The organism is Paraburkholderia sp. GAS41 (assembly GCF_050436545.1).
Classification (GTDB): domain Bacteria; phylum Pseudomonadota; class Gammaproteobacteria; order Burkholderiales; family Burkholderiaceae; genus Paraburkholderia.
In genome coordinates this window covers 56,730-114,400 of sequence record NZ_JBNDMK010000015.1, presented here as the reverse complement: position 1 = coordinate 114,400, position 57,671 = coordinate 56,730, and the positions used below count along the sequence as shown (strand labels likewise).

The following is a 57,671-nucleotide window of genomic DNA, read 5'->3' as shown; positions in this document are numbered from 1 at the left end:
TGCCGTACGCTTCGCGATAGTTGACGGTGATCCAGTACGCGTACAGTTTCGCCACCGCATAGGGACTGCGCGGATAGAACGGCGTGGTTTCTTTCTGCGGCATTTCCTGCACCAGCCCGTACAACTCGGAGGTGGAGGCCTGATAGAAGCGGGTTTTCTTTTCGAGCCCAAGAATGCGCATCGCTTCGAGAATTCGCAGCGTGCCGAGGCCATCCGCATTGGCGGTGTATTCCGGTTCCTCGAACGACACGGCAACGTGGCTTTGCGCGGCCAGGTTGTAGATTTCGTCCGGCTGCACGCGCTGGATGATGCGCACGATGCTCGACGAATCGGTCAGATCGCCGTGGTGCAGGAAGAAGTGCCGGTCGGCCACATGCGGATCGCAGCACAGATGATCGATCCGATCGGTATTGAACAATGACGTGCGCCGCTTGATGCCGTGCACATCGTAGCCTTTGGCAAGCAGCAGATCGGCGAGATACGAGCCGTCCTGTCCTGTTACTCCGGTTATCAAAGCGATCTTACGATCCATTGTGTTCCCCTCGTCGAAGCGTTTGACTGCTCGTTTGACACCTGCGGCGCGTGCGGCGGTCCACCGCACGCGTGTAGAAACGGTCCTGCTTTACGGCACGAACGCGCGCTGCCCGCGCGCGCTCAGTCTGCGCGGCTCTGGTACCCGTAATAGCCGGTGTAGCCGCCCAGGTTGAGCTTCGGCGGCGGCACGTCGGTCAGCAGGACGCCATGCAGATTGACGCCCGCATTGACTAGACGCTTGAGCGCTTCGGATATCTCCGGCGCGGGATGCCGGCCATGCCGCACCACCATCAGCGTCGTGCCCGCGTGCTTGCCGATCAGCGCTGCATCGGTGACGGCCAGCACCGGCGGCGTATCGACGATCACCAGGTCGTAGACTCGCGAGAAGTGCTCGAGCAAGGTGCGAAAGCGTTCGCTCATCAACAGTTCGGATGGGTTGCCTGGCAGGCCGCCCTTGGTCAGCACGTCGAGGCCGGGCAGCACGTCGCGCAATACGCAGTCCTGCAATTCCGAGCCATTCAGGACATCGGCAAGGCCCGGCGTGTGTGGCAATCCGAAATGTTTATGAATATCGCCACGGCGCATATCGCCGTCGATCAGCAGCACGCGCTTGTGCGCCGACGCAACCAGTGCCGACAGATTGACGGACATGAACGACTTGCCTGCATCGGGCCGCGAGCCGGTCAGCATGACCACGTTGTTGCGCGCCGAGACCAACGCGTACTGGAGCGTGGTGCGCAGACTGCGCACGCCCTCCACTGCGACGTCGTCCGGCGCCTGGGCGGCAAGCACGTGCACGCCCGCGCGGCGCAAGCCGACATTGCGCTGCACCCGCAGTTGCAGGTTGCTGCGCGGCACCACCGCGCAGACCGGCACGCCCAGCAGCGCTTCGATTTCCGTGGTGTTCTGCACGCCGCCATACAGCGTCTTGCGCGTGAACGCCGCCAGAATGCCGAGGACAAGGCCCAGCCCCGTGCTGATCAGAATCAGCAGAGCGCGCTGCGGCCGCACCGGATCATCTGCCGGCTCGGCATAGTCGACGACACGTACGTTGCCTACCTGCCCGGCCTTGACGATGCGCAATTGCTGAGCACTGTTGAGCAGATTCGTATAGAGCTCGGTATCGACCCGCACGTCGCGCAACATCCGCAATGCGGTCTGCTCCGTATCGGGGAGCGTGGATACGTTATGCGTCAGGCCGCCCTGCACGCTTTGCAATTGCGCGATCTGCGCGTCGAGCGCAGCAACCGCCGGATGGGCCGCAGTGAAACGCGTGGCCAGTTCGGCGCGCTGCTGTTGCAGGTCGACGAGCTTGGTCTTGTTCTCCACGATCTGCTGCAGCAGCAGCCGGCTTTCCTCGCTCAGATCGACCGTGCCCTGCTTGTTGCGGAAGTTGTTATAGCGCTGCTCTGCCTGATCGAGTTCGCTGCGCAGCTGCGGCAACTGCTGGTCGAGAAACGCGAGCGTGTGCTCGGCTTCGGCCGACTTGCGGTCGATGTCCTGCTGCACGTACTGGCGCGCGATGCTGTTGACGATCGCCGCCGTCAGCTCGCTGTTGACGCCTTCGAGCGTCACCGCGATGATGCCGGACTGCACGCTCGTCTCGATGACGTTGAGCTTCTTTTGCAGCTTCGTCACGGTATCGAGCGTCGACGAGCGGGTCAGGTCGAACTGCGTGCCGGGGCGCGCCGTCAACTGATCGACCTGTAGCCGCACCGGACCGCGCGAGGTCGAGCCGACCGCCAGTTGCCCGGGCCGCGCGCGCAACACTTCCGCGCCATTCTCATCGTTCACCACAAACGAGCCGTCGGGCTGCACGGTCAGCACGAATGGCTTGTCGTACATCTCCTTGGGCGTATCGAACAGCGTCACGCCGATCTGCTCACCGCCCCACGCGTATTGCGGCATGCCGAAGAGCGCCTCCGCGACCCCGTCGTTACCGTGCCAACGCGCAAACAGATTGCCGATTACAGGAAAATGACGCGGCACGGCGGCGATATCCAGATGCAGCTTGCGCACCGTTTCGTCGATCACGAGACGCGAGCGGAGCAGTTCGATCTGCGCGGAGGTCACCGCCTTGGTGTCGAACAGCGACGCCATGGTCTGCAACGTATCCTTGCTGCCGCTGCTGGAATTGCCGTTGCCGTCGTCGGCGATATCCTCCACCTGGATCATCGCGTCGGCGCGGTACACCGGTGTCTGGATGAAGGCGACCGCGGTGCCGATCAGCAAGGCAAGCAACGTGATCGTCAGGATCATCCGCCAATGTTGCGAAATGACGGACAGATAGTCCGATAATCGCAACTCGTCGCCACTCTGGACATCGACATACCGGTTTTCGAAGTTCGTAGCCATAGTGTCATCAATCCCGTACTACTAGTGCATTGAGTCGGCGCGCCGCGCCCGCCGCGCCATGTTCCACCAGGTCCGTCATTGCCCCGACGTCCCCGGCAAAGTCCTACTTCGCGATGATTGCCCCGGTCAGCCCTGCATTGATCAACGGCAGCAACAGGTCCAGCACACGGCTAAAGCGCACGAGACCACCTGCGTCGACGTACACCACATCCTTTGGCTCCAGTTCGAACTGTTTGGCGAGCAGCATCGACACCGGTGAAGTGGCATCGAGGTGCCAGACCTGTGGCTGCTTGTCCGGGCCGCCGCGAATCACGTAGAGCTGCTTAGCATCCGCTGAAGTCGGGTTGATGCTGCCGGCCTGCGAAATGGCATCCGCCAGCGAGAGCTTGCCGTTTCGCATCGGCAGCACCGTGGCCGGCTTGTTGACTTCACCCATCACGTAGACGCCGTAGTCTTCACGTGCTTCGACGCGCAGCAGATCGCCGTTCTGCAATACGATCTTCGAGGGGTTCTGGTTGTTATGCAGCATCTGCGCGACATCGACGAAATAGGTCTTGTCGCCGCGCACGATCACCACGCGACCCTGATCCGCGGTTGGCGCGAAGCCGCCGGCACGATTGATCGCTTCGGTCAACGTCATGGGGATGTCGTTGATGGATTGCGAGCCAGGTGCGCGCACCTCGCCGTCAATGTAGATCTGCGAAGCGCGGAACGACGCGATGCGCACCGTGACCTGCGGCTTCACCATCACCTTGCCGAGATCGCCGGAAATCCTGCGCTGCACCTCCTCGGTACTCTCGCCCGCCACGTGCAGCGAGCCGACATACGGGAACTGCACATTGCCTTCGTGATCGACGACGAAACCCAGCGTCGGATCCGCGGCACGCGTGGGGCCGATCGGCTGGCCAAGCGCGGCCGCGAGTTCCGGGTGATCCCACACGGTGATCTGCAACACGTCGCCGGGACCGATCTTGTACGGTCCCGCATCGCCGAACAGTGGCGTCAGATCGTTCGCGCCGCCGCTGACCACGGTGGGTTGTTGTTGGCGCAGTTGCTGCACGGTCGCCAGCGTGATATCGGTAATCGGAACCTGCTGCGCGCCGGTTGCCTGGCCATCGTCAGTATTACTGACGGGTAGCGTGGGAGGTTGCACCATGCGCTCGCCGGGCGCGAGCGAGCATGCAGACAGCACGGCGAGCGTCGCCATGATTCCGAGCACGCGCGCATGCTGGACAGCAACATGCGAGAGGCCCGACCTATAGGTTGCTGTTTTTATTCGACACATTTGAGTCTCCATCACCGGTCAATAAGCATTGTTGTGCACCAGACCCTTGACGATTGTTGCTGCGATGATGCGCATGTCCAACGCAAAAGACCAGTTGCCGAGGTAGTACAGATCATGCTCCACACGCCGCTCCATTTTTTCGATCTGATCGGTCTCGCCGCGAAAGCCGTTGATCTGCGCCCAACCCGTGATACCCGGCTTGATCCGGTAACGCTGGATATAACCGGCCACCACCTTCTGATACAGATCGTCATGCTCGAGCGCGTGCGGGCGCGGTCCGACGACCGACATATCGCCGCGCAGCACGTTGAAGAATTGCGGTAGCTCGTCGAGACTCGTGTGGCGCAGGAACGCGCCGATGGGCGTAATGCGCGCGTCGTGACGGGTCGCCTGGCAAAGCGCGCCGGGCGTTTCCGCGTGCAGTCGCATCGAGCGGAACTTGTAGATCGTGAAAACGCGGCCGTCGGCGCCCTTGCGCTTTTGCCTGAATAGCACCGGTCCGCGCGAGGACAACTTCACGGCAATTGCAATCGCCACCAGCAGCGGCGCCAGCGAGATCAGTGCGGCAGCGGCGAACAGGCGGTCGAACATTTCCTTTTGCAACTGCGAGGTCTGCGACAGCGGCGAGGCGACGAGATTGATGGCCGGCACGCCGAGCAGATCGATCATCGTGCTGTCGAACATCGCGACACTGCGCAGATCCGGCATGAAGCGAATGTTGACCAGGTCCTCGCGCAGTTCCTGTACGCAATCGTAGATCGTGTGTTCTTCGGAAAGCGGCAACGCCAGCCACAGTTCGTGAATGTCCTGGGCGCGGATGTAGTCGGCGAAGGCATGCAGTTCGGCGAAGGCCGGAACCGCGGGAATCACGCCGCTCAATGCGGGGCCCTCGTGCTGGACGTCGAGCACCGCGGCGGTGCGAAAGCCTGCGGACGTGTGACCGTCGATCTTGCGCACCAGTTCGGCCGCATGCACGCCCCGCCCCACCACCGCGACCTTGCGCAGGTTCAGACCGGCCAGCCGCAAGCGATCCAGCACGCGGTGCACGGCGATCCGCGAGACGATCATCAGGCCGCCTGTCGTGGCGGTCCAGTAAGCAAACCACAGGCGCGACACGAAGTCGCTACGGTGCAAGGTGAACATCAGCACCAGCGCGCAGGTTTGCACCGCCAGCCACGCGAGCGAGACCTGGCCGACCAGCCCCATTTTCGAGCGGCCACGCCATGAGTCATAGACACCGAAAGCCGGAAACAGCGCAAGCGCGAACGCCGCCGCGAACGCGACGAAGGCGTAATAGATGTTAGCCCGGCCGATCTCGTCGAAACGGATGTTGGACGCAATAGCGGCCCCTGAAACGACCAGCACGACATCCAGCAGCCGTGCGGCCAATTCTTCAGGCTTGATCATTTTTCTCTCCCCAGCACCTGCATTGAACCGGTTTCGCGAACTACGCCCTACTCAATTGCAGCGGCCGTACGTATCGTCGAACCGCACGATGTCGTCTTCGCCGAGATACGATCCTGATTGCACTTCGATGATTTCGAGCGGCACCTTGCCCGGATTCTCGAGACGATGTCGTACTCCTAACGGAATGTAGGTCGACTCGTTTTCGCTGAGAAGAAAGCGCTCCTCGCCACGTGTGACCATCGCGGTGCCGCGCACCACGACCCAGTGCTCGGCGCGATGGTGGTGCAGTTGCAGCGAGAGCGTGGCACCCGGATCGACGACGATGCGCTTGACCTGGAAGCGGTCACCGTGATCGATCGAATCGTAAAAGCCCCACGGACGCCGCACCTTGCGATGCTGGTCCGCTTCGGGCGAATGATCCGCCTTGATGCGCGCGACCAGCCCCTTGATGTCCTGCACGTGCGAACGGTCGGCAACCAGCACGGCGTCGGCCGTCTCGACCACGACGATGTCGTGAGTTCCCACGCAGGCGACGAGACGGCCTTCCGAATGCGCGTACGAAGAAGTCGCGCCCTCGAACAGGACCCGGCCGCGCGCGACATTGCCCGCGGCGTCTTTATCGCGCGCATCCCAGACCGCATCCCATGAGCCCAGATCGGACCAGCCGGCCACCAGCGGGACCACCACGCCCTCGAAGGGTTCGCCCGCCGGCCCCGCAACGCCGAGCCGTTCCATCACCGCGTAATCGATCGAATCCGACGGCGCCTTCGCGAATGCCTCCGCCTGCGGCCGGAAGAACGGACCGTCCGCCTTGCCGCCGGCAACCGCGGCGAGGCACGCATCGGCCATGGCAGGTTGCAGACGCCTGACCAGCGCCAGCCACACCGACGCACGCACCACGAAGATGCCGCTATTCCACCAGTACGCGCCTGAAGCGACGTACTGGGTTGCGAGTTCAAGCGCGGGCTTCTCGACGAACCGGTCGATCCGGTGCGTGCCCTGTTCGATCTCGGCGCCCAGCCGGATGTAGCCGAACGCGGTGTCGGGCCGCGTCGGCGGCACGCCGAGCGTGGCCATCGCACCGCGTTGCGCATGCTCTGCCGCGCGTGCAACCGCTTGCTGGAAGGCCGGCGTGTCGAGCATGGCGTGATCGGCCGGCATGGCGACCAGAATCGTGTCTTCCTCGCCATTCACTGCGAGTGCAGCAGCAAGCGTCAACGCGGGCGCCGTATCGCGCCGCGCCGGTTCGACCACCAGTTGCGCCGCTACACCGCTCTCGCGCAACTGTTCGGCCGTGATGAAGCGATGCTCGTCGCCGCATACGATGATCGGCGCGGACCGCACCGGCCATTGCGCAGGAAACCCGGCCATGCGCTGGACCGTGTCCTGCAACAGCGAATGCGTGCCGATCACGTCGATCAACTGCTTCGGGTAGTGTTCGCGCGACAGCGGCCAAAGCCGGGTCCCTGAACCGCCGGCGAGAATCACCGGGGCAATGCTCAAACATTCCGCCTGCGGCACAACCTGCGCCAGCTTCGCAGTGCTGTCACCGAGGCCGCCATCCTGATCTGCATTGCTCTGGTACGCATTGACCATTTGTAGTACTCCTATTATTAAATAGGACGCGTTTTTCCCTTTGGGGTCGATGCGCACTATGCGCACATTCGACCCGCATACACGGGATGGCTTCCCCCTCTCGCCCCCAGATCTCACGCGGCGCTAACAGCCGCCGCGCTCTGACAGCTTGTGTTTCTATTCGTGAGTCACCGTGCGGCTGCGGGCGCGGAATTCGGTGGGTGAGAGCGCCATGCGTTTGCGGAAGATCTTCGCCAGCCGGTCGCCGTTGCCGGTGCCACTGCGACGTGCAATCTTGTCCACAGGCAATTCCGTTTCGGTAAGGAAATTGCAGGCTATGCGCAAGCGCACCTGCAACAGGTAATCCGATGGCGTGACCTGCATCTCATGCTTGAAGCGACGCAGAAAATTGCGTTCGCTCATCGCCGCCACGTGTGCGGCGTCGGCCACCGAAACTGGACGGTCGCAGTTAGCCTCCATCCAGCGAGCCGCCGCACGGATCTTCTCGCCGACGCTCATCGTGCCGCCTTCGGCGAGTCGCGGCATCAACGCCGCTCCCATGCCAGGTATCACGCGATCGGCGACGCCGCGCGCAACGTCCAGACCCAGATCGCGCTTGATGAGCATCAATGCGCTCTTGCTCGAATCATGGGGGTCGTTGGCTTCGCCGGGTCCGCTGCCGATTGCGACATGCGCGTTGGCGACATGCGCGTTGGCGACATGCGCGTTCGCGACGTGCGCGTTCGCGACGTGCGCGTTGGGGACATGCGCGTTCGCGACGTGCGCCAGATACGGACTCGTGTGCCTGATGTCGTCGCGTTCGACGAGGCCTGCAGCCGCGAGAATCAGCCGGCCTTCCGCGATGGCTTCGATGGCGCGGATCCTGGCGCGCACCGTACGCAGCCAGTTGAGCAGACGTTCATCTCGTGCCGCTGCGTTGGCGCCGTATCCGCCCGCTACGAACAGCACATCGAAACCGTTGCTGTAGCGCGCGTCGATGCCATCTGTCCACATCCGCGCCGACGATGAACTGGAGACGCTGCCGCCTTCCATCGAGACGAATTGAACTTCATAAGGCGGCTCATCGCCACCATGCGCGGTGGCAATCTCGTTGGCCGTGTGGAACATCTCGGCCGCCATGCCAGCGCCCAGCAAACCGAACTTATCGAACAGCAGGATGCCTACACGGCGTGCCGCACATCGCACGTTGACGTTAGGCGTATGTAACCAGGTAATCCTCGCAATATCAACGGATAAATGCGGCATGATCTTCCCCTACCATGTCATGCATTGTGGGCAGAATCTCCCGAGTTTCTAACTTTTTAATATCTTCGCACTGCATCATATCCACGCCTAAAATCGCCGTTGATGACAGTGACCGAAATATGCGCGATGTTGGCGGATTGCGTCGCTAGATATAAATTCGCAAAGTCTGAATTTGATGCGAATGTACAACAGCTTGGCTTATCGCGACTTTGGACCCGTTTGATAATTCCCCGCGCCCGCTATTGCCAGACGTTTGAAACATCAGACGAACCCACGGTCTACTGGACGAGCGCAAACCGGTACGACAGGCGAAATCACCGGGAGACGGCAATGTTGCACTGCGTGTGACAGGAGTCTCTGGTGAGAATCCTCGTACGATGGCCTGATCGGAACTTTATGATGCGTCGCAACAAGCAGATGTCGTACCAGGGTTATGTAGTAGGCGATTGCGGCCGGGGTGCCTCCCGCACCGCGTCCAGACGCTCAAAAACGTTTCAAACGTGAACTTGACGGAGTCAGGCATTCGACAACAAACCTGAATTGCGAAGCGCTGCCGCATTTATTATTTCCTGTAATACGATGGAATCACGTGTTTATAGTACACAGAGCAATTTGTTTCAAAATGAAACAGAAACCGGCAGTGTCAGAACTGTTTCATATCTGAAACACTGGGTGAATGCAATACGTCTGATCTATCCGTTTTTTTGCATTTAAAGAGCGCCGTTCATAAGCAACCTGTTATGGACGCTGCAACAGCATCCCTGAGGCGATTTCGAATACATATTGTAATTCAGGTAATTATTTCGTAGTTTTCGTTATTTATCCGGACACAATCCGGCATCTGTTACTGATTTAAAAAGACTGAATTCGCGCGATTGCATAGTTTGTTCATCGCGTTAAATCGCTTGCACAACGCACAACGTTTTTTGCTTCGATAACCTAAGCTTTGTCGTGGCGTGCCAGGTATGCGTCCAGTATGCTCGACATGGCAGCATGGTCGAACAATGACGGTGCACGCGCTGCACCACGTTGATGAATCGCTCAGTGTGGCGCGCCATAAAGAGGCTCGAACAATGAGCGAACGCAGGGTGTCGCGCACAGGGGTCTGCATGAATGACGTCGACATGGCCAACACTGCAGCTACGGCGCCGGCCACGCGCTGCGCAGTCCTGAGCATGGCTGTCGTGTTTCGTCTAATGGTGGTGCTCTGCATCGCTGCCTGCAGCCCGCATCACGACGACGTGAGTGCCGCCACGCAGAGCGCGCCGCAAACCGCGGCCGCACAACATGCACTAGAAGTCCAGAACGCCGGTGCGGCAACCACGCCCGCGTGTGCCACCGAGCGCGGCCTGTGCCGCTGGACCGCCTGCGCCAACGAACACGCCATATGCGCTTTTTCCGGCAAGCACGATGTCAAATACGGCAGCGAGGCACATTACGTCATCCTGACTTTGAGCGGCGGCACGCCGTGCGACAACCACGTATTCGGCGATCCCGCACCCGGCACGCAAAAGCAGTGCTGGTACGACAGCGGGGTCGCACCCGCACCCACGGTAGCTTCGCTCAACGCCACGCCGAGCAGGAACGCGCTCACTTGCGGCGACCCGTCCGTACCCGCCAACGCGGCGCCGAATGGTGCCCTGCTCGAAGCGGATACGCCAGGCAGCGACGGCACGCGCATGTTCGCCAACGGCCATCCCTTCACGGTAAGCCTCATTACCCGCGCGAACCGCAGCGACACGCTCAGCTGGCAGATTCTCGACGCATGGGGCACCGTGCGTGCCTCCGGGCAATTCGAAGTCGCGAGTGGTCCACAGGTCGTCGCGCTCAATTGCGTTGCCACGCTCGCCGGATACTTCGCGGTGTCCGCCAGCTTGCGCTCGGCCGGAACGGGTCTGCCGGCGCGCGGAACACGGCCCGCAGGCATGGCGAGCTTCGGCGTGTTGCCCGATCTGTCCGGCGTCCTCGCCACCCCCTCCTATGCACGCGAGGACCTGCACCGCTTCGGCGGCCAGGGTACGGCCTATATCGCGCCGGGCCAGAGTTGCTGCGGAGGCGACGGCTTCCGCCCGCTCTATCCCGATCTCGGCTTACGGTGGGTCAACGACAAACGCAACTGGTATGTGATGGAGCCCGATGGACCCAACACCTTCAACGCGACCGCCTATCCGCTCGACTCTTTTTTCAAGCCCGGCGATCTGATGCGGCTGATCCAGCTCGACGGCATTCCCGCATGGGCGAGCCCGACGCACGTCGCCACCCACAGCTATTTGCCTGTGTCGCTGCCGGCGTATCAGGCCTTCATGAACCGCGTCGGGCAGGAGTCCAATCAGGTGCGCGCCCAGCGTTTTCCACGGCAATCGCGCAACTACTATCAGGTGACCTGGGAGCCCGATTACAACAGCGGCTTGCCGTGGCGCGATACCGACGCCAATCTGGTCGCGTTGTATCAGGCCACGTGGCAGGCCATTCACGCGACCGATCCCGATGCCGTCATCATGGGCACCACCAACGCATCGGTCGCCACCAACACCGAGTGGCTGCAACGGCTCGAACCGCTCGGCATCGCGCAGTATCTGGACGGCGTGTCGATTCATGGCTATTACGACGTTGGCACCTCGCCGTCGCATCCGCCCGAACGGCTCGTAGGCGACAGCGACCCGGCGCAGGCGGCGCAGTCGTTGCCGGCGACGATGCGCGCGCTGCGCCAGCAGATTGCCACCACGCTCAAACCCGGTGCGCGTCTGTTTGTCACCGAGACCGGCATCAGCTACGACATCGGTTCGAAATACGGCCCCAACTTTCCCACCCCGAACGTGCTGTACGCCCAAGGTGCGCTGGTCGCACGCACGCATCTGATCCTGCTCGGCGAAGGCGCCGACGTCACGTACCTGTTTTACGCAGCGGATTTTCCCGGGGAAGTGGGTTACGGACTGTTCTTCAACCTCGTCGACCCGCAAGGCAGCTTCGGTCCCACGGCAATCAGCCCGAAACCTGCGGCGATGGTCACGGCGGCGATGGCGCGCATCGTCGACGGCACCAATACGCTCGGGCCCTTGAACGGTGTGCCGCAAGGCGTTTACGGGTACGCGTTCCAGCAACTGAACGACGGTGCGGTGATTACTGCACTGTGGACGCACAACAATGCCGTCTGGAACGCGAGCAAGGGTTTCAGCTCAACCTATCAGGTCGCGTACAACCTGCAGGTCGACGCGCCGGGCACCTCGGGCCAGGTGACGGTACTCGACATGATGGGCAACCCATCGAGCCAGCCCTATAACGATGGCGTCGCCGCGCTGACGCTCACCGAAGCGCCGATCTACATCATCTCGACCAATGCGAGCGTCGCCAAAGCCAACGTCACGCCGCCCGCCGGCTACGTCGCGCAGTGAAATTGTCCTGATGTGCAGAAACTTCGGCGCATTTGGCAGGGGTGCGGACCACGGATGCCAGCGCGCCAGACGCTAGACTGGAAGCGCAGCGGCAATGCGGTCACGATCGGGCCGCTGCGCCAGATGGCTTCTCCCGCTACGGCGGCCCTTTCCTTCCACTTCCGGTCCGTACTCCCCCTGCTTGCGGAGACGTCATGCATGCCCTGCCGTGGTATTGGCTCCTGCTTGGCGGAATGCTGGGCTCGCTTGTCATGCTGCTGCTCGTCGCGGCGGGACTGGCGTGGCTATTCTGGGGCGCATCGTCGCGGATTGCCCGTGTTGAGCGAGATGAATGAGGAAATGAACGAGACCATGCTTGCCCGACCTGAATTTCTCGACGTCGTCCGCCTCACGCCGCTCATCTCCATCGACCTGATCGTGGTCGACGAACGCGGACGCGTGCTGCTCGGGCGCCGCCTCAATCGTCCGGCGCGCGGCACCTGGTTCGTGCCGGGCGGGCGGATCCGCAAGGACGAGTCGCTCAACGGCGCATTCAGCCGCATCGTGCGCGAAGAACTCGGGCTGGAGAATGTCTCGCAGAATACGGCATGCTTTCGCGGTGTATTCGAACATCATTACGACGACAACTTCGCCGGCGCCGCCGATATCTCTACGCACTATGTGGTGCTCGGCTATATGCTGCTGTTGCGCGACGCGGGCCCGATCGGCCGCTTCGAACAGCACAGCGACTATGCCTGGATGGCGCCGTCGGAATTGCTCGGGTGTCCCGACGTGCACGAGAACACCAAAGCGTATTTCCGCTGACCATTCGCGTTTCGGGAACACCACGCGCAGCGCAGCGCGACGCTGGCGCGGCGAGCTTACTGCGGCTTGCTCAGACGAGCATTTCCGGATGATCCGCCGCGCGCTTCTCATCCAGATACGCCGCGAAGCCCGCTTTCACCTCGGGATGTCTGAGCGCGAACTCCACGGTCGCTTTCAGATAGCCTATCTTGCTGCCGCAATCGAAGCGCTGGCCGCGATACCGATACGCGAGTACCTGTTCGTCGGTCAAGAGCGACTGGATCGCATCGGTCAACTGAATTTCGCCGCAGGCGTCCGGGCGCGTCTTGCGCAGATGCTCGAAGATGCCGGGCGTCAGCACATAACGTCCTACCACGCCGAGATTCGACGGTGCCTGCGCCGGTGCGGGCTTCTCGATCACGCCCGAGACGCGGAAAATCCGCTCGTCCCAGGCCTTGCCTTCTATCACACCGTGGGAGCGCGTGTCCTGCGCTTCGATCTCATCGATGCCAATCACCGAGCAGTGGTAATGGTCGAACACCCCGATCATCTGCGCGAGAACGGGTGGACGGCCGTCGATCAGATCGTCCGCGAGTATCACGGCAAACGCCTCGTTCGCGATCAGTTTCTGCGCGCACAGCACCGCATGGCCGAGACCGCGCGGCTCTGCCTGGCGCACATAAAAGCAATCGACATGGCTTGGCTTGATGCCGCGCACCAGTTCGAGCAGGTCCTGCTTGCCGCGTGCGAGCAGTTCCGCTTCGATCTCGTACGACTTGTCGAAGTGATCTTCGATCGCGCGCTTGCCGCGCCCCGTCACGAAGATCAGTTCGGTCATGCCCGCGGCGATGGCCTCTTCGACCGCATATTGAATCAGGGGCTTGTCGACTACCGGCAACATCTCCTTTGGACTCGCCTTGGTGGCCGGCAGAAATCGGGTCCCGAGTCCGCCAACGGGAAATACCGCTTTGTGTACGTTGTGCATGGTCTTAAGCCCCTTTTTTGTTCGCCGTGAATTCTGCGTGCTTCGCGACAGGCAGCAGTACGGCTCGCACTCGAGCACGTTCAGCGCCACGCGTCCCGCTATCTGAATCTGAGCCTATTCGTCAGATTTTGCGGCCGCCTGCCAACAGTTCGCTTTTTCCCGCCGGATCAAGGCAAATGTCAGGTTACGAAAACCTGCAACGTGAAAGCAAGGCTACGTGCCGCAACGATGCAAAACCGCGGCCCTTCCTCCTTAAACAAAGTTTCATCAAACGAACACCGACTTTCCGCCTGCGCTGCGTGCAGACGTTCCATAATTTCTCCAACGTCATAAGTATCAGGAGTCGGAACATGGCACTCACCATTGAGATGATGAACGAGTACGGCACGCCTGCCGTGCGGATCACGGTCGACGAAGCGTCCGCTTTGCTGGAGACGCACGAGATCGATGCGGTCATTGAACGCCTGACTCTGATCCGTGCGGCGATGCGCCCTGAAGTGCCAAAGGAGCCATCGCGTACGCATCAATATGTGATCGAGATGGATCCCTGCTGGCACACCGAGAAGCATCCGCTCTACGACGGCGCGGTCCTCTTCATGCGTCATTCGGGCCTGGGCTGGGCGGGCTTCGCACTGCCCACGTCCAGTCTCGCGAAGCTCAACGAAGCCTTGACGAACCATCTGCACACGCTGGAACTGGAAGAGGCTCACGCCGTGATGAATTGAACCGCGCTGCCTTGGGACAGGCCGCGCGGATTCAGGCCATGTCGCGCAACACAGTCTTTTGCGATTCGTGAGTCGCGACGAAAATCGTCCAGCGCGTGCCGCGCTTTATTCAGTTTTGCGCAGCAGTCTCTTTCAGCGTTCGTTCCCACCGCATGCGCGCGACACCCTATACTGGGTTGTCCGCATCACTGCGGTCTTTTTCGAGATCTCCTTAGCAGCGCGGCCTGGTCCGCGCTCTTTTTTTGCCTGTCGCTTTTGCAAGGTGACGTGTGCGCTGCGTCGCTGACCGACACCCTGTCGCCATGCAGTTCATGAACATTGCACAAAATTAAAAAAGACTTAATCAAGCTGGCAGTTCCGTTTTACCTGCGAGCGCCCATGATGCACGCATCGTCCTTTCCTAGTGTCTGAACATGAACCAGTTACAAGCGATGCGTGTCTTTACACGCGTAGTCGATCTTGCGAGCTTCAATCTGGCCGCGCGACAACTGGGTATGTCGGCAGCCGCCGTCACGCGCAGTGTCAGCATGCTCGAGGCGCACCTCAACATGCGTCTGCTCAACCGCACGACACGCAGCCTCTCGCTCACTGAAGTGGGCAAGGAGTATCTGGACGGCTGCCGCACGATCATCGAGAAGCTCGATGAAATGGAATCGAACCTCCTGCAGACGACGCGCGATCCACGCGGCACGCTGCGCATCGCCACGCCGATGACCTTTGCCACTTCCGGGCTGGGTAAACTGCTCGCGTCATATCGCACGCTGCATCCCCGCGTCGATTTCGACGTCACGACCTACGACACGCATATCGACATGGTGGAAGGCGGCTTCGACGTGTGCTTCTCCGACGACCGGCGTCTGGCCAACTCGTCGCTGGTGAGTCGCACCCTCACCAGCATGGAAGAAGTGACGGTTGCTTCACCCGCCTATCTGGCGCGCCACGGCACACCACGCGATCCGGCCGCGCTGAATCGCCACGGACTGCTGAACGTATCGGACGGCAGTTCGCGCAGCTGGGAATTCGCGGATGCCAACGGCGTCTATCGCGTCAACACCGGCAGTGCATTGACGGCCACCAGCAGCGCGATGGTGCGGGCCGCCGCGCTCAATCATATGGGGGTGGCCCTGCTGCCGCTGCCTTCGGTCAGCGACGACCTGGCCCAGGGCGCGCTCGTGCCGGTGCTCGAACAGTTCGAGGTCAACGGCGGCCCGCGTCATGTGTCGATCCTCTATTCCGGCCGCAACTATCTTTCGATGAAGGTGCGCAGCTTCATCGACTTCGCGGTCAGCCAGTATCGCGCGCCCGACAAGCCGGTCACGCTGCGGGCGGTGGCTTGACGTACCCGAATAAAGACCATCGCGAATCATGCCCAGGATACTGACTATCGAAGACGACGAACTGATCGCGGACGACATCGTGCGCACGCTCACGTCGAGCGGCTTCTCCGTCGACGTGGCGCGCACCGGCCGCGAAGGCATGGCCAAGGTCATGGCCGGCGAATACGACGTCGTCACGCTGGACCGCATGTTGCCCGATCTCGACGGTCTGACGATCGTCGCCACCATGCGCGGCGTCGGCATGGAGACACCGGTGCTGGTGATGAGCGCGATGTCCGATGTGGATCACCGCATTCAGGGCCTACGCGCCGGCGGCGACGACTACCTGACCAAACCGTTCTCGCCCGAGGAGATGTTTGCACGCGTCGAAGTGCTGCTGCGCCGCCGTCCGCGCAATGCAAAAGCGGAGACGCTGTTGCGCACCGGCGCGCTGGAACTCGACCTCGTGCGACGCCGGGTCAGCCACGGCAAACGTGAACTCGAATTGCAGCCCACCGAATTTCGCGTACTCGAATTCATGATGCGCCATGCGGGCCAGGTGCTGACACGCACGATGATTTTCGAAGCGGTCTGGGGCTGCCGCTTCGATCCCGGCACCAACCTGATCGATGTCCACGTAGGCCGTCTGCGCAGGAAAGTCGACGTGCCCGGCGACCGGCCGCTGATCCGCACGATTCGCGGTTCCGGCTATCTGTTTGGCTGACGCGCGAGCGTCACGTCTGCCCCTTTTCATTTAGCCAGACACGGCGTGCTGGATACAGCACGCCGCGTTATCTGCCGTTTGCGCTAGCCGGCGGCAAGCGATCCTCCGCTTCTGCTACGCCACACGCGCCACACACGCCATGTTGAACATCTAAAACTTGTTTCATTTTTTTAGACACGGCCTGTTAGGCCCCGCTCCCCAGAATACCGTCATCGGGTCACCCAGCATGGGTGCGCCCCTTACACGGAGTTGCTTTCGATGTTAAAAATTGTCCGGCTAGCCTTAACGCGGCCTTACACGTTCATCGTGCTGGCATTGCTGATCCTTGTGATCGGCCCGCTGTCCGCACTGCGCACGCCGACCGACATCTTCCCCGACATCCGCATCCCCGTGATCAGTGTGGTGTGGAACTACGCCGGCCTGCAACCGGACGACATGGCCGGACGCATCGTCACCTACTATGAGCGTACGCTCGGCACCACCGTCAACGACGTTCAGCACATCGAATCGCAATCGTTTCGCGGTTACGGCATCGTCAAGATCTTCTTTCAGCCGAGCGTCGACATTCGCACGGCGACCGCGCAGGTCACCTCCGTTTCACAAACCGTGCTGAAGCAGATGCCGCCGGGCACCACCCCGCCGCAGATCCTGAACTACAGCGCCTCGACGGTCCCAGTGCTGCAACTCGCACTGACCAGCAACACGCTCGATGAACAGAAGCTCGCCGACTACGCGACCAACTTCATTCGCCCGCAATTGCTGAGCGTGCCGGGCGTGGCGATTCCAACCGCGTACGGCGGAAAAACCCGCGAAGTCCAGATCGATCTCGACCCGCAAGCGCTACAGGAGAAGAAGCTCTCCGCGCAGGACGTGGCGAACGCGCTCGCGCAGCAGAACCAGATCATTCCGGCGGGCACGGAGAAAATCGGCCGCTTCGAATACAACATCAAGCTGAATAACAGTCCGCTCACCTTGCAGGAACTGAACGCGCTGCCGATCAAGACGGTGGACGGCGCAACCATTTACATTCGTGACGTCGCTCACGTGCGCGACGGCTATCCGCCGCAGACCAACATCGTGCGCGTCGACGGTCACCGTGCCGTGCTGATGAGTATCCTGAAGAACGGTTCGGCCTCGACGCTGGATATCATCGCGGGCGTCAAGGCGAAACTGCCGCTGATTGAAGAGACGCTGCCGCCCGGACTCCACCTCGTGACGATGGGCGATCAATCGACCTTCGTAAAGGGCGCGGTCAGCGGCGTCGCGCGCGAAGGCGTGATCGCCGCCGCGTTGACTTCGCTGATGATCCTGCTGTTCCTCGGCAGCTGGCGCTCCACGCTGATCATCGCGGCGTCAATTCCGCTCGCCGTGCTGGCGGCCATCGCCGGTCTCTCGGCGATGGGCGAAACACTCAACGTGATGACGCTCGGCGGTCTTGCGCTCGCAGTGGGGATCCTGGTCGACGACGCCACGGTGACCATCGAAAACATCAACTGGCATCTCGAGCAAGGCAAGGACGTCAGAAGCGCGATCATGGATGGCGCGGCGCAGATCGTTGGACCGGCATTCGTTTCGCTGTTGTGCATCTGTATCGTGTTCGTGCCGATGCTGCTGCTCAACGGCATCGCCCGCTACCTGTTCGTGCCGATGGCGGAAGCGGTGATCTTCGCGATGGTCGCCTCGTTCGTGCTGTCGCGCACTTTCGTACCGATGCTCGCGCAATACCTGTTGCGCCCGCATGCCTCCGGCGGTCACGCTTCGGGTGAACTCGCGGCCATGATGGAGCCGCATGGCGGTCATCATCACGCAGCGCCCTCGCGTAATCCGCTGGTGCGTTTGCAACGCGGCTTCGAGCATCGCTTCGAGCGGGTGCGCGGAGTCTACCGGATCGTCCTCGGTCTCGCACTCACCCATCGCAAACGCTTCGTGACGGGCTTTCTGCTGGTGGTGGGCGTCTCGTTTCTGCTCACGCCGTGGCTGGGCCGCAATTTCTTTCCGAGCATCGATTCGGGCGAAATCACCCTTCATGTGCGCGCGCCGATCGGCACACGTATCGAAGACACCGCAAACGAGTTCGACCACATCGAAGACGCCGTGCGCCGCCTCGTGCCGCCGGATCAACTCGCCAGCATCATCGACAACGTCGGCCTGCCCAATAGCGGTATCAACCTGACCTATAACAATAGCGGCACCACCGGACCACAAGACGGCGACATCATGATTTCGCTGCACAAACATCATGCGCCGACTGCCGGCTACGTGAAGACATTGCGCGAACGCTTGCCGCAGGAATTTCCGGGAACCAGCTTCTCGTTTCTGCCGGCCGATATCGTCAGCCAGATTCTGAACTTCGGCGCGCCCGCGCCGATCGATCTGCAGGTGGCCGGTCCCAATCAGGACGCCAATCAGCGTTATGCGACTGAAGTGATGCGCAAGATGCGCCTGATTCCGGGCATTGCCGATACGCGCATCCAGCAGGATTCGACGTATCCGCAATTCACGGTCTCGGTCGATCGCTCGCGGGCCGATCAACTCGGTATCACCGAGCAGGACGTTACCAATTCCGTGGTGGCGAGCCTGTCCGGTACGAGTCAGGTATCGCCGACGTTCTGGCTGAATCCGCACAACGGCGTCTCGTATCCGATCGTGGCGCAGACGCCGCAATACCGCATGACGTCGCTCTCGGCGTTGAGCAATCTGCCTGTCACAGGCAAGGACGGCCAGTCGCAGATTCTCGGCGGCATCGCCGACATCCAGCGCGGCGTCGGCGATGCGGTCGTCTCGCACTACAACATCGAGCCGCTCTACGACGTGTACGCCACCACGCAAGGCCGCGATCTCGGCGCCGTGGCCACGGACATCCGGCACATCCTGCATGCGACGGCCAAGGACGTGCCGAAGGGTTCAGTGGTCACTTTACGTGGCCAGGTGCAGACGATGAACAGCGCGTTCCTCGGTCTCTCACTCGGCCTTGTCGGCGCGATCCTGCTGATCTTTCTGCTGATCGTCGTGAACTTCCACTCGTGGGCCGATGCGTTCGTGATCGTCACCGCGTTGCCTGCGGCGCTCGCCGGCATTGTCTGGATGTTGTTCACCACGCATACACCGCTTTCGGTGCCGGCACTGACGGGCGCAATTCTCTGCATGGGTGTCGCCACCGCCAACAGCATTCTGGTGGTGAGCTTCGCCCGCGAGCGTCTCGCGGCGACCGGCAACGCGCTCGTCGCGGCCATGGAAGCCGGTTTCACGCGCTTTCGGCCGGTGCTGATGACCGCGTTGGCGATGATTATCGGCATGGCGCCGATGGCGCTCGGCCTCGGCGACGGCGGCGAACAGAACGCGCCGCTCGGCCGTGCCGTGATCGGCGGCCTGATCTGCGCGACCTTCGCGACGCTGCTGTTCGTGCCGGTTGTGTTCAGTCTCGTGCACCGGCGCGACGCGGCGAAGCATCCGCCTGCCAAAGATAAAGATCACCCAACTTCCGAAACCGGAGTCGTTCATGTCCACTGATATCGAAATCAATTCGCCCAAGCGACTGCGCCATCTGAAGCTGGTCGGCATCGTGGTGCTGCTCGCCGCCGCCGGAGTCGTGACAAGCGGCATCTTCACCCGCGTGCACGCCAAACAGGAAATGACCACATGGTCCGCCGCGCAGGCCATTTCGACCGTAGCCGCGTATACGCCGGGCCGCCAGAGCGCTACTCAGGCGCTGATTCTGCCGGGTCATCTATCGGCCTTCGTCAACGCGCCGATCTATGCACGCGTGCCGGGTTACCTGCACGCCTGGTATGCGGATATCGGCACGCATGTGAAAGCCGGGCAATTGCTCGGTCTGATCGACACGCCCGATCTCGATCAGCAATTGCTGCAGGCCAAGGCCGATCTGCAGAATGCTCAGGCCAACGAAAAGCTTGCGTCGTCCACCGCCAAACGCTGGACGGAAATGCTCAAGCAGGATTCGGTCTCGCAGCAGGACACCGACGAGAAGACCAGCGACCTCACTGCCAAAGAGGCCACCGTGGCGGCAGCGCAAGCGAACGTGAACCGCCTCGACGCGCTGGAGTCGTTCAAGCGTATCGTCGCGCCGTTCGACGGCATCGTGACCGCGCGCAAGACCGATATCGGCGCATTGATCGATGCAGGCGGCGGCGACGGTCACGAACTGTTCACCGTATCCGATGCGCGTCAGTTGCGGGTCTATGTTAGCGTGCCGCAAAGCGATGCTGCAGCCATCAATCCCGGCATGACCGCAACGTTGAGCGTGCCGGAGCGCCCCGGCATGAAGTTCGACGCGAAGCTGGTCGATACTGACGATTCGATTACGCCCTCCTCCGGCACTTTGCTCGTGCAACTGGAGGTCGACAATCAGAATGGCTTGCTGATTCCCGGCGAATACACCGAAGTTCATTTCGCCATGCCAACCAATCCCCATGCGCTGCTGATCCCGGCCAGTTCGTTGATCTTCCGGCACAACGGCTTGCAGGTGGCGGTGGTCGGCGAGAACAATCACGCGATTCTCAAAGCGGTCAGCATTGCCACCGATCTGGGCACCCAGGTCGAAATCGGCTCGGGCCTCGACGCCACCGATCGCGTCATCGACAATCCGCCTGACTCGATCGCCACAGGCGATCCAGTGCGGCTCGCCGCGACGCAGAACGCGAACGCGCCCGCCGCGTCGCTCGCCGATCATCGCGACGCGGAGCGCGCCCATGGCTGAGTTCCAGTTCAGGCGCAGCCTGTGCGTGGCGCTAGCGGTCAGCGCGCTGTTTAGCGGCTGCTCGTTCGCGCCAACCTATCAGGTGCCGCCCACGGCGATTCCGACAGCCTTCAAGGAAGGCGGCGCATGGCAGTTGGCGAAGCCCGCCGATCAGGTGCCACGTGACGCCTGGTGGCAGGTGTATCACGACCCGCTGCTCGACCGGCTCGAGGTGCAGGTAGCGGCGGCCAATCCCGACGTTGCGGCGGCCGTCGCACGGCATGACGAGGCGGTGGATTATCTGGCGCAGGCGCGCTCCGGCCTCTTCCCGACCATCGGCGCGGCCGCCAATGTGTCGAGCAACCGGCAATCCGATAACCGGCCGCTGCGTGGCTCCGATCAGCCCTCCGTGTATGGATCGAACACTGTTGCTGTGGGCATCGACTACGATCTCGATCTATGGGGCAAGGTGCGCAACGAAGTGAGCGCGGGCCGTGCGGCAGCCCAGGCAGCCGACGCCGATCTCGCTTCCGTGCGTCTCAGCCTGCAGGCGAGTCTGGCCGACGCCTATTTCAATCTGCGCGGACTCGATGAACAGCAGCAGATCCTCGCCGACACCATCACCACCTACGAGCGCGCGCTGAAGCTGACGATGAGCCGTCACGCCGGCGGAATTGCTTCGGACCTCGATGTATCGCGCGCGCAAACGCAGCTCGCGTCGGCGCGCGCCACCTCTGAGGACGTCAAGGCGCGCCGCGCATTGTATGAGCATGCCATCGCTTCGCTGACCGGCGTGCCGGCCTCGTCGTTCGCGCTCGCGCCTGCGGTCGGGCTCGCGTATCTGCCGTCGATCCCAACTGGCGTGCCTGCGACGCTGCTGCAACGGCGCACCGATATCGCGGCTGCGGAGCGGCGCGTGGCGCAAGCGAATGCGAAGATCGGTGTCGCCAAAGCGGCGTTCTTCCCGGACGTTTCACTGGGACTCGACGGCGGCTTCCAGAGCGACACGCTCTCGCCCTGGATCATGGCGCCCAACGAAATCTGGTCAATCGGTCCAAGCCTCGTGATGACGCTGTTCGACGGCGGCCGTCGCGAAGCCATGACGCAGGAGGCGCGTGCCAAGCTGGCGGAGAACGGCGCCCAATACAAGGCGACGGTATTGCTGGCGTTCCAGCAGGTCGAAGACAACCTGGCGCAACTGCATCATCTGGGTGACGAAGCCACGCAGGAGAACGAAGCACTTACCGATGCGCAGCGCACCCTGAATCTGTCCATGTCGCGTTACCGCGATGGCGTGGTGAGCTATCTGGATGTGGTGACCGCGCAGACCACGGAGCTCAACACGCAGATCCTCGCGCTGAATGTGAATACGCGGCGTTTGCTGGCTTCGGTGGGGCTGATCGAGGCGTTGGGGGGAGGATGGTCGGTGGATGGCGCCGCGCTCGCGGCAGCGCAAAGCAGTTCCACGCGCGGACAGCCACAGCAACCGGTTGAAGCAGGCACGCTCGCCGATGCGCGTTAAGCATGAGGTTAAAGCCAGCCTAAATTTCCTTTCACGTTCATACCATCGATCCGCGCTTCCGACGCGACTATCCTGCTTGGCAACCCGCAGCAAATCGCTTCGAATCTGGGCCCATCGCGCGGAACCCAGTCAACCCGCTGCAGGCCTGAACAGACGACACCCATGAAAACTCGCTCCTTACTCAAACGCGCTGTCCTTTACGCGCTCGCTGCCGCTACCGCCGGACTGCTGTTAGCCGGCTGCGCGCAAGCAGGTCCCAACGCCGCCAACGGTTGCGTCGGACCACCCGACTACTGTCAACCGGACTTCGGTTCGTAAACGCAGCGAGCGCGCTCCCCAGACGGTGAGCGCGCTCGCTGCAAGACTCCTTACCTCTTTCTATGCGGACCCAGTCGCAATCTGATAGCCGTAACGGCTGACCGTTTCGATGTGAATGCCCGGCAGATGTTGCGCGAGTTTGCGCCGCAGTCGCGAGACCACCAGATTCACGCTCGACGGATCGACATCGTCCTTTTCCGGCCACGCATAACGGATCAGTTGCTCGCGCGGCACCGGCGCGTTCGGTTGGCGCATCAGACATTCGAGCAGCAGATACTCGCGCCGCGTCACCACGAGGCGATGTTCTCCATCCACCAGTTCGCGCGTCAACGGACTCAGCGTCAACCGCGCACTCGCGCTGGCCGCGGCTGCCGGCTGATCCCGGGCGGCTCGCGAAACGGCCGTACGCCGCAGCGCCTGCATCCGCTCGTGCAATTCGATAAACGAATACGGTTGCCCGAAACAGGCGTCGGCGCCGGCTCGCAGCGCCTGGGTGCGATCCTGTGCGCCGCACTGGCCCAGTACGACGATCAGCGCGGCACCCGCACCCGCCTCGACGAATTGCGGCAGGGCTGCCAGCAGACCGGCGTACGACGGCGCTTCGAGCGCCATCACGACGATCGCGTCGAACGCTTCCTGGGTGGCGAGAAACGCGCCGTCGCGCAGATCCTCCGCGCGTTGCAGACTGTGCGCACTCTCCTGCAAGGCCTTATAGAGCCATGCGGACTCGGGATGGGGCGCGGCGACGAACAGAATACGCATTCAGCCACCTGCCAATGCTGGATAAGAAACGGAACAGGCGATGCGCTGACACGCGGGACTCATCATGCCAGCGTCCTCGACCAGCATTCGATGCTCACGCGCGCGCCAGTTTTGGCGTCGCCGATGCGCATCGTAAAGTCATGCACGCGGATCACCGCCGAAACAATACTGAGCCCTAGGCCCGAGCCTGCCAGATGGCGTGTACGCTCGCCGCGATAGAACCGTTGCAGCACGGCGTCGCGCTCGTCCAACGGAATACCGGGCCCATTGTCGACGAACTCCACCAGCGGCCCCGCAGGTGTTTGCCGCAGCACCATGCGCACGGCGCCGCCTGCGGGGGTGAACTTGAAGGCATTGTCGAGCAGGTTGCTGAACGCTTCGAACAGCAGCGCCCGGTCGCCGTAGATCGCCTGCACGGCTTCGGATTCGACCGTGAAGCTCAATGAGCGAAGCTCGGCGAGCGGCTCATACAACTCGCCCACTTCTTCGACCAGCGCCCGCAGCGCCACCGCGGCAAAACCGCCGCGTCGCTGCAAGGTGCCGATCTCGGAGATACGCAGCATCGCGCGAAAGCGGTCGAGCAGTCCGTCGGTCTCCGTGCGGGCGCGCTCCACCAGCGTCGAGAGCGCGACGTCCTCGATGCCATCTGAGCGCTCGGCGATGTGTCCGAGCAAGGTGCGCACATGGGCGAGCGGTGTGCGCAGATCGTGGGCGATGCCATCGCAGGCGCCCTTCACCTCGTTCATCAGACGCTCGACTTCCTCCAGCATGTGATTGACCAGATGCGCGAGCATGTCGATCTCATCCCGCCCGCCAATCGGCAAACGCTGGCCGAGATCGCCCTGGGCAATGCGCAGGGTCACGCGGCGAATCGCCTTCAGCCGGCGCATTTGCCGCACGCTCAATGCGAGACCGCCGGCGACGCCCGCCACGAGGCAGAGGATCCCGCCGCCGATCAACGCATTAATGATGGTCTCGCGAATCCTGAGGATGTGCGTGAGATCGCGCGCCAGCACGAGCGTTTCGCCGTCGTGACGACGCTCGGCCATGGCGCGCACCACGGGCGCCGGTTCGCCGCCCATCAACTGCAAGGTGTGCTTGAGCGTCATGCCCTGCCGGTTGGCCGGCAGATCGGGCGGAAGCGTCAGCACGTCGCCGGCGACATGCTGGCCATCGGCCGTGAACAGCCCATAGTAATTAGCGTGCATCCGCTCGTGCTCGAGCCGGCGATGAATCGCGTCGGCCAGCTCGCCATGTGGCATCGAGTCGAAATAGATGAGTTGCCATTCCATCACGACGTCGGTTTCGCGCTCCATGTCGCCCGTCACCGCCCAGCCGATGAATCCCAGCAGCAGCATCACGGAAATGGAGAAGATCACGGCGTAGACCGTGATCAGTCGAAACGTCGAGGAATGCCAGCGGCGCCCCAAAGCGGATTGCGTGGGGAAAGAGGTGTCCGTCAAGATGGTCTGCTCACGCGAGGATGTAACCCGAGCCCCGTACCGTCTGGATCATCTGTTTGACGCCCGGAGGGTCGATCTTCTTGCGCAGGCGCCCCATGTGCACGTCGATCAGGTTAGTGCCCGGGTCGAAGTGGTAACCCCACACCGCTTCGAACAGCATGGTGCGGGTAATGGTCTGGCCGGCGTGGCGCATCATGAATTCGAGTACACGGTATTCAGTGGGCAGCAGCACGATCTCCTCACCGTCACGCTGAACCTTGCGCGAGATCAGATCCAGTTCGAGCGGGCCGACGCGCAAGCTTGTCTCGAACGGCGTTGTCGGCGTCTGACTGCGGCGCAGCAGCACTTCGAGGCGCGCGGTCATCTCTTCGGGGTCGAACGGTTTGGTCAGGTAGTCGTCGCCGCCCGCGCGCAAGCCGCGCACCCGTTCGTCCACGTCGCCGAGCGCGCTCAGCATGAGGACCGGCGTCTGAATGCCGATGCTGCGCATGGTGGTAAGAATTGTCAGCCCGTCGACGCCGGGCAGCATGCGGTCGAGCGTGATGACGTCGTATTCGTCGCTCATGGCACGCGCCATGCCGTCGCGGCCGTTTGCCACCCAGTCCACGGTAAAGCCACGACTTTTCAGTTCACCGACAATTTCGTTGGCAGTGATCTCGTCATCTTCGATGGTCAGCACTCGCGACATGATGATTTCACGCGCAGCGGCAAACTCAGCCAGCTTGAGCGGCGTGCGCGACTGGTTATCAGTAGAAGTACATGATGCCATATTCGCCTTGCCGGTTGAGTGGGTTGAGTTCGGGACCGGCGGCGCGCGAGACGCCGCGGCGTGAAGAGATACAGCGGGGGCACAGCGGATGTGCACAGGCTACGCGCGCGTCTGTAACGGTCGCACATCGCTTTCATTAAAAAATATTTAAGTTCGCAAGGCGCGCCAGCACCGGCGCGGGGCAACGGGTGGCGCAGGGTCCGGCCGCCGCTGCGGTCGCGCGCCGAAGATGAACGATCCTTCATGGTTGCGAGGGCGAAACGGTATCGCCTATCCACTAGCCTGTGTGCATCGGGCGGCCTGTTGCGGTTGCCCTCTCATGACGCTAACGGAGGATGCAAACATGAAACTCGCGACACGTACTGTATTGATGACCTTGCTGCTTGCAGGCAGCGCTTCGGCCATGGCTGCGCAAGGACTCACACCGCAGCAGTGCAATGCCTATCCGTTCACGCATACCAGTGGCCCTGTCACGCACAGGCAACTGATGCACGAACTGGGTGAACTGGAAGCCGTAGGCTACGATCCGACCGCCAACGACAACCTCTACCCTGCCGACATCGAGTCAGCCGAAAAGAAACTGCAAGCCGAATATCGCGCCGACTGCCTGCCGGCCGCCTCCATGACGAATGCGCCGGCAGCGGGCAACGCAGCGGCACCGTCCACGACAGGGGTCGCCAATCCGGCTAGCTGATCGTGAAATGGGCAGGCCAGCGCCTGCCCTGAAAATGTTTTTGCTGCCGAAAGCAAAACGATTTCCACCCTGCTCATCTCTGCTTAAGCGCGCATATCGCGCTTGCGACGCCCAAGCGGTCCACATAGTGCGCAAGCGCTATCTCCATCACGCACGAACCGCGCAACTCAGTCGCCCACTCACTTCAATTCCCTTCGCCGGCTCATGCCGCAATACGTTTTTTCCCTCGTGCGGTCAACCGCTCGCCTGCTCTAGAATCCCCACCCGTCGCGCCTATTCTTAAATGCTGCTTTTGATAGCACCGCAAATCAGTATTAACGTCAGCCTTCAAAACCTTACAAGATCATTTTGCACATCGTTGAACGCAAAGGGATTTTCTGCGCGATTGATGCGTGGCTGTAAGCAAACCGCCCCAATAGCCCGCTGACGATTAGAGTTCATCCTCTAAACACAGTATGCCCCTATCAAAAAAAGTTTGACGCACGATTTTGAACTGATATCGTTCCGTCGCAGCAATCGCAGCCAGCCGAGCGCTGACTTGTGAAAAGCGTATGACGTTCGAGCATTTTGTCGTGCGTCGCAGTTTGTGCCAAACCGAAGGGGATGTATCAAATACCGTCTATTAGTACTTCTACGCAGATAGATGACTGGCAGTTTCCGTTCATCCCCGCGGCCTGCCCAGAATCTGTCCAAAGCGGGCACACGCTTTGCACACAGAGACGGCATGAAGTCGTCGCAATCCGGGATATGAATTAAAGGCGCAGGCCTTTGGATCCGCCGGAGTGGCACGGCGACACCCCATTTGAAGTCCCAAAGAATGTCGTGCGCTCTCATTGGGCGCTGAAGTAAATATGTTTCGACGTAGCAAGAACGCTGCAGTCACGGAAATGGGCGGCTCACGCCGGGAGGAACGAAGGTGGTTATGAAAGTTGAAGGGCAGTTTCCGGTGGGCTCGCCCCCGGTTCACAGAACTGGGCGCCCGCGCGAGTTCGGGAAAAAGCAGCAAAATCCCGTGCGCCGCTTTGGCGGCATCGCCGCTGTTCTCGTTCTCCATATAGTGCTGATTTACGCACTGCTCAACGGCCTTGCCACCAAGGTGGTGCAGGTCATTCAACATCCGATTGAAACCAAGATCATCGAGCCGGTGAAGCCGCCGCCTCCGCCGCCGTTACCCGTCGTGCAGTTGCCGCCGCCGAAGTTCGCGCCGCCGCCGCCGCCGTTCGTGCCGCCGCCGGAAGTCAACGTGCCGACTCCGCCGCAGCCCACCATTACGCACCAGGCTGCGCCCGTCGTGGCTCAACCGGCGCCGCCGCCTGCCCCGCCGGCACCGGCTGCTCCGTCCAAGCCGGTCAGCGCGCAGGTCGACGTGGTATGCCCGAACTCCGATCAGGTCCGCTCGTCAGTGGTCTATCCGAAGGAAGCTCAGGAAAACAACGTCACGGGTGACGTACTCATCGAATTCGTAGTCGATCCGCAGGGCCATATTACGGATGAGCGTGTCGCGAAATCGTCGGAAGACTCTTCACTCGATCGCGCGGCATTCAATGCGGTAAAGAAGTTTAGTTGCGTTTCCCAAGGCCAACCCGTCCGTGTCCAGGTTCCGTTCACATTTAACCTGAACTGATCCCACGTACTGAGCGGTACCGGTAGCGATTTATTAGTCACGTTGTACAAGTTCAACGCATGAACTGGAGCAGACATGAAGAAGCGTTCTCTCGCCGCAGTGGCGGCAACCATGGTGTTCGCCGTAACCACGGCGACGACCTTTGTCGCACCGCAAATTGCTTACGCGCAAGCTAGCGACGCCAGCGCAGCCGCATCGGCTGCCAACACCACGCAAAGCGCCGCTCCCGCAGCAGCGCCCGCGGATCAGGCTGTGCCGCCGCCGGCACCCGCTACCTCGGAAACCGTCAGCAATCCGTACGGCCTCGGCGCCCTCTGGAAGAACGGCGACTTCGTTGCCCGCTTCGTGCTGATCCTGCTGGTGATCATGTCGATGGGCAGCTGGTACATCATGATCACGAAGTTCTTCGAGCAATACCGTGCTAACCGCCGCGCCAAGAGCGCCGACGAGCAATTGTGGAGCGCCCCGTCGCTGACGGAAGGCGCGAAGCTGCTCGACGAATCGTCGCCGTTCCGCTTCATCGCCGAAACCGCTATCGAAGCTGGCGAACACCACGACGAAGCGCTGCTCGAAGCCGTCGATCGCAACACCTGGATCGACGTGTCGGTCGACCGCGCGATCACCAACGTGTCGAACCGCCTGCAAGACGGCCTCGCCTTCCTGGGTACGGTCGGTTCCACGGCACCGTTCGTGGGTCTGTTCGGTACGGTCTGGGGTATCTATCACGCACTGACGGCAATCGGTATCGCCGGCCAGGCTTCGATCGACAAGGTCGCAGGTCCGGTGGGTGAAGCGCTGATCATGACGGCAATCGGTCTGGCCGTGGCTGTGCCTGCTGTGCTCGGCTACAACTTCCTGGTTCGCCGTAACAAGTCGGTGATGGAACGTGTCCGTTCGTTCGGCGCGCAACTGCACACCGTCCTGCTGGCCGGCGGCAAGAAAGTGAAGCGTCCGGTTGCAGGTCAAAAGGCTACGCTGGTCGAACAGGCGGGGTAAATCATGGCTATGAGCGTTGGGCAAGATGGAGATGAAGACGAAGTCATCTCCGCCATCAACACCACGCCGCTAGTCGATGTGATGCTGGTTTTGCTGATCATCTTCCTGATCACGATTCCTGTTGTTACGCATACGGTGCCGGTGAAGTTGCCGAATGAGGCAGTCCAGCCGCTGCAGACCACGCCCAAAAGTATCGTGATCGCGGTCAACCGCGATGGCGATTTCTTCTGGAACGAGAAGCACGTGGATGCAGCAGCGCTGCTCACGCAGTTGAAGACCGTGTCTGTGATGCAGCCGCAACCGGAAGTCAACGTGCGCGGCGATCAAAACACGCGTTATGAGTTTATCGGCCGCGTGATCACCGCGTGCGAGCGCGCGGGTATCGCCAAGGTGTCCTTTATCACTGAGCCGCCGCCGCGCGGAGGCTAGCATTGCGTGGACGAGACCAAGCGCTCAAGCGCCGCGTCTCGTCGACCGCTTTGCATGGGAGTCGTTTATGGGAATGAATGTATCGTCAGGCAGTGGCGGCGAACCGGAAGTGATGGTCGACATCAACACCACGCCGTTGATCGACGTGATGCTGGTGTTGCTCATCATGCTGATCATCACGATTCCGATTCAGACGCACGCCATCAAGATGAATTTGCCGGTCGGCAACCCTCCCCCGCCGGCGGTCCAGCCGGAGGTGGTGCAGATCGATATCGACTTCGACGGCACGACGATGTGGAACGGTCAGGTCGTCCCCGACCAGGCCACGCTCAACGCCAAACTGGCTCAGGTTGCTGCTGAACCGGTGCAGGCCGAGATCCATCTGCTGCCGAACAAGCTGGTGCCGTACAAGGACGTCGCTGCCGTGCTGGCTTCGGCGCAACGCGTCGGCGCAACCAAAATCGGGCTGATCGGCAACGAGCAGTACATGCAATAAGGATGTGGGAGTGCTAATGATCCATCAACGGTTCAAGCGTGCCGTGATTGCGGCCGCTTTCGGGGGGCTGTCTGCCCTCGTCGTGCTGCCGAACGCATACGCCGCCGACACACTGCGCCCCGAAGTGGCCAAGCCGCTCAACGCGGCGCAGGATTCGTACCGGGCTCACAAGTACCAGGACGCGCTGGCGAAGATCGCCCAGGCGGACGCCGTGCCGAACAAGACGCCATATGAAAACTATATGGTCGAAGAGATGCGTGGTGCCGCTGCTGCTGCAGCGGGCGATTCCGCTACCGCAGCCAAGGCGTACGAAACGCTTTTGAGTTCAGGCAAGCTGACGGGCGCGGATGAACAGCGCACCACCGCTGCGCTCGCCGGCATCTACTTTCAGGAAAAGAGCTACCCGCAGGCCATCAGGACTGCGCAGCGTTACCTGAAAGCCGGCGGCACGGATCCGGACATGCGCGTCCTGCTGGTCCAGTCCTACTACCTGTCGGGAGACTGCGCGAACGTGGTGAGTCTGCTCAAGCCTACCGTCGACGCTCAGGCGCGCGGCGGTCATGCTCCGGACGAATCGCAACTGCAGTTGCTGGGTACGTGCGCACAGAAGTCCAACGATTCGGCCACCTACCGCGGTGCGCTCGAAAAGCTGGTGGCGTACCACCCGAAGCAGTCGTACTGGGACGACCTGTTCTCCGCGATTCGCAACAAGCCGGGTTATTCGTCGGCACTGGATATCGACACCTATCGTCTACGCCGTGCTACCGGTGCGCTGACGACGGCTGACGACTACATGCAGATGACGCAGTTGTCGATCGTGGCGGGCACGCCCGTTGAAGGCAAGCAGGTGATCGATCAGGGCTTCTCCTCAGGCGTGCTGGGTCACGATGCCGGTGCGGATCGCGAGAAACGCCTGCAGGCGCTGGCTGCCAAGCGTGCCACGAGCACGGTCGACAGCAACGGCGTGCCGATTCCGGCCTTCGATCTGGCGTTCAATCAGGTGTTCGCGGGTCAGGCACCGCAAGGTCTGGCCGCGATGGAAGCGGCGATTGCCAAGGGCGGTCTCGATCACCCGGATCAGGCGCAACTGCATCTGGGCGAGGCGTATTTCGTCGCAGGACAGAAGGCGAAGGCGATTCAGGCGTTCAAGGCAGTCAAGGGCGACGATGGCTCGGCCGATCTGGCACGTTTGTGGATTCTGGTGGCGTCGAAGTAAGCCGCTCTCCGCTCCAACCGCACCGTAGTCACTTGCGCCGCAAACCGGACTCTCGAAGTCCCGGTTTGCGGCGCAACTTTTTGCACTCCCCTGCTTATCTCACCGTCAAATCCGCTGCGCCAAACTCGATCCCGAGCGGCGCGATCCGCAGCCGCTTCGGCCCCGCTTCGACGCGGCCGGCTTCCAGCGCGGTAATGCCGAGACCTTCGGCAATCGCGACAACCCGAGCCGCATCTTCAGGTGCGGTGAAAATCGCGAAACCGGCGCCCATATTAAGCGTGCTATAGGCTTCTTTAATGTCCAGGTTTCCGACCGAAGTAATGAACTTCAATACAGGCGGGACCGCCGGGATGGCCTGGATATCATAAGTAAATTCACCGGGATGACGCATCAGCTTGCGCCAGCCATGACCGGTCACATTAACCGTGTATTTCGGAATAATGCCCGCTTTAAAAATCGCTTCCGTCACGTTTGAATAAAGCACCGTGGGATCCAGCAAAGCCTCGCCGTACGTCCGACCGTCTTCGATGACAGTCGCATAACGTTCCGGGAGCGAATCCGCGAGCTTACGGGCGAGTGAAACGCCATTCGAATGAATGCCGCTGGAACTCAACAAGACGATGGCATCGCCGGCCGCCAGATCTTTGCCCAGCGTCAACCGTTCGCGGCCCGCCACGACACCCACGCACGAAGCCGCCAGGTCGATCCGTCCATCCACCACCACGCCCGACAGGTTAGGCGTTTCCCCACCGCCCCACGCGACGCCGCAGAAGTCGCAGGCGGCTTGCCAGCCGTTGATCAGATCCGTGGCGCGTTTGGTGTCGGCGAACCAGTCGTTGCCGCCCGCGGCCCAGTAAGCGTGAGCGGACACCGGCGTTGCACCGACCGTGATGAGGTCGTTAATGGCCATGGCGAGCGTATCTTGCGCGATCGCCGCATAGTGGCTCTTGCCGGTGGTCTGATAAACCTCGTCGGTAATCAGAACCTTGGTTCCAAGACATTCAGTAATCGATGCGATTAAAACCGAGCCCATTTCAACCACATAGGCCGACTCACCGCGAGATTCTTCCAACTCCCGAAAACCATGGCGAGCCAGATTAACAGCAGTATTCTTTGCGGCTTTCTGAGCGGCAATTTTTAATGGATCGATAACGCTGTAATCAACCCCGGCTGCTTCATAATTCAAGGACGTCATAAAATTCTCCGAGAGAGTTGACATTGATAGTTGGGAATTCGATGACGCACAGACCATTCACCAAGAACTCAGCCGCTGCGACCCGCCGCGCCGGCAACCTGTCAGGTAGATTTCGGTCGATCACCAAAAAATAGGCCATTTTACTATCGAAAAGCTGGACGGGGGTAAGCCGGACGCCCGCTTCACCCGTGAACGCCCTCGCCAGACGGCTGAGATGACAGCCGCTGCGAGGCGGCCGCGCCGCCCCTCAGTGGCTCATTGGCGGCTCATTGGCCGATCATTGGGGAGTCATTTACTGCTGGTTTCCTGCTGCTCCCGCTCGAGATCCGTGCGTGCGGGCCGCGCCGGATCCGGCTGATGCCCTTCCTTCACAGCATGCTCAGACGCGCCCGGACGCCCGCGTCGCCGTTGGGTGAGCGACACCACCGCATGGAACGCCACCGGCGCGAACATCAGCCCGAACAGGGTCGCCGCCAGCACCCCGCCGAACACACCGGTACCGATCGACTGGCGGCTCTCGGCCCCCGCCCCGCTCGACACCACTAGCGGCGCCACGCCCAGCAAAAACGCCGCCGAGGTCATCACGATCGGGCGGAAACGCGCACCGGCCGCATCGATCACCGCGCGCGTCAACGGCACGCCACGGGCGTGCAGATCGCGGGCAAACTGCACGATCAGAATCGCGTTCTTCGCCGAAAGGCCAATCACCGTGATCATCCCCACCTTGAAGTACACGTCGTTCGGCATGCCGCGCATCAGTACCGCCGACACCGCGCCGATCACCCCGAGCGGCACTACCATCAGCACGGCAAACGGAATCGTCCAGCTTTCGTACAGCGCGGCCAGCGCCATGAACACGGCCAGCAACGACAAGCCGATCAGGAGCGGCGTCTGTTTCTCCGCGACGGTTTCCTCGCGCGCTGCATCCACCCAGTCATACGCGACACCCACCGGCAACGCCGCCGCGAGCCGCTCCATCTCGGCCATCGCGGCGCCCGAACTGTAGCCGCGCGCCGCGCGGCCGCTCACGTCAAGCGACGGATAGCCGTTGTAGCGCGACAGCGCCACCGGCCCAACAGTCCACGTGCGCGAGGCAATCGCCGACAGCGGCACCATATTGCCCTGCGCATTCTCCACGGCGAGCGCCATCAGATCGTCGTCGGTCATGCGCGTTGATGCGTCGCCCTCCACCACCACGCGCCGCATGCGTCCGGCCGCCGGGAAATCGTCCACATAGGTCGAGCCGAAGGTGCTGCCCAGCAGATCCGAAATCTTGTCGAACGAGACACCGAGTGCATAGGCCTTGGCGCGGTCGATCGTCAATTCGACGCGCGGTGCGTCGGGCAGGTCTTCGGAGTGCACGTCGGCGAGCGCCGGATCCGACTTCGCCTTCGCGAACAGCGCTTCGCGCGCCGCCTTCAAGCCGTCGAGCCCGACGCCGCCACGATCCTCGAGCCGGAACACAAAGCCGTCCGAGTGTCCGACACCCGGCACCGAAGGCGGCAACTGGGCGTCCACCTGACCATCGAGAATGCTCGTGAACTCCTCGTTCAACTTGTCCTGCAAGTCCATCGCACTGAGCTTGCGCTTGTCCCAGTCCTTCAGTTCGACGAACGCCATGCCGACGTTCTGACCGGTGCCCTGGAAGCTCCAGCCGATCAGGCTCGTCACGTGCGCGATTTCCGGGTGGCGATGCAGAATCGCTTCGACCCGTTTGATCACGTCCAGCGTGCGTGCCTGGGTCGAACCGGCCGGCAACTGGATCATCACCTGCAATTGCCCCTGATCTTCAGTAGGCAGAAAACCGCTCGGCATCTGCCAGTAGAGCAATCCGCAGATGCCCACCAGTACCGCATACACGGCCAGCACCCGCCCAAGCCGCTGCACGGTGCGCGTGGTGAGCCAGCGATAGCCTAGCGACGCGCTGTCGAAACCCTCTGCGAATCGCGACGCGCCACGTGCGAAGAAGCCGCGCAGGCCGCGGCGCGCCTCGCGCTGATGCGGCTTGGTGCCGGTGGGCTTCAGCAGGTTCGCGCACAGCGCCGGCGTGAGCGAGAGCGCCATGAATGACGACACCAGCATCGAGGCGATCATCGCCACCGAAAACTGCCGGTAGATACCGCCGACGCTGCCGGGGAAAAATGCCATCGGCACGAATACCGCCGTCAGCACCGCGGTCACGCCCACGATCGCGCTGCCGATCTGCGTCATTGCCTTGCGGGTCGCTTCGCGCGGCGGCAGGCCTTCCTCTTCCATCACGCGGTGCACGCTTTCGACCACCACGATCGCATCGTCGACCAGAATGCCGATCGCCAGCACGAGGCCGAACATCGTGAACACGTTGATCGAAAGACCGAACGCCCACATCGCCAGAAACGCGCCCATCAGCGTGACCGGAATCACCACCGTGGGCACCAGCGTGTAACGCAGGTCGCGCAGAAACAGCCACATCACGAAGAACACCAGCACCACCGCTTCGATCAGCGTGTACACCACCTCGCGAATCGCGATCTGCACGAAATGCGCGCTGTCGAAAGGAATTTCGACCACCACGCCGGGCGGCAAGCTCTTCGACAGTTCTGCGAGACGTTCGCGAATCGCGTTCGAGGTTTCCAGTGCATTGCCACGCGGTCCTAACTGAATGCCGACCGTTGCCGACGAGCGGCCATTCAGACGCGACCAGAACGAATAGTCGTCGCGGCCGAGCTCGACTCGTGCCACGTCGCGCAGACGCACGGCGGAACCGTCAGGCTTCGCCTTCAGTACGATCAGGCCGAATTCGTCCGGCGAGATCAGTTGCCCCTTGACGTGTACCGAAGCGACCAGCTGCTGGCCCGGCACGAATGGCGCGTCGCCGAGCGTGCCGGCTGTCACCGTAGCGTTCTGCGCCATGATCGCGGCGTTCACGTCGCCGGCGGCGAGACCGTATTCGCGCAGCTTCACCGGATCGATCCAGATCCGCAACGCCTGATCGGAGTCCCACAACTCCGCTGAACCCACTCCCGGTGCGCGTTTCAGTTCGCGCATGATGTAGCGGTTCAGATAGTTGCTGAGTTCCGTCGAGTCCTTCGTGCCGTCGGCCGAGGTCAGCGCTACCAGCATCAGGAACGTGTTGGACGCCTTGAACACGCTGATGCCGTTTTGCACCACCTGTTGCGGCAGGCGTGGCTCGACCTGCTTCAGACGGTTTTGCACATCGACCATCGCGATGTCGGGATTGGTGGCCGGCGAGAAGGTGGCGTCGATTTCCAGGTTGCCCTGGCCGTCGCTGCTGGTTTCGTAGTACAACATACCATCGGCGCCATCGAGACTCTCCTCGATGATGCTGCCCACGTCGCCGTCCACCACTTCGGTCGCGGCGCCCGGATAGCTCGCCACGATCACGATACGCGGCGGCGACAGACGCGGATATTGGGCGACAGGCAGTTGCGGAATGGCTAACGCACCCGCCACGATGATGGCGAGCGCGACAATCCAGGCGAAGACCGGTCGGTCGATGAAAAATGAGGGCACTCAGGCTTCCTGTCAGTGCTGCACGAAGGACGGCGCGTCAACGAGGCGTGCCGGGTTCGCCGTCGTGCCTCGCGGCCGTTTTCCGAGCCGGTCAGTATATCGCCGACCCCTACGGCAACGGCCACCCTGCGTGGGTTGTCGCGATTCTAGCCATCCATTTACAGCGTCAGTTCAAACGAGCGTGCGAGCAGCCCTGGCAGATGCATCCCGCCGGTGCCGCGTTCGCCCCAGGTGGAATCGCTCAACAGCAGTTCGGGCTGCGCGCCCAGGCGCTCCAGCTGATCGCCGAGCAGCCGGTACATGCTGTCGTCGAAACGCATCGCTTCCACCGGCGCGACGATCTGACCGCGTTCGACCCAGAAGGTCGCGAAGCGCGTCATGCCCGTCAGGCGGCAATTCATCCGGTCCGAGAAATTGACGTACCAGAGGTTGCCGATATAAAGGCCCGTATCGAGCTGCGCCAGCACATCGTCTTCGGCGAGATCGCCGCCTTCCATCGACAACGCCACCGGTGCTTCGGAGTCCAACGCACCGTTCGGCTGCAAACCGTACTCGCGGGCACTGCGGGCATTGGTCAGGCGCTCCAGGCTGCGGCCATCCTGAATCAGCGGCACGCTCGCGCGCAGATAGCCGTCTTCGTTGAAACCCGGTGTGATGCCGAGACTCAGGTCTTCAGTCAGCGTCACACGCGGATCCAGCGCGACCTCGCCCGTATGCAGCTTGTACAGTTCGCTGCGCGAGGTGGCCTGCGCGCGCGCGGAAAAACCGCTCCATGCGGTCACACCCAACAGTTCTTCGAGCGCGGCCGGTGCGAGATACGCACGGTAATGTCCCGGCGACAGCGCGCGCGGCGTCAGCGCGAGAATCGGCAAGCGTGCGGCGGCCTGTTCGACCTTGCGGGCGAAGGTCGCATCGCTCCAGTGATCGCCCGCGTAGCTGGTCTTGATGGCGCGACCGCTCGGGTCGTAGAGCGACCAGCTGAAGTTGAAGTTGCTGACTTCATACCAGCCACGACTGCCTTTGGTCGATGCAAAGCCGCGCACAATCGTGCCGCCTGCATAAAACCCCACGAAATCCAGACCCTTTGCGCATTCTGCGACGGTGCGCACCAGCGCTTGCGGCTCCGCGACCTTGCCGGCGCGGCGCGTCGAGCGTTCCCATTGCGAGGTGTCGAACAGCAGATGGGGATCGTCCGGGGCGTCGCGCAGCCCTTCGCGCAAGGCGGCGAGCGCGTGGCTCACGTCCTGCAGATCGGTGTCGGCGTCGCCGCACACCGTCAGCGTCGAATAGGCCTGACGCGCGCCGTCAATCAGGCGCAGCGTCAGCTTGCCTTGCGAGACGCTGCCGATTTGCCGCACCTTGCCCGCGTTGAAGCGGATGAAATCGGATTGCTCCGCGGAGAACGAGGTCAGCGTGATTTCGCCGCCTTGCTGTGCGCAGTCGATCGCATTCGCGAGCAGCAGAAAATGACGCTGCCAGTCCACCGCCGTCTCGCCCCGCGCTATCAACGAGTCGCTCATCATGCGCCTCCGAACACGTCGATGTTGCTGAACACGCAGGCAGGCGATGCATGGCCGACCCGGATGACCTGCGCCGGCTCGCCCTTGCCGCACATCGGCGTGCCGAACACCTGGCGCGTACTCGCGTCGCCGACCGCGGAAAGGCTGCGCCAGAAGTTCGCCGAAATGCCGCGATAATTGGGCTGCTTGACGACCTGGGTCAGCTCGCCGTTTTCGATCAGCTGACCGAACTCGCAGCCGAACTGGAATTTGTTGCGATGGTCGTCGATCGACCACGACGTGTTGGTGCGCATCAGAATTCCGTGTTCGATATGGCCGATCATCTCGTCGAGCGATTGATCGCCCGGTTCGATATTCAGATTCGCCATCCGGTCGATCGGCGGGCGATTCCAGTTCGACGCGCGCGAATTCGCCACACCGGGCAGGTTCGCACGTTGCTGCGACAGCGCACCGCCGAGCGGCCGCTCCAGCACCCCGTCGCGGATCAGATAGTGCTTCACGGCCGCGCTGCCGTCGTCGTCGAAAGCGTAGGACGCCGCCTCTTCGCGCAGTTCCGGATCGAACGTGACGTTCAGCAATGCTGAGCCGTACTGATAGTTGCCGAACATCTCCGGCTTCACGAAGCTCCAGCCGGCGAAATTGCGCTCGTCGCCGAGAATGCGGTCGAGTTCCAGCGGATGGCCGATCGATTCGTGGATCTGCAGCATCATCTGGTCCGGCATCAGCAGCAGATCGCGCTTGCCCGAGGGGCAGTTCGGCGCAGCCAGCAATTGCAGCGCCTCGTGGGCGACGCGCGCACCGGCACCGTCGAAGCCATAACGCGCCAGCACTTCGAGACCGCCCTGCGCGAGCGTGCCGTAGCTGCCGTTCAGCGTACGCACTTGCGTGTCGCCATCGGCATGCGCGGCGACGCTCAACTGCGGCATCACGAAGCGGAAATGCTGATCGATCCGCACGCCGTCGCCGGTGATGTACAGCTGGTCAGTCTGCGTGACCTGCACGTTCGCCGTACGCTCGACGATGCGCGGATCGATCTGGGCAGCCGCGCATTCGCGCGCCAGCCGCTCGAGCCACTCACGGCGGCTCGGTAAGGCATGCTCTGCGTTCGGCGACACATAGCGGCCGCTCGTAGCCGGTCGCGCAATCTCGCGGTGGTCGATCAGCGACAGCGCACCGCTCGCTCTGGCACGTGCGGTAGCGATATCGAGCGCAGCCTGCAGTCCGGCTACCGAAAGGTTGGCGCTCGCCGCATAACCCGCGCCCGCGCCGACGTAGGCGATCAGCATGGCGCCGCGGTCGCGCACGGTCCGCAGCGGCTGCGCGACGTCGTTCCGGACTTCGTGAGCATCGATCGTCTCGTCGACGATGCGCAGCGACCAGAAATCCGCGTCGCTCTTCAGCGCGCGGGCAGCTTGCGCCCACCGTTCGTCAATCATGCGATTTTCTCTTGGACATCTGCCTGCGGCACCATCAACGACGACGCCAGCAGCGATTGCGTATAAGGGTGTGATGGCGCATGCAGCACGTCCATCGTATCGCCCGCTTCGACAATACGGCCCGATTTCATCACGATCACCCGATGCGCCATCGCCTTCATCACCGCGAGATCGTGCGTGATGAACAGATAGCTCAGCTGGTACTTTTTCTGCAGATTGGTCAGCAGATTCAGCACCTGTTTCTGGATCGACACGTCGAGCGCGCTGGTCGGTTCGTCGAGCACCAGCAGTTCCGGCTCCACCGCCAGCGCACGAGCAATCGCAATACGCTGACGCTGGCCGCCGGAGAATTCGTGCGGATACCTGAGCATCGACTCGACCGGCATGCCGACTTCTTCGAGCAGCATGCCCACGCGATTGCGGCGCGTTTTAGCGTCGATGTCCGGACGATGCAAGGCCAGTCCCTCGCCGATGATCTGTTCGACCGTCATCCGCGGCGACAGCGAGCCGAACGGATCCTGAAACACCACCTGCATGCGCGCGTACAGCGCCCGCTTTGCCTTGGCGTTCTTCAGCGACGAGAGCGCCAGCCCGTCAATGTCGATGCTGCCGGCAGCAGGATGCTGCAAGCCGAGCACCGTGGCCGCGAGCGTCGATTTACCCGAACCCGATTCACCGACGATGCCGAGCGTCTCGCCGCGGCGCAACGTCAGATCCACGTCGTGCACCGCGCGGAAGGTCGACTTGCCGAAAATCGAACGCAAGCCTTTTGCCGACACGTGATAGTCCACGGCCAGCCCCTTGACGTCGAGAATTTTCCGCGCGCCCTCTTCCACATCGTCGATGCTGCGCTGCGGCTCGCTGTCGAGCAGGCGTTTCGTATAGGGATGCTGAGGATTCGAAAACAGCGCATGCGTAGTATTGGTTTCGACCAGCACACCTTTTTCCATCACCGCCACGCGCTGCGCGAAACGTCGCACCAGATTCAGGTCGTGCGTGATCAGCAGCACCGCCATGCCGCGCTCGGCCGCTTCCTGCTCCTGCAATTCGATCAGCAGATCGACGATCTGCTGGCGAACCGTCACGTCGAGTGCGGTGGTCGGTTCGTCGGCCAGCAACAGGCGCGGCCGACAGGCCAGCGCCATGGCGATCATCGCGCGCTGGCGCTGACCGCCGGACAACTGGTGCGGAAAACTGTCGATGCGACGCTCCGGCTCCGGAATGCCCGTGCGGCGCAGCAGTTCGATGCCGCGCTCGCGCGCCGCATTCGGCCGCAAGCCTTCGTGCAAGCGCAGGCTTTCGGCAATCTGCTTGCCGACCGTATACAACGGATTGAGAGCCGTCATTGGCTCCTGAAACACCATCGCGACATCCGCGCCGCGAATCCCGCGCATCTGCTGCTCGGTCTTCTGCAACAGGTCTTCGCCGTCGAGCAGCATGCGGCCGCCCAATTGCGCCTCGCCCACGAGCCGCAAAATCGACAACGCCGTCACGCTCTTGCCCGAGCCCGATTCGCCGACCAGCGCCACGCGTTCGCCGCGCGCAATCGACAGGCTCAATTCCTGCACAGCCACCTTCTCGCCGAAACGCACGGAAAAGCGGTCGATCTCCAGCAAGGGTCTGTTCAAAGGCTTGTTCATTACTTGCCACCCCCAAATGCCGAGCCGCGCGTGCGTGTATCGAGCGCGTTGCGCAAGGCGTCGCCCATGAAGGTCAGCAACAGCAGCGTGATCACCAGCGCCGAGAACGCCGAGATCGAAATCCACCATGCGTCGAGATTGTTCTTGCCTTCGGCCAGCAACTCGCCGAGGCTCGGCGTCGGCGGCGGCACCCCGAGACCGAGGAAGTCGAGACTGGTGAGCGACAGGATCGCCGCGCTCATGCGGAACGGCAGGAACGTGATCACCGGAGTCAGACTGTTGGGCAGCACGTGACGCCACATGATCTGCCAGCTCGAGAGGCCCATGGTGCGAGCCGACTTCACATAGTCGAGCGAACGGTTACGCAGGAACTCCGCGCGCACGTAGTCCGACAACACCAGCCAGCCGAACATCGACAACAGGATGAAGAGCAGCCACAGGGTCGGTTCGAAAATCGACGCGAAAATGATGAGCAGATACAGGTCGGGCATCGAACTCCAGATTTCGATCAGGCGCTGCCCGATCAGGTCGGTTCGCCCGCCGTAGAAGCCCTGCACCGCACCGGTCAGCACGCCGATCGCCACGCCGGAGACCGTCAGCGCGAACGCCATCAGCACCGACAGGCGGAAGCCGTACAGCAGCCGCGACAGCACATCGCGACCGAACTGATCGGTGCCCAGCCAGTTGCTCGACGAAGGCGGCGCCGGATAGGGATGCGCCGCGAAGTAGTCGATCGTGTCGTAGTGGTAATGATTCGGCGGATAGACCGCGAAGTTGCCGTTAGCCTGGAAACGCGAGCGGATATACGGATCAAGGTAGTTGGTCCTGGCGGCGAAGTCGCCGCCGAACACCGTCTCCGGATAGTCCTTCACGATCGGAAAGTAGTAGTGGCCGTCATAGCGCACGATCAGCGGACGGTCGTTGGCCAGCACTTCGCCGAACAGGCTGATCACGAACAGCGCGGCAAAAATCAGCAGGCTCCAGTAACCGAGACGCTGACTCTTGAAACGCAGCCACGTGCGCCGCCACGGCGACACCGACGCGACGAGCGTGACGGCCGACGGGTCAACGGCCCAGGCGGTTGAATTGGATGCGGGGGTCGACGAGGACATAGCAGACGTCAGCAATAAGTTTGGTTACAAGACCGATCAGCGTGAACAGAAAGAGCGAACCGAGGACGACCGGGTAATCGCGGCGGATCACGGAGTCGTACGACAGTTGGCCCATGCCGTCGAGCGAGAACAGGGTTTCGATCAGCAGGTTGCCGTTCAGGAATGCGCCCACGAAAGCGGCGGGCAAACCTGTCAGCAGCGGAATCGCCGCGTTGCGCAGCACGTGCTTCCACAGCACGTCGCGCTCCGGCGCCCCTTTGGCTCGTGCCGTCAGCACGTATTGCCGGCCAATCTCCTCGAGGAACGTGTTCTTGGTCAGAATGGTGACGATGGCGAAGTTACCCACCACCGACGCCGTCACCGGCAGCACGATGTGCCACAGGTAATCGAGCATCTTGCCGAACGCGCTCAGGTCCTGGAAGTTATCCGACGTGAGACCGCGCATCGGAAAGACCTGCCAGAACGTGCCGCCGCCAAACAGCATCAGCAGCAGCACGCCCAGCACGAAGCCTGGAATGGCGTAACCCGACAGCACCAGCACGCTGGTCACCGTATCGAAGCGGGAGCCGTTGCGCACTGCTTTCGCAATGCCCAACGGCACCGATATCAGATAGGTGAGTATCACCGTCCATAAGCCGAGCGTGATCGACACCGGCAGCTTGGACTTGATGACGTCCCAGACACTGTCGTGCTGATAGTAGGACTGCCCGAGATTGAAGGTCGCGTAGTTCTTCATCATGAGGAAGTAACGCGTGAGCGGCGGCTTGTCGAAACCGAACTGCTTCTTGATCTGTTCGAGCTGCTGAGGATCGACGCCCTGGCTGCCGTGATAACCGCCACCGCCCGCCCCCGCCTCTCCGCCACGGCTTTTGCCGTGGCGGAGTTGCGTCATCACCTGTTCGACCGGCCCACCCGGCACGAACTGCGTGACGACAAAGGTCAAGGTCACGACGCCGATCAAGGTCGGCACCATCAACAACAGACGTCTAAGAATATAAGCAAGCATGATGCACCTCAGTTTGCTGCGGACGGCGCGGAAGTCGCGGTGGCTGCGCCCGGCGCAGCCTGCGGTTTCTTGTACCAGTAGTCGATGATCCAGTCTTCGGCCTGATACGTGACCGGTGTGACCTTCGGATACGCGAGCGTCGTCTTGTAGCCGATGCGGGAATTCGGGTTGTAGTACTGCGGCACGAGGTAGTACTCGTTGATCAGCACACGATCGAGCGCGCGGGTGGCCGCTTCGAGGTCCTCGAGGTTATCCGCCGAAAGTGCGGCATGAACCAGCGCATCGACCGCTTTCGACTGGATGCCCGGATAGTTTTCCGAACCCACCTGCGTGGCGGCCGCACTGCCGAAGCGCCGCTCCAGTTCCGCACCCGGAATCGTCACCGGGTTGTAGATGTAGGTGGTCATGTCGTACTCGAAGTTGTCGAGACGCTTCTGGTACAGCGCGCTGTCGATCTCGCGCATATGCGCCTGAATACCGAGCGTGCTGAGCGCCTGCATGTACGGCAGGATCAGACGGTCCATGCCCGGCTGGTCGTCGATGATCTCGATCGTCATCGGATTGCCGTTGTCGTCGCGCAGCGCACCGTCGCGGTAGTGCCAGCCGGCTTGCGCGAGCAGATCGCGAGCTTCGCGCAGATTGCCGCGCAGCGAGTTCGGCGGCAGCGTGTTGGCCTGCTTCACTGCCGGACCGAATACTTCGGGCGGCAGGTCGGACCGGAACGGCTCGAGCAACGCGAGTTCTTTCGGACTCGGCACGCCAGTCGCGCCAAACGGACTGGCGTCGAAAAAGCTGTTCAGACGCACGTACTGGCCGTAGAACATCATCCGGTTCATCCAGTCGTAGTCGAACGCCAGCGCCAGCGCGTGACGCACACGCACGTCCTTGAACATCGGCTTGCGCAGATTGATCAGGAATCCTTGCATCTGGGCCGGGCCATCCGGCACGTTGACCTGCTTGAGCAGATCATTCTTGAAGTTCTTGCCCACATATTTGCGGGCCCACTGGGTCGCGCTGTATTCGACCTTGACGTCCGCGTCGCCTGCCTTGAAGGCCTCTAGCTGCGTGTACTGGTCCAGATACAGCTTGAAACGGATGCGGTCGAAGCGGAACATGCCGCGCCGCGTCGGCAGGTCCGCCGCCCAATAGTGAGGATTCCGGACGTATTCGATGTCCTTGTCGTTCTTGCGCTGCGCGATCAGATACGCGCCGCTGGCGATCGGCGGCACGGTTGCGGTCTGGTCGAACGGCGGACGTTTGCCGTCGGCCGTCATGCCCCATTTCGGCGAGAACACCGGCAGATCGCCGGCAATCAGCGGCGCATCGCGCTCTGCCCGCCTGAAATCGAAGCGGATCGTCATCTTGTCGACCACCGTCGCGCTCTTGATGATCGAGAATTGCGCATTGAACAGCGGCGACGCTTGCGGACTCGTCAGCGTATCGAAAGAATATTTGACGTCGGCGGCCGTGATCGGGTCGCCATTCGAAAAGCGCGCGGCAGGGTTGATGTGGAAGGTCGCGGAAGTCAGATCCGGCGCCACCTCGACATCTTTCGCGATCAACGCGTATTCGGAGGCCAGTTCGTCCCAGCTACGCTGCATCAGCGTATCGAACATCAGATTCTGGATGTCCGGCGCAGGCGCGCCACGGACCAGAAACGGATTGAGCGAGTCGTAACTTTGCAGTTCGCTGTAGTTCTGGAAGCTCAGCGTGCCTTGATCGGGCGCGTTGGGATCCGCGTAGTCGAAATGCGTGAAATTGGCGGGATATTTGGGCTGGTCGTACTGGGCAAGCGAGGTGCTCGCCGCAGCGGGCGTGGCCGCCAGACTCATGGCACCCAGCAGCGCGGCGGCCAGCGCGGGAGCGATGCAGGTAACGGCCTGCCGGGTCACCACTGCGCCAGAGATCGTCCTTAGGGCGCGCGGCAACCGAAACTTCACAAGTCTCATCATCAGTATGCGTAGGTCGCGCGCGGGCTTGTGGCCGACACGCGGTTCGTCGGATCGACCAGGACGACGCCAATCGCCATCGGCCGGGTCACTTAAGGCGTCGCATGGCGCCTCGCATTACAGGTTAGCTTCGCGACAAGGAGCACAATACCCGCCTCCTCTCGCCTGCAACAATAACTGCTTTCTTCTCGCGCTGACCGGGTCCGGCGTGATTTACGACGGCCACGGCGACGTACGGAGAAGTCGACAGTGTGCTACTTACGAAAAAAAGTCGCTCCGGCGGCACAAAGAATGCCGGAGCGACCAATCGTCAACAGGCTTACAACTTCTTATTAGAACTTATACGTTGCGCCGATCTGACCGTAACGGCCGATGTAGTTATACAGCGACGTGTCGTAACCGGTCTGATAGAACGGGTAGTACGCGAAGTTCGGGTCGTACGGCGGCGCCTTGTTGAAAATGTTGTCGATGCCGGCATACAGGGTCCAGTGCTTGAAGCCCGTGTACGTTACCGTTGCGTTGAACACGCTCATCGAACCGATTTCCGTCGGGATACCCGGCGTGCCGAATTCCGAAGCCATCGTGCTGTTGGCGTACGGGCCCGTATAATCCCACGTCAAAGCCGTATTCCACTTGCGGTCAGGCGACTGCCAGCTGAGTGTCGTGTTGCCCTTCCAGCGCGGGAACGAACCACCGAACGACAGTGCCAGCGAGCTGTTGTTGCCAGCCGCATCGGTGTTGCCGCTTGCCAGACCCGGGGTCTGGAAGTGCCACACGTAGGCCCAGTCGGTCGACAGTGCAAACGTACCGAGCTTGGTCGGCAACGCCTGACGGAACGTTGCCTCGAAACCGTCCGTATGCAGGTACGAGAAGTTGACCAGTTGCGAGTTGACGTAGTCGATCACGCCCGAGTTCGGATCGCGGACCACGGTGGCCGGATTGTTCGCGTCAACCGTCGGTTGCAGCGGGGCAATCCCGATCACGTTCGTCACGTCGATCTTGTACCAGTCGAAACCGATGTCCGTGTTATGCACCGGCGACAACTCGAAACCGATGTTGTAGTTCTTCGTGTGCTCCGGTTGCAGATTCGGGTTACCGTGCATCAGTTCGGCAACGCTGACATCCTGACCCGATTGGGCGCTGTTCGGATCCGTATCGATCGCCGATTGGGAACCCAGTGACGCGCTACGCGAAGACTCGACCATCGTCGGCGCGCGGAAACCGCGGTTGAACGACGCGTAAGCCGTGAACGCCTGCAGCGGTTGATAGCGCAAAGCAAAGCGCGGCGAGAACGCACCACCAAACTGGTTGTAGTAGTCGTAACGGCCGGCCTGGCTGAACGTCAGGTTCTTGATGATAGGCACATCGATCTGGTAGTAGACCGCTGCCACGTTGCGGCTCGAGTCAGCCGATTGCAGCGGAATACCTGCGATAAGCGTCTGGCCCGTATCCGCACCGGTCGGGTTCGAGATGTATTCGCTTTGATGCTGGAACTGGGTACCGAAGCCCACGCCCACATCGCCTGTCGGCAGCGTGAACAGATTCGGCGTCGAAATCGTTGCGTCGACAACGTCGAGCTTCGAGATAGCCAGATATTCCGGGTTCGTGAACAGACCGTTCAGGCCGTTCGGCGTCTGCGACGGATCGGCGAAGTCATAGCCACCGGCCAGAACATTTTGATACGCCGCGGTGTTGATCGCGTTCGTGTCCGTGACTGCGACCACGCTCTGCGAGTGGCCATAACTGGTTGCCCAGTTCCAGCTACCCCACTTCGGCGTATCGAACGTACCCTTCACGCCAGTCGAAAACGCCCAGAAATTCGAGGTCGAATTGACATTGGTCGGCGCGTTCGGGAACACATAGTTGATCGGCGTGGCAACGCCGAACGGGTTGTACGGGTTGTTAGCCGCAACCGCGTTGTTCTGCGCCACGATGCCGGTGCCCGGCGAGTACGTCAGCGGCGATCCGAGACCGCTGAATTGCTGTACGTTCGTCGTGATAGAGCTCGTAGCGTAGCTGTCCCAAATGTCAGCGAACGCCTGAACGTTATCGTTGATCTTGAAATCGCCATGCAGCTTGACGTTCGCGCGCTCGCTTTGCGGAGCCAGCGAATCTGTGCTTGCCGTGTTGTACGCGCAAGCTGTGCCAGGCTGGAAGGCTGCCGTGAGCGAGTTGGCGGTCGAAATCGTCTTGCCGCCGGCGCAATTGCCCACTGCCACCGGGCCGTTAGGCGTTTGCCAGAAGGACGTTGCCTGGTTGTTGCCGATCCCGAAGATCTGGCTGGAGGTCGTGTCGCGCTCGGCGAGGTCGATACCGGCCGTGTGCTGATAGCTGGCGGCTGCCGTGAAGTTGTAGCCGTCCGAAGTCAGGTTGCCGAAGCCCCCGAGGATGTTGAACTTGTCCGTGCCTGCGCCGCCGTGTTGCGCGCCGCCGAGGCTACCGTCCAGTTGCAGACCCTGGAAGTCGTGCTTGGTGATGATGTTCACCACGCCTGCGATTGCGTCCGAACCGTACTGCGACACTGCGCCCGTCTTCACGATCTCGATACGATCGATCATGTTGAGCGGCAGCGAGTTCAGGTCGACGAACGAATCGGTAAAGTTCGTGTTCAGCGCGTAAGGCGCCACACGCTGACCGTCGATCAGCACCAGCGTGTACTTTTCGCTCAGGCCGCGCAGTGCGATACCCGCGCCGCCCGGTGCCGTGCTGTACGTGTAGTTATCGCCCCAGCTGCTGGCGGAGTTGGCCGAAGTCGTACGCAAGAAGTCCGACACCGTGGTCGCGCCACTTGCCTGAATATCCTTCTGCGTGACAGTCTGAACTGCCTGGAAGCCGGTCTTGTCCGACTGACGGATCAGCGAACCCGTCACTTCAAACGTCTTCAGCTGCTTGACGTTCTTCTCTGCCCCTGTTGTCGCGGCGCCCGAAGCAGCGTCCGGAGCCGCTGCACCTGCGGTCGCAGCAACCGGTGCTGCCGGTTGGCTTTGCGCGAAAGCCGGAGCGGCGATCGCGGTGGTCAGTGCTAGTTCGGCCCAGATTATTCTTCTGATGGCCAACGCCAATGCCCGTTGTTTCATTTTTCCCCTTCTCACTCGTCAGTAAGGCCACACCTGTTGTGCGAAGAGAGGTCTTGTGAACCTCCCTACTCGATTTGCAGCGACGTTTCGCTACGATTCGCCAAAGTTGCCCCGCGCTTACAACTCAACAAACCGCGCAACCATCGTCTAAACCATTGCAGCGAGATAGACAGGGGCACTTCAGCTTATTTAATTTCGGACTACTAAAACATTACAAATGAATTATAAAGCTTTCACGCGCACTTCAATCAGTGAGTCAATCCTGGCTTTTGGCTAAATTGACTCACGACTTAAGGAGGGCCATACGTTCGAATGCGGGTTAACCTGTAGTAGTACTTATGGAAATTTCCAGACCCTACGCTGCCGAAAATCAGAACGCTTCCCTAAAACAATCTTGGTGTTCCTACCCAGACGAGCACTGTTTCTTCGCCTGCGGTGTTAGCCCATGCATGCGGGACCGTTGACTCGTAGTGCGCGGTGTCACCAGCCTGCAACACGAACGTTGTACCTTCGAGTGTGAGAGCGATCTGCCCGCTCATCACGTATAAAAACTCTTCTCCTGCGTGCGTCGTCACTTCCGACGGCTGCTGGCCGGCTGGCATCTTCACCAGGATCGCTTCCAGCTTGCGGTCGGTCGACAGATTCGTCAGCCGGCCAAACAGATTCGCCGAATCGGCAAACCCAAAAAATCTCAGTTCGTCACCGCGACACACCGACTTGGCTTCCGTCGGCGTCTCCACGAAGTACTGCACCGTGACACCCAACGCCTGCGCAATGCCCACTAGCGACGTGATCGAAGGCGTGGCCTGCCCGCGTTCCACTTGCGATAGAAACGGCTTCGAGATGCCTGCCGCTTTTGCCGTTTCATCGAGCGTGCGTTTTAGTCGCTGCCGCAATGCGCGAATCTTGCTGCCCATTGCGAGTGCGGCTGATGCCTTCTTATCAAGTGGCGGAACCATAGCAAGACAGAATCCAGTAGTCAAAATTTGTTTGGTCTAAGCAAATTAAGTTTCATTGAAAGCGCGACGTGCCACGCAAAAAGCAGGTTAAGAATTTGGATTGACGCTCACCCCTGGTGAAAACCGGATAGAGCCAGGTAACCTGGGCGACGAGCAACTCATGCTGCGCCAAAAGAGGTTGAATGCACAACCAAAGTGCAAATGCATTCCCTTCCGGTGCGGAATGGTTGATTGGAGTGAAAACGAGGTGTGCGCAAGCTGCGAAAAAAGCTCACCTCTTTTAGTCGGGCGCTTTGATCCGCTTGATGGGTGTGGACGATATCAAGACAAAATCGTCCGTCAAACTTTTTTTGATGGGAACAGACAGTGTTTAGAGAGGTTCCTCCAATTTGTGGTGGAACTCCCGACACAGAAGCCAGTAAAAGTGGCTTTTAAGAACCAACATAAAAGCGGGCCGCAAGCAGGGAAAACACCGTGTCGCGAATCCGCGACACGGGCTTCGATCACGACCGCTCAGCCGTCATCCACGCGAGCCCTGACTGACGACACGTGCAGCTTCCGGCGCATTGACAGTGCGTTCGAGGACCGGCTGAAGCGCGGCGCCGGTATGGCTTTCGCGGACCCGCACGAGTCCTTCCGGATCCGCGGCCGCCACGATCGAACCACCGCCGACACCACCCTCCGGACCGAGGTCGATGATCCAGTCGGCTTCGGCAATCACATCGAGGTCGTGCTCGATGACCACCACGCTATGACCGCCGTCCGCGAGCCGATGCAGCACGCGAATCAGCCGCGCCACGTCCGCCATGTGCAGGCCGACTGTCGGCTCGTCGAGCACGTACAGCGTGTGCGGCGCCTTCTGACCGCGCCGCGTGACGTCGTCGCGCACCTTGCTCAACTCCGTGACGAGTTTGATGCGTTGCGCTTCGCCGCCCGAGAGCGTGGGTGACGGCTGCCCCAAGGTCAGATAGCCGAGCCCGACGTCTTTCATGAGTTGCAGCGGGTGCGCGATGTTGGTGATCGGCGCGAAAAACTCGACGGCTTCGTCTATCTCCATGGTCAGCACGTCGCCGATATTCTTGCCGCGCCACGTCACCGCCAGCGTCTCCGGGTTGAAGCGCTGGCCGTGACAGACATCGCACGGCACCTTGACGTCCGGCAAAAAGCTCATGCCGATGGTGCGCACGCCCTGGCCTTCACAGGCCGGGCAACGGCCGTCGCCCGTATTGAACGAGAAGCGCGAAGCCGTATAGCCGCGCGCGCGTGCTTCGAGCGTGCCGGCGAACAGCTTGCGGATCGCGTCCCACACACCTATATAGGTAGCCGGACACGAACGCGGCGTTTTGCCGATCGGCGTCTGGTCGACTTCAAGCACGCGGTCGATGCTTTCCCAGCCCGTGATCGCGTCGCAGCCTTGCCACGCGTGCGTGACGTTCAGTTGCGCCCGCGGCGCACTGCGAGCCAGCACACTGGAGCGGCGGTTGGCAGCCGGTTCGTCCTGCGCCGCCTTGCGGGCACGCCGCGTAGCCGGCGACGACAGCACCGAGCGCCCCACTGCGTCCAGCAGATTAGCCATCAGCACGTCGCGCGCAAGCGTCGACTTGCCCGAGCCGCTCACGCCCGTCACCGCCACGAGTCGCGCTAGCGGCAGCGCCACGGTGACATTGCGCAGGTTGTGCAGTTTGCCGCCGTGCACGGTCAGCCATTGTTCGGGCACCGCCGCCGCGCTTCGGGTCTTTGGCTTCACCGTGCGGCGCGGCTGCAAAGGATGCACGATCGGGTTGGCCAGGAACTGCCCGGTCACCGAATCCGCCTGGGCCGACAGATCCGCCACACTGCCCTGCGCGACCAGCGTGCCGCCGCGTTTGCCCGCGCCCGGTCCAATGTCGATGATGTGATCGGCGCGCCGGATGGTGTCCTCGTCGTGCTCGACCACCACCAGCGTATTGCCCTTCTCGCCAAGCTTGCGTAGCGCGTTCAGCAGAATCTGGTTGTCGCGCGGATGCAAGCCGATGGTGGGTTCGTCGAGCACATAACACACCCCCTGCAGATTGCTGCCCAGTTGCGCCGCGAGCCGGATGCGTTGCGCTTCGCCGCCTGACAGGCTCGGCGCCGCGCGATCGAGGCTCAGATAGCCGAGCCCCACTTCCTCGAGGAACTGCAGGCGACTGCCGATTTCGCTCACCACGTCGCGAGCGATCTCCGCGTCGCGGCCCGACAGTTCCAGCGCGTCGATCCAGCGGCGCGTGTCGCTCACCGTCCATTGCGCGACATCGACGATCGCTTGCGCGTCGAACGTCACGGCGCGCGCGGTCGGATTCAGACGCGTGCCGTGGCAATCCGCGCAGGGTTCGTCCACCACGCCTTCCGGTTCCTGCTCCTCCGACGGCAAGCTCTGTTCACGACCGCGGCCATCTTCCGCGATCACGGTGTCGTCGTAAGCGGCGCGCTGTTCGCGCGTGAGCGCGAGGCCGGTACCGACGCAGGTCGTACACCAGCCGTGCTTGCTGTTGTACGAGAACATCCGCGGGTCCAGTTCCGGATAGCTCGTACCACATACTGGACAGGCGCGTTTCGTGGACAGTACCTTGACCTCGCCGAGTTTCGCTGTGGCACGGCCACTCTTCAACGCGTTCTGCAAGCCGTCCAGCGGCGCGAGCAGATGCATCACACCCTTGCCCACTTCGAGCGCTTCATCGAGCAGGCGGCGCAATTCGGCTTCGTTCTCCGCCGACACCACGAGGTCCGCCACCGGCAGTTCGATGGTGTGTTCGCGGAACCGGTCGAGCTTCGGCCACGGATCGACCGGCACGAATTCGCCATCCACCCGCAGATGGGTATTGCCGCGCGCCTTCGCCCACTTGGCGAGGTCGGTATAGACACCCTTGCGGTTGACCACCAGCGGCGCCAGGAAACCGACATGCTCGCCCTTGTGGTCGCGCAGCAGTTGCGCGGCGATCGACTCGACGCTTTGCGCGGTCACCGGCGTGCCGTCGTGAATGCAATGCTGGAGCCCGAGCTTGACATACAGAAGACGCAGGAAGTGCCAGACTTCCGACGTGGTCGCCACGGTACTCTTGCGGCCGCCGCGTGACAGCCGCTGCTCGATCGCCACGGTCGGCGGAATGCCATACACCGCATCGACCTCAGGGCGCCCGGCCGGCTGCACGATCGAGCGCGCATAGGCATTCAACGATTCGAGGTAGCGGCGCTGGCCTTCATGGAACAGGATGTCGAACGCGAGCGTCGACTTGCCCGAACCGGACACACCGGTAATGACATTGAACTTGCCGTGCGGAATATCGACGTCGAGCGACTTCAGGTTGTGCTCACGCGCGTTGACGATGCGCACCACGTCCTCGCCTTCGACCGCACGCCGCGCCCGCGCCGCCGTCAGCGCCTTTTGCAGCGGCATGCCTTGCGCCGCGGGCTCGGCCGCCGCGCTCATGGCCTGATCGTATTGCAGCAGGGCCTGACCGGTGTACGACTCCTTGCAAGCTTTGACCTCTTCGGGCGTACCTGCGCACAGCACCCGGCCGCCGCCGTCGCCGCCTTCCGGCCCGAGGTCGATCAGCCAGTCCGCCGCGCGGATCACGTCGAGGTTGTGCTCGATGACGATCAGCGAATGTCCGCCCGCCAGCAGCTTGCCGAACGCCTGCATGAGCTTGGCGATATCGTCGAAATGCAGACCGGTGGTCGGCTCGTCGAACATGAAGAGCCGCGACGCGGGCGCCTGTTTCGCGCTGCGGGCCGTACTGGCCTGGGCCGTTTCCGCGAGAAAGCCCGCCAGCTTCAGGCGCTGGGCTTCGCCGCCCGACAAGGTCGGCACGGGCTGACCGAGTTTCACGTATTCGAGGCCCACGTCGACGATCGGCTTGAGCACGCGCACGACTTCCGCATCTGCCGCGAAGTACTGGGTCGCCTCGCTGACGGTCAGCTCGAGCACATCGGCAATGCTCAAGGCTCGCGCCGGCGTGCCGCGTTCGATCTTGACCTCCAGCAGCTCGGGCCGGTAGCGACGGCCGTCGCAATCCGGGCAACGCAAATAGACGTCGCTCAGGAACTGCATTTCGATGTGCTCGAAGCCGGAACCACCGCAGGTCGGGCAACGGCCGTCGCCCGAATTGAAGCTGAACATGCCGGGACCGTAACCGCGCTGCTGGGCGAGCGGCACCTTGGAAAACAGCTTGCGGATCTCGTCGAACGCGCCGACGTAACTGGCCGGATTCGAGCGCGCGGTCTTGCCGATCGGCGACTGGTCGACGAACACGACTTCATTCACCTGCTCCGCGCCGCCGAGACGCCGGAACGCGCCGGGTGATTCGGTGGCGACGCCGAGATGGCGCGCCAGCGCCGGATAGAGCACGTCCTGCACGAGCGTGGACTTGCCCGAACCCGACACGCCGGTGACGCAGACGAGCCGCTGCAGCGGAATCTCGACGGTCACGTCCTGCAGATTGTGTTCGCTCGCGCCTTCCAGCACGATGCGCGGCGTGTCCTTCTGCACCGGCCGGCTCGACCAGTGCGAGACGTCGGCCACATGGCGATGTCCGCCGAGATATTCGCCGGTGAGCGTGCCGGAGGAACGGATGTCATCCGGCACGCCGTCATAGATGATCGTGCCGCCACGCTCGCCGGGGCCGGGGCCCATGTCGATCAGGCGATCCGCCGCCAGCATCACCGATGGATCGTGCTCCACCACCACCAGCGTGTTACCTGCATCGCGCAGGCGATGCATCGCTTCGACGATCCGGTTGAGGTCGCGTGGATGCAGTCCGATGCTCGGCTCGTCGAGCACGAACAGTGTCTTGGTGAGCGAAGTGCCGAGCGCCGTGGTGAGGTTGATCCGCTGAACCTCACCGCCCGACAACGTGCGGCTCTGCCGGTCCAGCGTCAGATACCCGAGCCCGACGTCGCACAGATACTTCAGGCGCGTGCGCACCTCGGCCAGCAGCAGCTTCAACGCATCGTCGAGCAGCGCGCTCGGCAGACTGAGGTCGTCGAAGAAGCGCCGGATGCGCTCGATCGGCAGCAGCATCAGATCGTGCACCGTCAGGCCCGCCAGCGCTTCGAGCTGCGCGCGGTTCCAGTCCACGCCGCGCGGCATGAAGCGTGAGGCCGGCTCCAGCACCGCATCCGCATTGGACTTCGTGCCAAGGCGCCACAGCAGCGATTCGGTCTTCAGACGCGCGCCGCCACAGGTCTCGCACGGCGTGTAGCTGCGGTACTTCGACAGCAGCACGCGAATGTGCATCTTGTACGCTTTCGATTCGAGGTATTCGAAGAAGCGCTTCACGCCGTACCAGTGGTTCTGCCATTTGCCGTCCCAATCAGGCGAGCCGTTGATGACCCAGTCGCGCTGCGCCTGCGTCAATTCGGACCACGCCGTATCGCGCGGAATGCCGGCCTTCGCCGCATAGCGCATCAGGTCGTCCTGGCATTCCTTCCAGGCCGGCGTCTGCATGGGTTTGATGGCACCGTCGCGCAGGCTCTTGCGCCCGTCCGGAATCACGAGGCCAAGGTCGACCCCGATGACGCGCCCAAAGCCGCGGCAGACCTCGCACGCACCATAGGCCGAGTTGAACGAGAACAGCGCGGGTTGCGGATCGGCGTAGCGCAGGTCGCTGTCCGGATTGTGCAAGCCGGTGGAGAAACGCCAGATCTGCGGCTCGGCCGACTCTTCCGGCGCTTGCGGCAGCACGTACACATTGACGCGGCCAGCGCCGCGCTTCAAGGACGCCTCGATGGCTTCCACCACGCGCCCTTTCTCGACCGCGCTCAGGCGGAACCGGTCGGCCACCACGTCGAGCAGCTTGCGCGGGCCGGTGGGCGACTGCACCTCGCGTTGCGCCTGCACGCGCGTGTAGCCGCTCGCGGACAGCCATTGTGCGACCTCTTCTTCCGTGGCGGATTCGGGCAGTTCAACCGGAAACGTGACCACGAAACGCGGATCGTCCTGCACGGTGCGCGCCACCAGATCGGCGTAGATCGTCTCCGGCGAGTCGTGCCGCACGGCCTGCGCCGTCTTCCGGTCGAACAGTTCGGCCGCGCGCGCGTAGAGCAGCTTCAGATGATCGTTGAGTTCGGTCATCGTGCCGACCGTGGAGCGCGAGCTGCGCACCGGATTGGTCTGGTCGATCGCGATAGCCGGCGGCACGCCGTCGACGCGGTCCACCTGCGGGCGGTCCATGCGGTCGAGAAACTGCCGTGCGTAGGCGCTGAAGGTTTCGACGTAGCGCCGCTGCCCTTCCGCGTAAAGCGTGTCGAACACCAGGCTGGATTTACCGGACCCCGACGGGCCGGTGACGACCGTCATCTCACCTGTGTGCAGGTCGAGATCGAGATTCTTGAGGTTGTGCTGACGTGCTCCGCGAATGCGGATTTTTCCTGTAGATGACAATTTGCCCGACCGTCTGAATGAGTTGGCTCCATCTTACGGCCACTTTGCGACCGCACGGATTCACCGCGCCCGACGATACGGATCAATCGCCGCAGGGCGGATTTGAAGCCAACACTATACTGTATATTTATACAGTTTTCCATCGACGTGGCGCGCGTGGATGAATGGCCAGGCGCAAGCGGCGCGCCTCGCTGAGCAATCAAGGTTGGACGGCGCGGCAGCCTGGAGAAAGCGTCGAAGCCTGCGAAGTTCTGCAGGATCGACGACATCCTCGATCTGTTCAAGGGGGAAGTCGACGCGGATCTCATCGGCCGAGCGAAACAGATCAAACGCTACCGGGACTGGATTGCGCATCGAAATCCAAAACGCGCAACGCCGATGGAGGCAACCCCTGAAGCAGCCTTCGCCGTTCTGACGGCGGTGATCGATCAAATACGTGCCGCGCACGCTCCGGCGCTGGAGGAATCCTGAGATTGATGCTTCCCCGGCGACGGCACGAGTTGCCATCTCATCCACTGCAAACAATTCGCGTCTTCGCGCCCGGCCCATTCGTACACGGACGCCCCCCCACTAAAACGCCTGCACCCGCGCGGCCCGCGCTATCGCCGATTTTTTCCGCTCCAGCGTCGTGATGCAGATCAGCGAAATCGCGGCGAGCACGCTGTAGAAAACCGCCAACGGCCACCATTGGCCCGGATACCGATGCGCCAGAACGGTCCCGATCAACGGCGTCAGACCGCCCGCCAGCGCCGCGCACAATTGATACGACAGCGAAATCGCCGAGTAGCGCACCCGCACCGCAAATGCGTTCGCCATGAAGCCGGCCATGACCGCGTATGAACTGGACATGCACATGACGGCCAGCGCAATGCCGATCACGATCGCCACCGGGCGCCCGCTCGAAACCAGCGCGAACATCGGATAAGGCGAAAGCATCGCAAGCGCAGCCGCGCTCTTCAGAAAGCGTCCGGTGCCCAGACGCTGCGCGAACCATCCTGCTGCGAGCTGCGTGCCAAGCTGGATGAAGGCCACCACGAACAGGCAATCGAGGATCAGCGCCCGGTCCAGACCCAGCGTCTGCGTGGTGTAGTTCAGCATGAACGTGTTGACGAACCACGCACCCGCCACGCCGATCACGTTGGCGCCGAGACACAGCAGCAGCGTGCGCCACGCGTCGCGCACCACTTCGGCGGCCGGTAATACCGCGACCCGGCGCCGTTCCTTGAGCGCCGCAAACTCCGGCGATTCTTCGACGCCCACGCGAATCAGCAGGCCGACGATCAGGAGCACCGCGCTGGCAAGAAACGGCAGCCGCCAGCCCCAGCTCATGAAGGCGAGCTTGTCCATCGAGGCGACCGCGCGAAACGCGATCAGCGACAGGATCAAGCCGGCCGGGCTGCCGAGTTGCGCAAACGACGCGAAAAACGTGCGCCGGCCTTGCGGTGCATGCTCGCTCGCCATCAGTACGGCGCCGCCCCACTCGCCGCCGATCGCGATGCCTTGCGCCACCCGCAGCAACACGAGCAACACCGGCGCCAGCACGCCCGCACTCGCGTAGGTCGGCAAAAAGCCGATCCCCACCGTGCCGACACCCATGATGGCCAGGGTCGCCACGAGTGCCTTCTTGCGGCCGATGCGGTCGCCCAGGTGGCCGAACAGCAAGCCGCCGAACGGCCGCGCGAAAAAGCCCACCGCGAAGGTGCCGAACGAGGCCAGCGTGCTGAAAAACGGCTCGCTGCCGGGGAAAAACAGCTTGCCGAAAATCAGCGCGGACGCCGTCGCATAGATGTAGAAGTCGTACCACTCGATCGTGGTGCCGACGAAAGCCGCGGCCGCGGCGCGCGCCGGTTGCCGCGCCGATGGTGCGTCATGGGGCTGATGGGTCATGTCTGTCTCCGTGATCGTTATGGGGTACTGCACTTCGTCCTATGGCCTCGCCGGCTTCGGCGGCTCCGGCGTCCTTGATGCACGCGGCGCGGCCTCGGGCTGCCGTCGCCTTCTTGCATGCAATTTCCGCTCGCCGCGCCGCGGTTTCACTCCTTCAGGACGCCGGCTTCGAACAGGCGCTGCTGGGTGGCCGTGTCGATCCCCAGCGTGTCCAGCACCGCGCGCGTATCGCCGCCAAGCGACGGCGGCGCGCTGCGATAGGTGGCCGGCGTGCGCGACAGTTTGATCGGCGTGGCCGTGCCCCGATACGCACCGATCTCGACCACCATCTGCCGATGCACCGTATGCGGATGACGCGCCACCACATCCACCGTCTGCACTGGCCCACACGGCACGCCCGCCCGCATCAGGGCGCGCGCGAGCGGCTCGCACTCGTGCGTCGCCAGCAGCACTTCGAGCAAGGCTTTCAGCTCGGCGCGATGCGCACACCGGCTGCGGTTGTCGACGAAGCGCGGATCGTCCGCGAGATCCGCCGCGCCGAGATGCCCACATAGGCGGGCAAACTGCCGGTCGTTGCCCACCGCGAGGAAGATCGGCGCGGTTGCGGTGCGATAGCTGTCGTAAGGGGTGATGTTCGGGTGGGCG

At 62.1% G+C, this 57,671-nt stretch carries 40 protein-coding genes (2 of these 40 cut by a window edge); 16 read left to right on the top strand and 24 right to left on the bottom strand.

Features of this window, described 5'->3' with window-relative positions; translation table 11 throughout:
• From gmd to P3T43_RS20835, 6 genes are all read right to left on the bottom strand, one after another.
• A protein-coding gene (gene gmd, locus P3T43_RS20860) for a GDP-mannose 4,6-dehydratase (protein ID WP_429282939.1) crosses the window boundary here: on the bottom strand, positions 1–532 show its 5' end (the start). The gene continues 587 nt to the left of window position 1, outside the view; only the first 532 of its 1,119 coding nucleotides appear in the window; its start codon is at positions 530–532; its stop codon lies off the left edge, out of view.
• A 122-nt stretch (positions 533–654) separates the two neighbouring features.
• Positions 655–2,889, bottom strand: a complete 2,235-nt coding sequence (locus P3T43_RS20855; RefSeq protein WP_429282938.1) for a polysaccharide biosynthesis tyrosine autokinase — start codon at positions 2,887–2,889, stop codon at positions 655–657.
• Positions 2,890–2,992: 103 nt separating this feature from the next.
• Positions 2,993–4,174, bottom strand: coding sequence for a polysaccharide biosynthesis/export family protein (locus P3T43_RS20850; RefSeq protein ID WP_429282937.1), 1,182 nt, complete (start codon positions 4,172–4,174; stop codon positions 2,993–2,995).
• 18 nt (positions 4,175–4,192) lie between these two features.
• Positions 4,193–5,581, bottom strand: a complete 1,389-nt coding sequence (locus tag P3T43_RS20845) for an undecaprenyl-phosphate glucose phosphotransferase (RefSeq protein WP_429282936.1) — start codon at positions 5,579–5,581, stop codon at positions 4,193–4,195.
• A gap of 51 nt (positions 5,582–5,632) precedes the next feature.
• A complete protein-coding gene (locus P3T43_RS20840; protein WP_429282935.1) occupies positions 5,633–7,177 on the bottom strand; it encodes a mannose-1-phosphate guanylyltransferase/mannose-6-phosphate isomerase in 1,545 nt (514 codons plus the stop codon).
• Between the two features lie 156 nt (positions 7,178–7,333).
• A complete protein-coding gene (locus P3T43_RS20835) occupies positions 7,334–8,422 on the bottom strand; it encodes a GlxA family transcriptional regulator (RefSeq protein ID WP_429282934.1) in 1,089 nt (362 codons plus the stop codon).
• 1,109 nt (positions 8,423–9,531) lie between these two features.
• On the opposite strand from P3T43_RS20835, the gene P3T43_RS20830 reads away from it, so the two are divergent.
• From P3T43_RS20830 to P3T43_RS20820, 3 genes are all read left to right on the top strand, one after another.
• Positions 9,532–11,814: a hypothetical protein gene (locus P3T43_RS20830; protein ID WP_429282933.1), complete on the top strand. Its 2,283-nt coding sequence runs from the start codon at positions 9,532–9,534 to the stop codon at positions 11,812–11,814.
• A gap of 194 nt (positions 11,815–12,008) precedes the next feature.
• Positions 12,009–12,149, top strand: coding sequence for a hypothetical protein (locus tag P3T43_RS20825; RefSeq protein ID WP_429282932.1), 141 nt, complete (start codon positions 12,009–12,011; stop codon positions 12,147–12,149).
• A gap of 16 nt (positions 12,150–12,165) precedes the next feature.
• Positions 12,166–12,618, top strand: a complete 453-nt coding sequence (locus tag P3T43_RS20820) for a GDP-mannose mannosyl hydrolase (protein WP_429282931.1) — start codon at positions 12,166–12,168, stop codon at positions 12,616–12,618.
• 70 nt (positions 12,619–12,688) lie between these two features.
• Here the strand turns inward: P3T43_RS20820 and galU are convergent, their stop codons facing one another.
• Positions 12,689–13,582 (bottom strand): UTP--glucose-1-phosphate uridylyltransferase GalU, encoded by an 894-nt coding sequence (galU, locus tag P3T43_RS20815; RefSeq protein WP_429282930.1) that lies wholly within the window; start codon positions 13,580–13,582, stop codon positions 12,689–12,691.
• 350 nt (positions 13,583–13,932) lie between these two features.
• Here galU and P3T43_RS20810 point away from each other — a divergent pair, with 350 nt between their 5' ends.
• From P3T43_RS20810 to P3T43_RS20780, 7 genes are all read left to right on the top strand, one after another.
• Positions 13,933–14,307 carry a hypothetical protein gene (locus P3T43_RS20810; RefSeq protein ID WP_429282929.1) on the top strand — a complete coding sequence of 125 codons (375 nt, stop codon included), beginning with the start codon at positions 13,933–13,935 and terminating at the stop codon, positions 14,305–14,307.
• Between the two features lie 413 nt (positions 14,308–14,720).
• On the top strand, positions 14,721–15,644 hold the full coding sequence (locus tag P3T43_RS20805) for a LysR family transcriptional regulator (RefSeq protein ID WP_429282928.1): 924 nt from the start codon (positions 14,721–14,723) through the stop codon (positions 15,642–15,644).
• A gap of 28 nt (positions 15,645–15,672) precedes the next feature.
• Positions 15,673–16,347, top strand: a complete 675-nt coding sequence (locus P3T43_RS20800) for a response regulator transcription factor (protein WP_429282927.1) — start codon at positions 15,673–15,675, stop codon at positions 16,345–16,347.
• 258 nt (positions 16,348–16,605) lie between these two features.
• Entirely contained in the window at positions 16,606–19,857 is a 3,252-nt protein-coding gene (locus P3T43_RS20795; protein WP_429282926.1) for an efflux RND transporter permease subunit, read from the top strand.
• On the top strand, positions 19,847–21,064 hold the full coding sequence (locus tag P3T43_RS20790; RefSeq protein ID WP_429282925.1) for an efflux RND transporter periplasmic adaptor subunit: 1,218 nt from the start codon (positions 19,847–19,849) through the stop codon (positions 21,062–21,064). Before P3T43_RS20795 ends, P3T43_RS20790 begins: the two co-directional genes overlap by 11 nt.
• Complete coding sequence (locus P3T43_RS20785; protein ID WP_429282924.1) at positions 21,057–22,565, top strand: efflux transporter outer membrane subunit; 1,509 nt, start codon at positions 21,057–21,059, stop codon at positions 22,563–22,565. Before P3T43_RS20790 ends, P3T43_RS20785 begins: the two co-directional genes overlap by 8 nt.
• Before the next feature lie 162 nt (positions 22,566–22,727).
• A complete protein-coding gene (locus P3T43_RS20780) occupies positions 22,728–22,883 on the top strand; it encodes a hypothetical protein (protein WP_429282923.1) in 156 nt (51 codons plus the stop codon).
• A 60-nt stretch (positions 22,884–22,943) separates the two neighbouring features.
• On the opposite strand, the gene P3T43_RS20775 is transcribed toward P3T43_RS20780, so the two are convergent.
• The 3 genes from P3T43_RS20775 to P3T43_RS20765 all read right to left on the bottom strand — a co-directional run bounded on the left by P3T43_RS20775 (position 22,944) and on the right by P3T43_RS20765 (position 25,796).
• Entirely contained in the window at positions 22,944–23,645 is a 702-nt protein-coding gene (locus P3T43_RS20775; RefSeq protein ID WP_429282922.1) for a winged helix-turn-helix transcriptional regulator, read from the bottom strand.
• 62 nt (positions 23,646–23,707) lie between these two features.
• Complete coding sequence (locus tag P3T43_RS20770; protein WP_429282997.1) at positions 23,708–25,003, bottom strand: ATP-binding protein; 1,296 nt, start codon at positions 25,001–25,003, stop codon at positions 23,708–23,710.
• A 115-nt stretch (positions 25,004–25,118) separates the two neighbouring features.
• The gene (locus tag P3T43_RS20765) at positions 25,119–25,796 is read right to left on the bottom strand and encodes a response regulator transcription factor (protein ID WP_429282996.1); all 678 of its coding nucleotides are present in this window, start codon (positions 25,794–25,796) and stop codon (positions 25,119–25,121) included.
• Between the two features lie 424 nt (positions 25,797–26,220).
• Here P3T43_RS20765 and P3T43_RS20760 point away from each other — a divergent pair, with 424 nt between their 5' ends.
• The 6 genes from P3T43_RS20760 (at position 26,221) to P3T43_RS20735 (ending at position 31,332) form a co-directional block, all read left to right on the top strand.
• Positions 26,221–26,571, top strand: a complete 351-nt coding sequence (locus P3T43_RS20760; protein ID WP_429282921.1) for a DUF4148 domain-containing protein — start codon at positions 26,221–26,223, stop codon at positions 26,569–26,571.
• A gap of 922 nt (positions 26,572–27,493) precedes the next feature.
• On the top strand, positions 27,494–28,195 hold the full coding sequence (locus tag P3T43_RS20755) for an energy transducer TonB (RefSeq protein ID WP_429282920.1): 702 nt from the start codon (positions 27,494–27,496) through the stop codon (positions 28,193–28,195).
• 75 nt (positions 28,196–28,270) lie between these two features.
• Positions 28,271–29,191, top strand: coding sequence for a MotA/TolQ/ExbB proton channel family protein (locus P3T43_RS20750; RefSeq protein WP_429282919.1), 921 nt, complete (start codon positions 28,271–28,273; stop codon positions 29,189–29,191).
• Between the two features lie 3 nt (positions 29,192–29,194).
• Positions 29,195–29,620 carry an ExbD/TolR family protein gene (locus tag P3T43_RS20745; RefSeq protein WP_429282918.1) on the top strand — a complete coding sequence of 142 codons (426 nt, stop codon included), beginning with the start codon at positions 29,195–29,197 and terminating at the stop codon, positions 29,618–29,620.
• 67 nt (positions 29,621–29,687) lie between these two features.
• Positions 29,688–30,116: an ExbD/TolR family protein gene (locus P3T43_RS20740; RefSeq protein ID WP_429282917.1), complete on the top strand. Its 429-nt coding sequence runs from the start codon at positions 29,688–29,690 to the stop codon at positions 30,114–30,116.
• Positions 30,117–30,132: 16 nt separating this feature from the next.
• On the top strand, positions 30,133–31,332 hold the full coding sequence (locus tag P3T43_RS20735) for a tetratricopeptide repeat protein (protein ID WP_429282916.1): 1,200 nt from the start codon (positions 30,133–30,135) through the stop codon (positions 31,330–31,332).
• Positions 31,333–31,426: 94 nt separating this feature from the next.
• Here P3T43_RS20735 and P3T43_RS20730 read toward each other — a convergent pair whose 3' ends face one another.
• The 14 genes from P3T43_RS20730 to P3T43_RS20665 form a co-directional block, all read right to left on the bottom strand.
• Positions 31,427–32,527: an AIR synthase related protein gene (locus tag P3T43_RS20730; RefSeq protein WP_429282915.1), complete on the bottom strand. Its 1,101-nt coding sequence runs from the start codon at positions 32,525–32,527 to the stop codon at positions 31,427–31,429.
• Positions 32,528–32,815: 288 nt separating this feature from the next.
• Positions 32,816–36,040, bottom strand: a complete 3,225-nt coding sequence (locus tag P3T43_RS20725; protein ID WP_429282914.1) for a multidrug efflux RND transporter permease subunit — start codon at positions 36,038–36,040, stop codon at positions 32,816–32,818.
• A gap of 158 nt (positions 36,041–36,198) precedes the next feature.
• Positions 36,199–37,560 carry a TldD/PmbA family protein gene (locus tag P3T43_RS20720; protein WP_429282913.1) on the bottom strand — a complete coding sequence of 454 codons (1,362 nt, stop codon included), beginning with the start codon at positions 37,558–37,560 and terminating at the stop codon, positions 36,199–36,201.
• On the bottom strand, positions 37,560–38,996 hold the full coding sequence (locus tag P3T43_RS20715; RefSeq protein WP_429282912.1) for a TldD/PmbA family protein: 1,437 nt from the start codon (positions 38,994–38,996) through the stop codon (positions 37,560–37,562). The genes P3T43_RS20720 and P3T43_RS20715 overlap by 1 nt, the downstream gene beginning before the upstream one ends.
• Positions 38,993–40,636, bottom strand: coding sequence for an ABC transporter ATP-binding protein (locus tag P3T43_RS20710; protein WP_429282911.1), 1,644 nt, complete (start codon positions 40,634–40,636; stop codon positions 38,993–38,995). Before P3T43_RS20710 ends, P3T43_RS20715 begins: the two co-directional genes overlap by 4 nt.
• Positions 40,636–41,748 carry an ABC transporter permease gene (locus P3T43_RS20705; RefSeq protein WP_429282910.1) on the bottom strand — a complete coding sequence of 371 codons (1,113 nt, stop codon included), beginning with the start codon at positions 41,746–41,748 and terminating at the stop codon, positions 40,636–40,638. The genes P3T43_RS20710 and P3T43_RS20705 overlap by 1 nt, the downstream gene beginning before the upstream one ends.
• On the bottom strand, positions 41,702–42,754 hold the full coding sequence (locus P3T43_RS20700) for a microcin C ABC transporter permease YejB (RefSeq protein ID WP_429282909.1): 1,053 nt from the start codon (positions 42,752–42,754) through the stop codon (positions 41,702–41,704). The genes P3T43_RS20705 and P3T43_RS20700 overlap by 47 nt, the downstream gene beginning before the upstream one ends.
• An 8-nt stretch (positions 42,755–42,762) precedes the next feature.
• Positions 42,763–44,586: an extracellular solute-binding protein gene (locus tag P3T43_RS20695; RefSeq protein WP_429282995.1), complete on the bottom strand. Its 1,824-nt coding sequence runs from the start codon at positions 44,584–44,586 to the stop codon at positions 42,763–42,765.
• Between the two features lie 449 nt (positions 44,587–45,035).
• Positions 45,036–47,780, bottom strand: coding sequence for a TonB-dependent receptor (locus tag P3T43_RS20690; protein ID WP_429282908.1), 2,745 nt, complete (start codon positions 47,778–47,780; stop codon positions 45,036–45,038).
• 383 nt (positions 47,781–48,163) lie between these two features.
• Positions 48,164–48,739, bottom strand: a complete 576-nt coding sequence (locus P3T43_RS20685) for a cupin domain-containing protein (RefSeq protein WP_429282907.1) — start codon at positions 48,737–48,739, stop codon at positions 48,164–48,166.
• Positions 48,740–49,259: 520 nt separating this feature from the next.
• Positions 49,260–55,139, bottom strand: a complete 5,880-nt coding sequence (uvrA, locus tag P3T43_RS20680; protein WP_429282906.1) for an excinuclease ABC subunit UvrA — start codon at positions 55,137–55,139, stop codon at positions 49,260–49,262.
• A 114-nt stretch (positions 55,140–55,253) separates the two neighbouring features.
• Positions 55,254–55,646: a hypothetical protein gene (locus tag P3T43_RS20675; protein WP_429282905.1), complete on the bottom strand. Its 393-nt coding sequence runs from the start codon at positions 55,644–55,646 to the stop codon at positions 55,254–55,256.
• A gap of 63 nt (positions 55,647–55,709) precedes the next feature.
• On the bottom strand, positions 55,710–57,026 hold the full coding sequence (locus tag P3T43_RS20670) for an MFS transporter (RefSeq protein WP_429282904.1): 1,317 nt from the start codon (positions 57,024–57,026) through the stop codon (positions 55,710–55,712).
• Positions 57,027–57,172: 146 nt separating this feature from the next.
• Positions 57,173–57,671, bottom strand: the 3' portion of a protein-coding gene (locus P3T43_RS20665; RefSeq protein WP_429282903.1) for a CaiB/BaiF CoA transferase family protein. 863 nt of this gene lie beyond the right edge of the window; only the last 499 of its 1,362 coding nucleotides appear in the window; its start codon lies beyond the right edge, outside the window — the gene reads right to left on this strand; the stop codon is at positions 57,173–57,175.

Coding starts and splice junctions, on each gene's coding strand:
- galU (WP_429282930.1), bottom strand. CDS start 13,582: ATGCACAACGTACACAAAGCGGTATTTCCCGTTGGCGGACTCGGGACC.
- P3T43_RS20745 (WP_429282918.1), top strand. CDS start 29,195: ATGGCTATGAGCGTTGGGCAAGATGGAGATGAAGACGAAGTCATCTCC.
- P3T43_RS20730 (WP_429282915.1), bottom strand. CDS start 32,527: ATGACGTCCTTGAATTATGAAGCAGCCGGGGTTGATTACAGCGTTATC.
- P3T43_RS20750 (WP_429282919.1), top strand. CDS start 28,271: ATGAAGAAGCGTTCTCTCGCCGCAGTGGCGGCAACCATGGTGTTCGCC.
- P3T43_RS20710 (WP_429282911.1), bottom strand. CDS start 40,636: ATGAACAAGCCTTTGAACAGACCCTTGCTGGAGATCGACCGCTTTTCC.
- P3T43_RS20755 (WP_429282920.1), top strand. CDS start 27,494: ATGAAAGTTGAAGGGCAGTTTCCGGTGGGCTCGCCCCCGGTTCACAGA.
- P3T43_RS20700 (WP_429282909.1), bottom strand. CDS start 42,754: ATGCTTGCTTATATTCTTAGACGTCTGTTGTTGATGGTGCCGACCTTG.
- P3T43_RS20775 (WP_429282922.1), bottom strand. CDS start 23,645: ATGCGTATTCTGTTCGTCGCCGCGCCCCATCCCGAGTCCGCATGGCTC.
- P3T43_RS20795 (WP_429282926.1), top strand. CDS start 16,606: ATGTTAAAAATTGTCCGGCTAGCCTTAACGCGGCCTTACACGTTCATC.
- P3T43_RS20690 (WP_429282908.1), bottom strand. CDS start 47,780: ATGAAACAACGGGCATTGGCGTTGGCCATCAGAAGAATAATCTGGGCC.
- P3T43_RS20705 (WP_429282910.1), bottom strand. CDS start 41,748: ATGTCCTCGTCGACCCCCGCATCCAATTCAACCGCCTGGGCCGTTGAC.
- P3T43_RS20780 (WP_429282923.1), top strand. CDS start 22,728: ATGAAAACTCGCTCCTTACTCAAACGCGCTGTCCTTTACGCGCTCGCT.
- P3T43_RS20825 (WP_429282932.1), top strand. CDS start 12,009: ATGCATGCCCTGCCGTGGTATTGGCTCCTGCTTGGCGGAATGCTGGGC.
- P3T43_RS20790 (WP_429282925.1), top strand. CDS start 19,847: ATGTCCACTGATATCGAAATCAATTCGCCCAAGCGACTGCGCCATCTG.
- P3T43_RS20765 (WP_429282996.1), bottom strand. CDS start 25,796: ATGTCGCGAGTGCTGACCATCGAAGATGACGAGATCACTGCCAACGAA.
- P3T43_RS20820 (WP_429282931.1), top strand. CDS start 12,166: ATGCTTGCCCGACCTGAATTTCTCGACGTCGTCCGCCTCACGCCGCTC.
- P3T43_RS20770 (WP_429282997.1), bottom strand. CDS start 25,003: ATGCTGCTGCTGGGATTCATCGGCTGGGCGGTGACGGGCGACATGGAG.
- P3T43_RS20835 (WP_429282934.1), bottom strand. CDS start 8,422: ATGCCGCATTTATCCGTTGATATTGCGAGGATTACCTGGTTACATACG.
- P3T43_RS20695 (WP_429282995.1), bottom strand. CDS start 44,586: ATGAGTCTGGCGGCCACGCCCGCTGCGGCGAGCACCTCGCTTGCCCAG.
- P3T43_RS20810 (WP_429282929.1), top strand. CDS start 13,933: ATGGCACTCACCATTGAGATGATGAACGAGTACGGCACGCCTGCCGTG.
- P3T43_RS20845 (WP_429282936.1), bottom strand. CDS start 5,581: ATGATCAAGCCTGAAGAATTGGCCGCACGGCTGCTGGATGTCGTGCTG.
- P3T43_RS20675 (WP_429282905.1), bottom strand. CDS start 55,646: ATGGCAACTCGTGCCGTCGCCGGGGAAGCATCAATCTCAGGATTCCTC.
- P3T43_RS20805 (WP_429282928.1), top strand. CDS start 14,721: ATGAACCAGTTACAAGCGATGCGTGTCTTTACACGCGTAGTCGATCTT.
- P3T43_RS20715 (WP_429282912.1), bottom strand. CDS start 38,996: ATGATTGACGAACGGTGGGCGCAAGCTGCCCGCGCGCTGAAGAGCGAC.
- P3T43_RS20830 (WP_429282933.1), top strand. CDS start 9,532: ATGAATGACGTCGACATGGCCAACACTGCAGCTACGGCGCCGGCCACG.
- P3T43_RS20785 (WP_429282924.1), top strand. CDS start 21,057: ATGGCTGAGTTCCAGTTCAGGCGCAGCCTGTGCGTGGCGCTAGCGGTC.
- P3T43_RS20760 (WP_429282921.1), top strand. CDS start 26,221: ATGAAACTCGCGACACGTACTGTATTGATGACCTTGCTGCTTGCAGGC.
- P3T43_RS20840 (WP_429282935.1), bottom strand. CDS start 7,177: ATGGTCAATGCGTACCAGAGCAATGCAGATCAGGATGGCGGCCTCGGT.
- P3T43_RS20735 (WP_429282916.1), top strand. CDS start 30,133: ATGATCCATCAACGGTTCAAGCGTGCCGTGATTGCGGCCGCTTTCGGG.
- P3T43_RS20850 (WP_429282937.1), bottom strand. CDS start 4,174: ATGTGTCGAATAAAAACAGCAACCTATAGGTCGGGCCTCTCGCATGTT.
- P3T43_RS20855 (WP_429282938.1), bottom strand. CDS start 2,889: ATGGCTACGAACTTCGAAAACCGGTATGTCGATGTCCAGAGTGGCGAC.
- P3T43_RS20800 (WP_429282927.1), top strand. CDS start 15,673: ATGCCCAGGATACTGACTATCGAAGACGACGAACTGATCGCGGACGAC.
- P3T43_RS20685 (WP_429282907.1), bottom strand. CDS start 48,739: ATGGTTCCGCCACTTGATAAGAAGGCATCAGCCGCACTCGCAATGGGC.
- P3T43_RS20670 (WP_429282904.1), bottom strand. CDS start 57,026: ATGACCCATCAGCCCCATGACGCACCATCGGCGCGGCAACCGGCGCGC.
- P3T43_RS20740 (WP_429282917.1), top strand. CDS start 29,688: ATGGGAATGAATGTATCGTCAGGCAGTGGCGGCGAACCGGAAGTGATG.
- P3T43_RS20720 (WP_429282913.1), bottom strand. CDS start 37,560: ATGAGCGACTCGTTGATAGCGCGGGGCGAGACGGCGGTGGACTGGCAG.